The sequence below is a fragment of the Nocardiopsis chromatogenes YIM 90109 genome (assembly GCF_000341185.1).
GTDB lineage: Bacteria > Actinomycetota > Actinomycetes > Streptosporangiales > Streptosporangiaceae > Nocardiopsis_A > Nocardiopsis_A chromatogenes.
Window position 1 is genome coordinate 1 of record NZ_ANBH01000144.1, and the last position, 46889, is coordinate 46889.

44 protein-coding genes are annotated in these 46889 nt (G+C 72.8%); 25 read left to right on the forward strand and 19 right to left on the reverse strand.

Features of this window, described 5'->3' with window-relative positions:
* Positions 1-421: 421 nt before the first annotated feature.
* Entirely contained in the window at positions 422-1450 is a 1029-nt protein-coding gene (locus tag D476_RS0115055) for an NADP-dependent oxidoreductase (protein WP_017624768.1), read from the forward strand.
* Positions 1451-2027: 577 nt separating this feature from the next.
* The gene (locus D476_RS0115065) at positions 2028-2618 is read left to right on the forward strand and encodes a hypothetical protein (protein ID WP_017624770.1); all 591 of its coding nucleotides are present in this window, start codon (positions 2028-2030) and stop codon (positions 2616-2618) included.
* 87 nt (positions 2619-2705) lie between these two features.
* Here D476_RS0115065 and D476_RS0115070 read toward each other — a convergent pair whose 3' ends face one another.
* Positions 2706-3434 carry a TetR/AcrR family transcriptional regulator gene (locus D476_RS0115070; protein ID WP_017624771.1) on the reverse strand — a complete coding sequence of 243 codons (729 nt, stop codon included), beginning with the start codon at positions 3432-3434 and terminating at the stop codon, positions 2706-2708.
* A gap of 114 nt (positions 3435-3548) precedes the next feature.
* Between D476_RS0115070 and D476_RS0115075 the strand changes: the two genes are divergently transcribed.
* On the forward strand, positions 3549-4742 hold the full coding sequence (locus D476_RS0115075) for a DUF418 domain-containing protein (RefSeq protein WP_017624772.1): 1194 nt from the start codon (positions 3549-3551) through the stop codon (positions 4740-4742).
* Between the two features lie 42 nt (positions 4743-4784).
* On the opposite strand, the gene D476_RS0115080 is transcribed toward D476_RS0115075, so the two are convergent.
* Complete coding sequence (locus D476_RS0115080) at positions 4785-5255, reverse strand: MarR family winged helix-turn-helix transcriptional regulator (protein WP_017624773.1); 471 nt, start codon at positions 5253-5255, stop codon at positions 4785-4787.
* A 101-nt stretch (positions 5256-5356) separates the two neighbouring features.
* Here D476_RS0115080 and D476_RS0115085 point away from each other — a divergent pair, with 101 nt between their 5' ends.
* Positions 5357-6268 carry an arylamine N-acetyltransferase family protein gene (locus D476_RS0115085; protein WP_017624774.1) on the forward strand — a complete coding sequence of 304 codons (912 nt, stop codon included), beginning with the start codon at positions 5357-5359 and terminating at the stop codon, positions 6266-6268.
* Between the two features lie 69 nt (positions 6269-6337).
* Here D476_RS0115085 and dhaL read toward each other — a convergent pair whose 3' ends face one another.
* Both dhaL and dhaK read right to left on the reverse strand, forming a co-directional pair.
* The gene (dhaL, locus tag D476_RS0115090; protein ID WP_026123523.1) at positions 6338-6961 is read right to left on the reverse strand and encodes a dihydroxyacetone kinase subunit DhaL; all 624 of its coding nucleotides are present in this window, start codon (positions 6959-6961) and stop codon (positions 6338-6340) included.
* Between the two features lie 35 nt (positions 6962-6996).
* On the reverse strand, positions 6997-7995 hold the full coding sequence (dhaK, locus tag D476_RS0115095) for a dihydroxyacetone kinase subunit DhaK (protein ID WP_017624776.1): 999 nt from the start codon (positions 7993-7995) through the stop codon (positions 6997-6999).
* Positions 7996-8076: 81 nt separating this feature from the next.
* Here dhaK and dhaM point away from each other — a divergent pair, with 81 nt between their 5' ends.
* Positions 8077-8475 (forward strand): dihydroxyacetone kinase phosphoryl donor subunit DhaM, encoded by a 399-nt coding sequence (gene dhaM / locus D476_RS0115100; protein WP_017624777.1) that lies wholly within the window; start codon positions 8077-8079, stop codon positions 8473-8475.
* 59 nt (positions 8476-8534) lie between these two features.
* On the opposite strand, the gene D476_RS0115105 is transcribed toward dhaM, so the two are convergent.
* Positions 8535-10148, reverse strand: coding sequence for a BCCT family transporter (locus tag D476_RS0115105; RefSeq protein ID WP_017624778.1), 1614 nt, complete (start codon positions 10146-10148; stop codon positions 8535-8537).
* 585 nt (positions 10149-10733) lie between these two features.
* On the opposite strand from D476_RS0115105, the gene hrpA reads away from it, so the two are divergent.
* Positions 10734-14759: an ATP-dependent RNA helicase HrpA gene (gene hrpA / locus D476_RS0115110; protein ID WP_017624779.1), complete on the forward strand. Its 4026-nt coding sequence runs from the start codon at positions 10734-10736 to the stop codon at positions 14757-14759.
* A gap of 57 nt (positions 14760-14816) precedes the next feature.
* Here hrpA and D476_RS0115115 read toward each other — a convergent pair whose 3' ends face one another.
* The 3 genes from D476_RS0115115 to D476_RS0115125 are packed head-to-tail and all read right to left on the reverse strand — an operon-like array spanning position 14817 to position 16055.
* Positions 14817-15017, reverse strand: coding sequence for a DUF397 domain-containing protein (locus D476_RS0115115; RefSeq protein WP_026123524.1), 201 nt, complete (start codon positions 15015-15017; stop codon positions 14817-14819).
* On the reverse strand, positions 15004-15207 hold the full coding sequence (locus D476_RS0115120) for a DUF397 domain-containing protein (protein ID WP_017624781.1): 204 nt from the start codon (positions 15205-15207) through the stop codon (positions 15004-15006). Before D476_RS0115120 ends, D476_RS0115115 begins: the two co-directional genes overlap by 14 nt.
* Before the next feature lie 2 nt (positions 15208-15209).
* Positions 15210-16055, reverse strand: coding sequence for a helix-turn-helix domain-containing protein (locus tag D476_RS0115125; RefSeq protein WP_017624782.1), 846 nt, complete (start codon positions 16053-16055; stop codon positions 15210-15212).
* A 222-nt stretch (positions 16056-16277) separates the two neighbouring features.
* Here D476_RS0115125 and D476_RS33420 point away from each other — a divergent pair, with 222 nt between their 5' ends.
* From D476_RS33420 to D476_RS0115140, 3 genes are all read left to right on the forward strand, one after another.
* Positions 16278-16772, forward strand: coding sequence for a hypothetical protein (locus tag D476_RS33420; protein ID WP_017624783.1), 495 nt, complete (start codon positions 16278-16280; stop codon positions 16770-16772).
* Complete coding sequence (locus tag D476_RS0115135) at positions 16769-16993, forward strand: hypothetical protein (protein ID WP_017624784.1); 225 nt, start codon at positions 16769-16771, stop codon at positions 16991-16993. Before D476_RS33420 ends, D476_RS0115135 begins: the two co-directional genes overlap by 4 nt.
* 308 nt (positions 16994-17301) lie before the next feature.
* Positions 17302-18093 (forward strand): YwqG family protein, encoded by a 792-nt coding sequence (locus D476_RS0115140; protein WP_017624785.1) that lies wholly within the window; start codon positions 17302-17304, stop codon positions 18091-18093.
* A 224-nt stretch (positions 18094-18317) separates the two neighbouring features.
* Here the strand turns inward: D476_RS0115140 and D476_RS0115145 are convergent, their stop codons facing one another.
* Positions 18318-18752, reverse strand: a complete 435-nt coding sequence (locus D476_RS0115145) for a VOC family protein (RefSeq protein ID WP_017624786.1) — start codon at positions 18750-18752, stop codon at positions 18318-18320.
* A 112-nt stretch (positions 18753-18864) separates the two neighbouring features.
* On the opposite strand from D476_RS0115145, the gene D476_RS0115150 reads away from it, so the two are divergent.
* Complete coding sequence (locus tag D476_RS0115150) at positions 18865-19458, forward strand: TetR/AcrR family transcriptional regulator (RefSeq protein WP_017624787.1); 594 nt, start codon at positions 18865-18867, stop codon at positions 19456-19458.
* Between the two features lie 55 nt (positions 19459-19513).
* Here the strand turns inward: D476_RS0115150 and D476_RS0115155 are convergent, their stop codons facing one another.
* Positions 19514-20407 carry an NAD(P)-dependent oxidoreductase gene (locus tag D476_RS0115155; RefSeq protein ID WP_017624788.1) on the reverse strand — a complete coding sequence of 298 codons (894 nt, stop codon included), beginning with the start codon at positions 20405-20407 and terminating at the stop codon, positions 19514-19516.
* A 238-nt stretch (positions 20408-20645) separates the two neighbouring features.
* On the reverse strand, positions 20646-21224 hold the full coding sequence (locus tag D476_RS0115160) for a dihydrofolate reductase family protein (protein ID WP_017624789.1): 579 nt from the start codon (positions 21222-21224) through the stop codon (positions 20646-20648).
* 233 nt (positions 21225-21457) lie between these two features.
* Between D476_RS0115160 and D476_RS0115165 the strand changes: the two genes are divergently transcribed.
* The 4 genes from D476_RS0115165 to D476_RS0115180 all read left to right on the forward strand — a co-directional run bounded on the left by D476_RS0115165 (position 21458) and on the right by D476_RS0115180 (position 25563).
* Positions 21458-21727: a metal-sensitive transcriptional regulator gene (locus D476_RS0115165; RefSeq protein WP_017624790.1), complete on the forward strand. Its 270-nt coding sequence runs from the start codon at positions 21458-21460 to the stop codon at positions 21725-21727.
* 187 nt (positions 21728-21914) lie between these two features.
* Positions 21915-23309, forward strand: a complete 1395-nt coding sequence (locus tag D476_RS0115170) for an MBL fold metallo-hydrolase (protein ID WP_017624791.1) — start codon at positions 21915-21917, stop codon at positions 23307-23309.
* Positions 23310-23861: 552 nt separating this feature from the next.
* Positions 23862-24488 (forward strand): rhodanese-like domain-containing protein, encoded by a 627-nt coding sequence (locus D476_RS0115175; protein WP_017624792.1) that lies wholly within the window; start codon positions 23862-23864, stop codon positions 24486-24488.
* A gap of 283 nt (positions 24489-24771) precedes the next feature.
* Positions 24772-25563 (forward strand): sulfite exporter TauE/SafE family protein, encoded by a 792-nt coding sequence (locus D476_RS0115180; RefSeq protein ID WP_017624793.1) that lies wholly within the window; start codon positions 24772-24774, stop codon positions 25561-25563.
* Between the two features lie 123 nt (positions 25564-25686).
* Here D476_RS0115180 and D476_RS0115185 read toward each other — a convergent pair whose 3' ends face one another.
* Positions 25687-26760 carry a LacI family DNA-binding transcriptional regulator gene (locus D476_RS0115185; protein ID WP_017624794.1) on the reverse strand — a complete coding sequence of 358 codons (1074 nt, stop codon included), beginning with the start codon at positions 26758-26760 and terminating at the stop codon, positions 25687-25689.
* Between the two features lie 108 nt (positions 26761-26868).
* Entirely contained in the window at positions 26869-28974 is a 2106-nt protein-coding gene (locus D476_RS0115190; protein ID WP_017624795.1) for a glycoside hydrolase family 32 protein, read from the reverse strand.
* 337 nt (positions 28975-29311) lie between these two features.
* On the opposite strand from D476_RS0115190, the gene D476_RS0115195 reads away from it, so the two are divergent.
* Genes D476_RS0115195 through D476_RS0115205 form a run of 3 tightly spaced genes read left to right on the forward strand, consistent with a single transcriptional unit; the run spans position 29312 to position 32309 of the window.
* Positions 29312-30364 carry a substrate-binding domain-containing protein gene (locus tag D476_RS0115195; protein WP_017624796.1) on the forward strand — a complete coding sequence of 351 codons (1053 nt, stop codon included), beginning with the start codon at positions 29312-29314 and terminating at the stop codon, positions 30362-30364.
* A 44-nt stretch (positions 30365-30408) separates the two neighbouring features.
* Positions 30409-31464, forward strand: a complete 1056-nt coding sequence (locus D476_RS0115200; protein WP_017624797.1) for an ABC transporter permease — start codon at positions 30409-30411, stop codon at positions 31462-31464.
* Positions 31461-32309: an ATP-binding cassette domain-containing protein gene (locus D476_RS0115205; protein ID WP_017624798.1), complete on the forward strand. Its 849-nt coding sequence runs from the start codon at positions 31461-31463 to the stop codon at positions 32307-32309. Before D476_RS0115200 ends, D476_RS0115205 begins: the two co-directional genes overlap by 4 nt.
* 162 nt (positions 32310-32471) lie before the next feature.
* Here D476_RS0115205 and D476_RS0115210 read toward each other — a convergent pair whose 3' ends face one another.
* The gene (locus tag D476_RS0115210) at positions 32472-33107 is read right to left on the reverse strand and encodes a maleylpyruvate isomerase family mycothiol-dependent enzyme (RefSeq protein WP_017624799.1); all 636 of its coding nucleotides are present in this window, start codon (positions 33105-33107) and stop codon (positions 32472-32474) included.
* 212 nt (positions 33108-33319) lie between these two features.
* Between D476_RS0115210 and D476_RS0115215 the strand changes: the two genes are divergently transcribed.
* The 3 genes from D476_RS0115215 (at position 33320) to D476_RS0115225 (ending at position 36344) form a co-directional block, all read left to right on the forward strand.
* Positions 33320-34372: an alpha/beta hydrolase gene (locus tag D476_RS0115215; RefSeq protein ID WP_017624800.1), complete on the forward strand. Its 1053-nt coding sequence runs from the start codon at positions 33320-33322 to the stop codon at positions 34370-34372.
* Positions 34373-34432: 60 nt separating this feature from the next.
* The gene (locus D476_RS0115220; protein WP_017624801.1) at positions 34433-35434 is read left to right on the forward strand and encodes an alpha/beta hydrolase; all 1002 of its coding nucleotides are present in this window, start codon (positions 34433-34435) and stop codon (positions 35432-35434) included.
* A gap of 169 nt (positions 35435-35603) precedes the next feature.
* Complete coding sequence (locus D476_RS0115225; protein ID WP_026123526.1) at positions 35604-36344, forward strand: siderophore-interacting protein; 741 nt, start codon at positions 35604-35606, stop codon at positions 36342-36344.
* Positions 36345-36439: 95 nt separating this feature from the next.
* Here the strand turns inward: D476_RS0115225 and D476_RS0115230 are convergent, their stop codons facing one another.
* Entirely contained in the window at positions 36440-37168 is a 729-nt protein-coding gene (locus D476_RS0115230) for a glucose 1-dehydrogenase (protein ID WP_017624803.1), read from the reverse strand.
* A 158-nt stretch (positions 37169-37326) separates the two neighbouring features.
* Between D476_RS0115230 and D476_RS0115235 the strand changes: the two genes are divergently transcribed.
* The 3 genes from D476_RS0115235 to D476_RS0115245 all read left to right on the forward strand — a co-directional run bounded on the left by D476_RS0115235 (position 37327) and on the right by D476_RS0115245 (position 39803).
* Positions 37327-37896 carry a TetR/AcrR family transcriptional regulator gene (locus tag D476_RS0115235; RefSeq protein WP_017624804.1) on the forward strand — a complete coding sequence of 190 codons (570 nt, stop codon included), beginning with the start codon at positions 37327-37329 and terminating at the stop codon, positions 37894-37896.
* A gap of 171 nt (positions 37897-38067) precedes the next feature.
* Positions 38068-39342, forward strand: coding sequence for an MFS transporter (locus tag D476_RS0115240; RefSeq protein WP_017624805.1), 1275 nt, complete (start codon positions 38068-38070; stop codon positions 39340-39342).
* A 44-nt stretch (positions 39343-39386) separates the two neighbouring features.
* On the forward strand, positions 39387-39803 hold the full coding sequence (locus D476_RS0115245; RefSeq protein WP_017624806.1) for a Dabb family protein: 417 nt from the start codon (positions 39387-39389) through the stop codon (positions 39801-39803).
* Between the two features lie 856 nt (positions 39804-40659).
* Here the strand turns inward: D476_RS0115245 and D476_RS0115250 are convergent.
* Both D476_RS0115250 and D476_RS0115255 read right to left on the reverse strand, forming a co-directional pair.
* Positions 40660-41871: a M20 family metallopeptidase gene (locus D476_RS0115250; protein ID WP_017624807.1), complete on the reverse strand. Its 1212-nt coding sequence runs from the start codon at positions 41869-41871 to the stop codon at positions 40660-40662.
* Between the two features lie 68 nt (positions 41872-41939).
* On the reverse strand, positions 41940-43484 hold the full coding sequence (locus D476_RS0115255; RefSeq protein ID WP_017624808.1) for an AbgT family transporter: 1545 nt from the start codon (positions 43482-43484) through the stop codon (positions 41940-41942).
* 187 nt (positions 43485-43671) lie between these two features.
* Here D476_RS0115255 and D476_RS0115260 point away from each other — a divergent pair, with 187 nt between their 5' ends.
* Positions 43672-44700: an Lrp/AsnC ligand binding domain-containing protein gene (locus tag D476_RS0115260; protein ID WP_017624809.1), complete on the forward strand. Its 1029-nt coding sequence runs from the start codon at positions 43672-43674 to the stop codon at positions 44698-44700.
* Here D476_RS0115260 and D476_RS0115265 read toward each other — a convergent pair.
* Entirely contained in the window at positions 44672-45460 is a 789-nt protein-coding gene (locus D476_RS0115265) for a hypothetical protein (RefSeq protein ID WP_017624810.1), read from the reverse strand. The two genes, D476_RS0115260 and D476_RS0115265, sit on opposite strands and share 29 nt — an antisense overlap.
* Before the next feature lie 157 nt (positions 45461-45617).
* Between D476_RS0115265 and D476_RS0115270 the strand changes: the two genes are divergently transcribed.
* A complete protein-coding gene (locus D476_RS0115270; protein WP_040726413.1) occupies positions 45618-46148 on the forward strand; it encodes a hypothetical protein in 531 nt (176 codons plus the stop codon).
* A gap of 65 nt (positions 46149-46213) precedes the next feature.
* On the opposite strand, the gene D476_RS33425 is transcribed toward D476_RS0115270, so the two are convergent.
* Complete coding sequence (locus D476_RS33425) at positions 46214-46816, reverse strand: TetR family transcriptional regulator (protein WP_017624812.1); 603 nt, start codon at positions 46814-46816, stop codon at positions 46214-46216.
* Positions 46817-46889 lie beyond the last annotated feature (73 nt).

Sequence of the window (46889 nt, forward strand, 5' to 3'; positions counted from 1 at the left end):
GCTCGGCCGGGGCACCGATCGGCCGGTTGCGCCGGATCGGGGCGCAGAGCGCGCGGACCCCCCGGCACCCCCCGGCCCCAACCGGCCCTTCAGTGTCCGGACCACCCGCCCCACCACCCCGGTCCTCTGGCGCGCCCGGCCCGCACACACCGACCACGGGCGCCCCTCGCCGTGTCCGCAGCAGGTTCAGAGGTCTCCCACCGATGGTCGAGGGCCTGACTCGGGGAACACGTCCCGGCGGGGCCCGGCCGAGCGCCGTGTGGCCTGCGGATCAGGGGTCCGACTCGTCCGTCACACCGGCCCGCATGCGGGAAGAGGACGGCCTCCGCGTCGGTTTCCCCTGCTCAGGGCGGTGTGCCGACGCCTGCACACCGTCCCTTCCGTCTGACGTCCACCATCTGTGCGACCACCGAGGAGAACCATGTCCGCCACCGAAGGGCCGACCGCCACCACCCGCGAATGGCAGCTCGCCGCCCGCCCGCAGGGCTGGCCCACGACCGACGACTTCCGGTACGTCGAGCGGGACCTGCCGCCGCTGGGCCCCGGCGAGGTGCGGGTGCGCAACGCCTACCTCTCGGTCGACCCGTACATGCGGGGCCGCATGGACGACACGCCCTCCTACGTGCCGCCGTACGAGCTGGACAAGGCGATGGAGGGCGGCGCCGTCGGCCGGGTGGCGGCCTCGCGCTCCGACGACCTGGCCGAAGGCGATCTGGTCCTGCACACCCTGGGCTGGCGCGACACCGCGCAGGGCCCGGCGGCCGCCTTCCGCCGCATCGACCCGGTGCCGGGCGTGCCCGAGTCGGCCTACCTGCACGTGCTGGGCATGACCGGGCTGACCGCCTATGTGGGGCTGCTGGACGTGGCGCGGATGGAGCCGGGCGACACCGTGTTCATCTCCGGCGCGGCCGGAGCCGTGGGGAGCGTCGCCGGGCAGATCGCCCGCCTGAAGGGGGCGTCCCGGGTGGTCGGCTCGGCCGGGAGCGACGCCAAGGTCGACCTGCTGACCTCCAAGTACGGCTACGACGCGGCGTTCAACTACAAGAGCGGCGACGTGGGCGCGCTGCTGCGGGACGCCGCGCCGGACGGGATCGACGTCTACTTCGACAACGTCGGCGGCGACCACCTGGAGGCGGCGCTGGCCGCGTTCAACCGGGGCGGCCGCGCGGCGGTGTGCGGGATGATCTCGGCCTACAACACCGAGGAGCCCCCGGCGGCGCCGCGCAACCTGTCCGAGTTGCTCAAGAAGGGCCTGACGCTCAAGGGCTTCACGGTCGGGTTCTACGCCGACCGGATGAAGGACTTCATCGCCGAGGCGGGCCAGTGGCTGGCCGAGGGGAGCCTGGTCTACGACGAGACGGTCGTCGACGGCGTGGACAACACGCTTCAGGCGTTCCTGGACATGATGAGGGGCGCCAACACCGGGAAGATGCTGGTGCGGGTCTCCTGACCCCTCAGCCCGGCCCGGCCCCGTTCGGGGCCGGGCCGTTCTCCGGATCTGTGATTGCCGGGAGCGGCCGAGGCGACCCAACTTCTCGGCCCGTGGTGGCCGACGGCGCTCCTCGCCCTCCTCCTCGGGGACGTCCCTCCGCCCGCCGGCGTTCATCCGGGACCGCCTCGCGGGGTGGGATTCCCGCGTGAACGGTGGTGGACGCCCATCGCCGCCACGCCCCTGGCGGCGGCCGGCCTCGTCACCGGCGTCTGGAGCCCCGGAATCGCGGCGGCCGCCCATGCGGCGGGTGTCATCGCCTACTTCCCCGGTGCCGCCGCCGCGCACATTCGGGCGCGTTTCACCGGCCAGGCGTTCTGGGTGAATTGTTTGGGAACGCCGGCGCTCTCAGCCGCCTTACCTGCGCTTTTCCTTCACCTTGTGAGGTCGCTCGTGCGCCAGTAGTGATATTTCAGATTTATACAACTGAATCTGGATTCGCCGCATCAGAGGTACCGACCGCCCCCCGCACACCGCCGCTCACATGACCCCCGCAGCGGTGCGACCGTTCCACCCCCATCACCGGAAGGTGCAGAAGATGACGCGTTTCCCCACCCTTCACCCCCCGGCCGGGACCGCCCTCGCGCGGGCGGCCACGGTGATCGCCTCCGTGTCCCTCGCCGTGGGGCTGACCGGCTGCAGCTTCTCCATCGGCGACCCGCAGCCGGTCGGCGAGGAGCAGGAGGGCTCCGCCGCCGAAGAGGGGTACGACATCGACGAGGGCGACGGCGACGCGAGCGCTGACGACGCGGACGCGCAGGACGCGGCCGCGGACGACGCCGATGAGGCCGTCGACGGGGAGAACCCCCTCGACGGGCTTCCCGTGGACGCCTCCCAGGCGAAGACCTGGGCGAGCGACAGCTACTGGCTCCAGGGCACCGGCGAGGGCCTCTACCGGCTGGAGTGGACGCCGACGGACGACACGACCGTCGAGCTCACCCACTCCGGCAGCAAGAACTTCATCATCGAGTCCTATGGCGAGGACGGGGAGCGCTACGCGAGCCTCGTCAACGAGATCGGCGTCTATGAAGGCAGCTCCCGTTTCGGTGATCTGCCCATGGTCGACGGCTCCGAAGCGGTCGCCTACCTCTACGTCCGGGCCGACGGCGCCTGGACCATCGGTCGCTGACCCGCCTCCCGGCGGGCCGTGACCCCAACGGAGGCCGGGGGCCTTTTCCCGCCCTCGGCCTCCCTCCTTATCCCTCGGGCCGTGCCGTCAGGACGCCCGCGTCCCGCCGGGACCTCCGTCGGCTCCATCGGCGGCGGTGCGCGTGCGCGGATCGATCCCCACGGCGGGCAGGATCGCCTGGTCCACGATCATGCCCAGGTACGCATCGTCCGGCGGCTCCATCGTGTCGAGCATGTGCTTGAAGACCATCGCCTCGCCGATGTCGGCCACCACGTCCGTCACGCGCTCGCGGTCCAGCACGCCCTTGTCGGCATAGTGCAGGAGCGCGTTCTTGGTGAACCGCTCGCCGCGCGGGTCGAACACCTCCCGGTACAGGCGCTCGTGGAGGTCGGGGCGGGCCCACGACGCCACCAGCACGGCCATCAGCGCCTGCGCGTACTTCGGGCGGGAGCCGAAGGAGTCCCGCATCAGCCGGAGCGCCCGGATCAGGTCGCCGCGCAGGTCGTCGGCCTCCGGTGCGGGCTCCTCCATCGGGTAGGCCGCGTGCAGCGCCTCCAGCACGATGTCCTCCGGGGAGTCCCACCGCCGGTACAGCGAGGTCTTCGCGGTGCCCGCGCGCCGGGCGATGCCCTCCATGGTCGCCCCTTCGAGCCCGCGCTCGGCCGCCTCCTCGCAGGCCGCGGCGTGGATCGCCCGGATGAGCGCCGCGCCGCGCCTGCGCGTGCCCTTCGGACGGGCCTCCGGCGCCTGCTCCGGCGCTCCCTCCGGACCCCCGGGCGCCCCGGGCGCCTCTTCGGCCCGCCGCTTCTCGTCCATCCCGTGCTCCACCCGGTTCGACCGCTTCCCGTCCGCATAGAAAACGCTTGCGTATTTTAACGGGGTCATGTTGGATACGGTTCCGTAGCTAAAACCGTCAACGGGGGACCCCTCATGTCCATGCCATCCTCCCCTGCGCCGGGCGCCGTCCCGGCCGCACGCCGCTCGCTGGCGCCCGACCTCGCGCGCGGCCTCATGCTGCTGGTCATCGCCACCGTGCACGCCCACATGTTCCGCATCGCCGTCGGGGGCAGCGCCGGGTACTCCCTCGACGGCCCACTCGACACAGCGGCCACCGCGGCCATGGCGCTCTTCGCCGAGAACCGCGGCTACCCCATGTTCGCGGCCCTCTTCGGGTACGGGCTGGCGCGGATCGCCCTGCGCCGCACGGCCGAGGGGCGCCCGTGGCCGTGGGTGCGCCGCCTGCTGCGCCGTCGCGGCCGCTGGATGGTGGCCATCGGCCTGGCCCACGGCATCCTGATCTTCTTCGGCGACATCATCGCCGTCTACGGCCTGATCGCCCTGCTCTTCGCGGGGGTCATGCGCTGGAGCGACCGCCGCCTGCTCGCCACGGCCTTCGTGTGGGGGTCGGTGGGCACGCTGGTCTACTCCGCGGTCAACGGCCTGGCGATGGACGCGGCGGCCGAGGGCGGCACCGTCGCCTCGCCGGTCGAGGACCTGCTCATGCGGGTGGTGATGCTGCCGTTCTTCCTGCCCCTGCTGATCATCATCTCCGTGTTCCCGTTCCTGGCGGGCGTCTGGGCGGCCCGGCGCCGCCTGCTGGAGGAGCCCGGGCGGCACCGCGCGTTCCTCACCCGCCTGGCCGCGATCGGCATCCCGGCGGCCGTCGTCGGCGGGGTCCCGTACATGCTCATCAACATCGAGGTCTGGCAGCCCGCCGCCCCCGTCGTGGCCGGGGTGTTCTGGCTGCACATGCTGGTCGGGTACGCGGGCGGCCTCGGGTACGCCGCGCTGATCGCGCTGATCGCCCTGAGGGCGGGGGACCGGCGCGGCCCGGTCGTGACCGCCCTGGCGGCCACCGGGCAGCGCTCGATGACCTGCTACCTGCTCCAGTCGGTGGCCTGGCTGGTGCTGATGCCCGCCTACACCCTGGGCCTGGCCGCCGAACTTGGCGACGCGGCCGCCGTCGGCATCGGCGCCGCGGTGTGGCTGGCCACCGTGGCCCTGGCCGACCTGATGCGCCGGGCGGGCTTCAAGCAGGGCCCGGCCGAATGGTTCCTGCGCCGCATGACCTACGGAAACCCCGCAAAGGAGAAGACGAAGGGCGAGGTGCCGGCCACGGCCTGAGAGGGCGGGACGCACAACGGGTGGCCTGCCCGGCGCGGCGGGTCACCCCCCGCCGTCGGCGGTGCCCTCTCGGTCCGGGGTGCGCAGGTTGGCGGCCATGCCGTCCAGCATCCGCCGGAAGGACTCCCGCTCCTCCTCGGCGAAGCCGCGCAACGCCCGGTCCGACAGGTCGTTCATCTCGCGGTCCAAAGCCTCGCGCAGGGACCGGCCCTTCACGGTGAGGCGGACGCTCACCAGGCGTGCGTCGGTCGGGTGCGGGTGGCGCTCCACCAGTCCCGCCGCCTCCAGGCGTCCGGCCGTGCGGGTGACCGTCGGGGTGGACAGGCCCAGGCGGCGGGCGATCTCGCCGGGGGAGAGGCCGTCCTCGCGCCACAGGCACATCAGGACGAACTGCTGCCCCTCCCGCACGCCGTGGCGCTCGAAGGCCGTCCCCGCCGCCTGGAGCATCGCGTTCTTGGCCCTCCAGAAGGACGGGACGAAGTCGTCCTCCCAGGCCCGCAGCCACTCCTGCATCGACACCGCCCCTCCCCGAACCCCCGCCGCACCTTGCCGGAATCTCATTAGCTGGCTAATGTTCTGGTCGAACGTTGCCCACCTAATGATAGGAGCCGACCGTGGCGCCGCGCACCCGCCCCGACCCCTTCGCCGACGACCCCGCCCGCGGCTGGGACCCCGGTGCCCTGGACCTCGACGCCTATCTGGACGCCCTCGGCGTCACCGGGCCGCTGGGCCCCGACCGGGAATCGGTGGCCGCCCTCCACCGGGCCCACGCCGCGACCCTGGCCTTCGCCAACGTCGACGTGTTCCTCGGCCGCCAGGTCTCCCTCGACGTCGCCGACATCCAGGACAAGCTCGTCGCCCGCCGCCGCGGCGGCTACTGCTACGAGCACAACCTCCTGCTCGCGGCCGCCCTGGAGCGCATCGGGGTCCGGGCCGTGGGCCACGCCGCCCGAATCCGCGCGGACGACCGCTTCCGCCCGGCCACCCACATGCTCCTGACCATGGACGTCCAGGGGCAGCGGCTCATCGCCGACGTCGGATTCGGCGGGGGAGGCCTGCGCGAACCGATGCCCTACACCCTAGGCACCGAGACCGCCCAGGGGGACCGGGGGGAGTGGGCCTTCCGCATCGACCGCGAAGAGGCGCCCGGCGACGACGGGGAGCCCCGGACCCGCGTCCTCACCGCCCGCACCGGGGACCGGTGGGCCGACCTCTACTCCTTCACCGACGAGCCGTCCTACCGGACCGACTACGCGATCTACAGCCACTACCTGTGCACGCACCCGCGCTCGCCGTTCCGGGCGCGGCTCATCGCCCAGCGCCTCGGCGACGGGGTGAACCACCGGCTGATGAACACGGTGCTGTCCGCCGAACGCCCCGACGGCACCTCCGACAGCCGCGAACTCGGCCGCGACGAGGTCCCCGAGGCGCTGCGGGACGTGTTCGGCCTGCGGCTGGACGCCGACGACGCCCGTGCCGCCGCCGACGCGGCGGTGCGCGTGGCCGAGGCGCGAAACCCGCGTTGACCTCGGGGAAGCCGGGGCGGCACCCGCTGGGCCGGCTTCCCCGGGGTCAACGGCGGGGGCGGGCCGGACTCAGGCCCGGCACACCCCCGCCAGGGCCCGCATGAGAAGGGCGGACGACGCCGCCCCCGGGTCCTCGTGGCCGATGCTCCGCTCGCCCAGGTAGGACGCCCGCCCCTTGCGGGCCTGCAGCGGCACGGTCGCCTGCGCCCCCTGCTCGGCCGCGGCGGCCGCCGCCTCCGCCGCCTCGGAGAGCGGCGTGCCCTGCCCGGCGGCCTTCTCCAGCGCCTCGACCGCCGGGGACAGCGCGTCCACCAGCGTCTTGTCGCCCGGCTTGGCGGCGCCCATCTTCTGCACCGCGTCCAGGCCCGCCCGCAGCGCGGCGGCCAGGTCGGCCACCCCGGCCTCGGGCCCCTCCAAGCGCTTGCCCGCCGTGCGCAGCAGCGTCCCGTAGAGCGGCCCCGACGCCCCGCCGACCCGCGAGATCATCGTCATCCCGGTCTTGACCAGCACCGGACCCGGCCCGTCGGCCTCCAGGCCGTCCACGGCGGTCCGCGCCGCCGTCAGCCCCCGGTCCATGTTGGTCCCGTGGTCGCCGTCGCCGATGGCGGCGTCGAGCCTGCTCAGCCCCTCGGCCTCGCCCGAGACGGCGTCGGCGGCCGCCGCCACCCAGGCCTTGGCCAGTGCGGTGTCCATGGCGTGCACGTTCCCCACTCCTTCCCGTCCCCGGCTCACGCGCCCCAGCGCAGGGCCGGGGTGTTCACCGGCGCGTCCCACAGCGGCAGGAAGCCCTCCTCGACCCGGCACAGCGTGATCGAGCAGCCCTCCATGTCCAGGCTGGTCACATAGTCGCCCACCAGGTTGCGGGCGATGGTGATGCCCTTGTCCCCGCACACCCGCGCGACCTCGCCGAACACCAGGTACAGCTCGCTGAGCGGGGTGCCGCCCATGCCGTTGACCATCACCACGGCCTCGTCGCCCGACTCCAGCGGCGAGTCCTGGAGGATCGCCTCCATCATCTCCCCGACGATGTCGCGCGCGCTGCGCAGCTTCTCCCGGCGCCGCCCCGGCTCGCCGTGGATGCCGACGCCGACCTCGATCTCCTCCTCCGGGAGGTCGAACCCGGGCCGCCCGGCCGTGGGCACCGTGCAGGCGGTCAGCGCCACCGCGAAGGAACGCGACGCCGCGTTCACCCGGCGGCCCAGCTCGGCGACGGCCTCCACGTCGTCCCCGCGCACGGCGGCCGCCCCGCAGATCTTCTCCACGAACACGGTGGCGCCGGTGCCGCGCCGCCCGGCGGTGAACGTGGAGTCCTCGACCGCGACGTCGTCGTTGACCAGGACCTGCTCGACCCGAAGCCCCTCGTCGTCGGCCAGCTCGGCGGCCATCTGGGCGTTCATCACGTCGCCGGTGTAGTTCTTGACGATCAGGACCGTGCCGCGCCCGGCGTCGGCGGCCTTGACCCCCGCCAGGAACCCGTCGGGCACCGGGGAGGTGAACACCTCGCCGGGGCAGGCCGCGTCCAGCATCCCGTCGCCGACGAAACCGCTGTGCAGGGGCTCGTGCCCGGAGCCGCCGCCGGAGACCAGTCCGACCTTGCCCTCCACGGGCCCCGAGGACCGTGCGACCACGCCGTTCTCGGTGTCCACCCGCAGTTCGGGATGGGCCGCCGCGAGGCCGGCGAGCGCGTCGGACAGATAGCTTTCCGGAGTGTTCAGGAACTTCTTCACGGTGCGGCTCCCTAGTGTTCGCCGAGGGGTGGCGGTGTCGATCCTGAAGCGCGGACGCTCGGTCAAGTAGCCTATTCCCCCATGGGCGCAACAGTCGGCATCGTCCTCGTGTCGCACAGCGGGAGACTGGCCGAAGGAGTAAAGGAACTGCTGGAGCAGCTCGGTGCGCGGCCGGAGACGGTCGCCGCCGCGGGAGGCGGCCCCGACGGGGGCATCGGCACCTCCTATGAGCGCATCGCCGAGGCGGTGGCCGAGGTCGACCAGGGGGCGGGCGTCGTGGTCCTGCCCGACATCGGCAGCGCGGTGATGACGGCCCGGCTGGTCTTCGAGGACGAGCCCCGCGACGACGCCCTCGTCGTCGACGCCCCGTTCGTGGAGGGCGCCGTGGCCGCCGGGGTGCTGGCGTCGACGGGCGCGGGCCTGGACGCCGTGGCGGCGGCCGCGCGCGACGCCTACACGGCCCGCAAGATCCAGGAGTAGCCCCGCGGAAGGGGGTGGGCCCGGCCGGATCCGGCCGGGCCGCACGTGTTCGGGCCCCCTCAGGTCTGCTGTTTGCGCCGCTTGCGCCTCATCCGGCGCCCGCGCGCCGCGATGTCGGCCGAGCGCTGGGCCACCTGCCCCGCACCCGCCGACATGTCGGAGTGCATGGCGCGCACCAGGGCGACCATCATCAAGAAGCCGATCAGGAAGAACGGCAGCCCGATGACGGTGATCACCTGTTGCAGGGCGTCCAGCCCGCCCTTGCCCGTGGCGGCCAGCAGCGTGGCGGCCACCACGCCCTCGGTGACGCCCCAGAACACCCGCTGCCGGGTGGGGGAGCCGTCCGCGTGCCCGGTGCACAGCATGTCCACCACCAGGGACGCCGAGTCCGAGGAGGTGGTGAAGAAGATGACCACGATCAGGATCGCCAGCCCCGAGACCAGCTCCGTGGCCGGGAAGTGCTCCAGGAACACGAACAGCGCGCCGGGGATGTCCCCCTGGTCGACGACCTCGTTCACCAGGCCGCCGCCGCGGTTCATCTCGATGTCGATGGCCGAGAGGCCGAACACCGCGAACCAGACGATGCTGAACGCGGTGGGCAGCCCCAGCACGCCGATGATGAATTCGCGGACACTGCGGCCCTTGGAGATCCGGGCGATGAAGATCCCGACGAACGGCGACCAGGTGATGGTCCAGGCCCAGTAGAAGGTCGTCCAGTTCTTCTGCCACCCGCTGTTGTTGAAGGTGTCGTTCCAGAACGACAGGGGGACCAGCCAGCTCAGGTAGGTCCCGGTGGTCTCGATGATGCCGCGGGAGAGGAAGACCGGCGCGCCGAAGACGAAGATGAACAGCAGCAGCCCGATGGCCATGGCGATGTTGAGCGTGGACAGCCGCTTGACGCCCTTGTCCAGGCCCAGCGCCACCGAGGTGACGGCGATGGCGGTCACCACGGCGATGAGCACGACCTGCGTCAGGCGCCCCTCCGCGACCCCGAACAGGGTGTTCAGGCCGCTGTTGATCTGCATCGTGCCCAGGCCGATGGAGACCGCGACGCCGAACAGGGTGCCCAGCACCGCGACGATGTCGATGGTGCGGCCGACGGGGCCGTAGATGCGGTCGCCGAGGAACGGCTGGAAGATCGAGCTGACCCGGAACGGCAGGCCGCGCCGGTAGACGAAGTAGGCGAAGGCCAGCGCAGGGAGCGTGAAGATCGTCCAGGTGTGCAGGCCGAAGTGGTACAGGGTGAAGCCCATGGCCTCGTTGGCGGCCGCCACCGACTCGGGCGGGACGTCCTCGCGCGGGGGGTTCGCGAAGTGGCTGATCGGCTCGGCCACGCCCCAGAACATCAGGATGGTGCCGATCCCCGCCGCGAACAGCATCGCGAACCAGGTCCAGTTGCTGTAATCGGGCTCGGAGTCCGGGCCGCCCAGTTTGAGCCGCCCGTACCGGCTGACCGCGATCACGATGAGGAAGACGAGGAACGCGGTGACGCCGAAGATGTAGAGCCAGCCGAGGTGGGTGAGCACCCAGTCGGAGGCGGCGCCGAACAGGGCGTCGACCGCGTCGGTGAAGGTGATCGTGCCGACCACGAAGAGCGCGACCAGCGCCGTGGACACCCAGAAGATGACCGGGTCGGTCCGCAGCCCCAACCGGTCGCTCACTTTGTCCAGCATCGAACCCCCACAATTGCGTGCACCCGGATTCCGCCGCGGCGCCGCGCGGTTCCGTTCCTCCGCGGCGATGCCCTATGGGCGGTTCGGGGACTGTACACGGTGATGGCGTGTTTCGTGAATTCCGACATGCCCCCATGGGGTTTTCCGACCCCGAATTCCGGGCGCCGTGCATTCGGAATCGGCGTCAAGCGTCCGATGATCCGTGGATGAACGCCCGACCTTTGTCGGGATGCGGGGTCCGGGAGGGGGCGGGGGAAGCACCGAACGGCCCGCGAAGAATGCAGATGAATGCGGAGAAAATTGACAAGCCGGACGTCTCGGGTGCTCCCGTGGGTCCTTCCCGCCGTGCCCGGACCGTGGTCGCACGCACCGGTCGGCGCCGTCGGCCGCCATAGGGCCGGCTTCCCCGGGACCTACGCGGCAGGGGCCGCCGGGCGGTGCGCACGGTGGCGGGGAATGCGCCGTCCCGCGCCCGCGTTGTCCCCTGGGGCCGCCCGCCGGGGCGCCCCGGACCGGCCGCACCGGCCCGTGGCCCCACCCACCCGCGAAAACCCGTTGCCGCAGCCTTCTATCCTTGAGTCCGATATGTTGACCTCGCCCTCGGACACGCAGACGTCCGCGGACCCGGAGCGAACCTCCCTCCGCGACCGCCTCTCCGGCCTCACCTTCGCCGACCGCAACCGGTTGCGCCGCCGCATCGACGGCCTGCAGAAGATCCGTGACCGCCGCAAGCGCGAGAACGTCGCCGGGAAGATCGCCGACGACATCGACCTGGCCGAGCTGCGCGTCGAGCAGCGCCGCTCCGCCCTGCCCGAGCCGAGCTACCCCGACGAGCTGCCGGTCAGCCGCAAGAAGGACGACATCGCCGCGGCCATCCGCGACCACCAGGTCGTGATCGTCGCCGGTGAGACCGGGTCCGGCAAGACCACCCAGCTCCCCAAGATCTGCATGGAGCTGGGCCGCGGCGTGCACGGCACCATCGGCCACACCCAGCCGCGCCGGATCGCCGCGCGCACCGTGGCCGAGCGCATCGCCCAGGAGGTCGGCACCGACCTGGGCGCCACGGTGGGCTACAAGGTCCGCTTCACCGACAAGTCCTCGGACGACACCCTGGTCAAGGTGATGACCGACGGCATCCTGCTGGCCGAGATCCAGCAGGACCGGATGCTGCGCGCCTACGACACGATCATCATCGACGAGGCCCACGAGCGCAGCCTCAACATCGACTTCCTCCTCGGCTACCTCAAACGCCTGCTGCCCAAGCGCCCCGAGCTGAAGGTGGTCATCACCTCGGCCACCATCGACCCCGAGCGGTTCTCGCGGCACTTCGACGACGCCCCCATCGTCGAGGTCTCCGGGCGCACCTACCCCGTGGAGGTGCGCTACCGGCCCATCGACGACGAGGACGGCGGCGGTCCGGGCGGCGCGGGCGGCGGCGCGAACACCGGGGGCGGCGGCGGGAACGGCGGCCGGGGCGGCTCCGACGAGCGCGACCAGGTGCAGGCCATCTGCGACGCCGTCGACGAGCTGCGCCGCGAAGGCCCCGGCGACATCCTCGTCTTCCTCTCCGGCGAGCGCGAGATCCGCGACACCGCCGACGCCCTGGAGAAGCAGCGGCTCCCCGAGACCGAGGTCCTCCCGCTGTACGCGCGGCTGTCGTCGGCCGAGCAGCACCGGGTGTTCCAGGCCCACCGCGGCCGCCGCATCGTGCTGGCGACCAACGTCGCCGAGACGTCCTTGACCGTCCCCGGCATCCGCTACGTCATCGACCCGGGAACCGCCCGGATCTCCCGCTACAGCCACCGCACGAAGGTGCAGCGCCTCCCCATCGAGCCGGTCTCCCAGGCCTCGGCCAATCAGCGCAAGGGCCGCTGCGGCCGCGTCGCCGAGGGCATCTGCATCCGGCTCTACTCCGAAGAGGACTTCCTGTCCCGCCCGGAGTTCACCGACCCGGAGATCCTGCGCACCAACCTGGCCTCGGTCATCCTCCAGATGGAGTCGCTGGGGCTGGGCGACATCGCCGCCTTCCCCTTCGTCGAAGGCCCCGACCACCGCCAGGTCAAGGACGGCGTGCACCTGCTCCAGGAGCTGGGGGCGCTGGACCCGCAGGCCGAGGACCAGCGCAAGCGCCTGACCGACATGGGCCGCAGCCTCGCCCAGCTCCCGGTCGACCCGCGCCTGGGCCGCATGGTGCTGGAGGCCGAGAAGCGCGGATGCGTACGCGAGGTGATGATCATCGCCGCCGCGCTGTCCATCCAGGACCCGCGCGAGCGCCCCGCCGAGCACCAGCAGGCCGCCCAGGAGCAGCACGCGCGCTTCGCCGACAAGGACTCGGACTTCCTGGCGTTCCTGAACCTGTGGAAGTACCTGAAGGAGCAGCAGCGCGCGCTGTCGGGCAACCAGTTCCGCAAGCTGTGCCGCACCGAGTTCCTGAACTACCTGCGCGTGCGCGAGTGGCAGGACATCTACAGCCAGCTCAAGCAGGTCGTGAAGGGCATGGGGGTCACGCTCAACTCCTCCGACCCCGACCCGCGGCAGGTGCACACCGCGCTGCTGTCCGGCCTGCTGTCGCACGTGGGCCTCAGGGACCCGGAGAAGAAGGAGTACCTGGGCGGGCGCGGGGCGCGCTTCGGCGTCTTCCCCGGGTCGTCGCTGTTCAAGAAGCAGCCCCGGTACGTCATGGCCGCCGAGCTGGTGGAGACCTCGCGGCTGTGGGGGCGCATGTGCGCGCGCATCGAGCCCGAGTGGGCCGAGGAGCTGGCCGGGCACGTCGTCAAGCGCACCTACAGCGAACCGCACTGGGAGAAGAAGCGCGGCGCCGTCATGGCCTATGAGCGGGTGACCCTGTACGGGGTGCCGCTGGTGGCCGAGCGCAAGACGGGCTACGCCAAGGTCGACCCGGTGGTGTCGCGGGAGCTGTTCATCCGGCACGCGCTGGTCGAGGGCGACTGGGACACCAGCCACACGTTCTTCCACACCAACCGCAAGCTCCTCGAAGAGGTCGAGGACCTGGAGCACCGCGCCCGGCGCCGGAACATCCTCGTCGACGACGAGGCGCTGTTCGCCTTCTACGACGAGCGGGTGGGCGCCGAGGCGGTGTCGGCGGCGCACTTCGACTCCTGGTGGAAGAAGGCGCGGCGCAGGGACCCCAACCTGCTCGACTTCGAGAAGTCGATGCTGATCAACGACGGCGCGGAGAAGGTCAGCGAGGAGGACTACCCGGACACCTGGACGCACGGGCAGTTCGCGTTCCCGCTGACCTACCAGTTCGAGCCGGGCAGCGACGCCGACGGCGTCACCGTGCACATCCCGCTGGAGGTGCTCAACCAGGTCGGCGACGAGGGGTTCGACCGGCAGATCCCCGGGCTGCGGCGGGACCTGGTGACGGCGCTCATCCGGTCGCTGCCCAAGCCGCTGCGGCGCAACTTCGTGCCGGTGCCCGACCACGCCGAGCAGGTGATGGGGCGGCTGCCGAAGGACGACGAGACGCCGCTGGTGGAGCTGCTCGCCCACGAGCTGGGGCGGATGTGCGGGGAGCGGATCACCCCGGACGACTTCGACCTGGAGAAGGTGCCCGACCACCTGCGGATCACCTACCGGGCGGTGGACAAGTCCGGCGGGAAGCTGGCCGAGGGCAAGGACCTGTCGGCGCTGCGGGGGAAGCTGAAGCCGAAGCTGCAGAAGGCGATCTCGGCGGAGGCCAAGGGCATCGAGCGCTCGGGGCTGACCGAGTGGGACTTCGGGCCGCTGCGGCAGGTGTTCGAGCGCAAGTCGGCGGGGCCGGTGGTGAAGGGGTACCCGGCGCTGGTCGACGAGGGCGAGACGGCCGGGGTGAAGATCTTCGACACCCGGGCCGAGCAGCGGGCGGCCCATTGGAAGGGGCTGCGGCGGCTCCTTCTCCTCAACGTCCCCTCACCGGCGGCGGTGATCCGGCGGGGACTGGACAACCAGCAGAAGCTGGCGCTGGGGCACAACCCGCACGGGGGTGTCGACAAGCTGCTGGACGACTGCATGTCGGCGTCGGTGGACGCGCTGATGGCCCAGTGGGGGGCGAAGCACACGTCGGCGGAGGAGCGCTGGATCGGCGTGTGGGACCCGGACGCGTTCACGGAGCTGCGGGAGTTCGTCCGGGCCGAGCTGGGCGATGTGCTGGACGAGGTCGTGCGGGGGGCGGCGCAGGTGTTGGCGGCGTCGCACCGGTTGCAGAAGAAGTTGAAGGGGTCGACCAGCATGGCCGTGCTGCCGTCGTTGAACGACGCGCAGGGGCAGCTGGCGGGGCTGATCAGGCCGGGGTTCGTGACCGAGGCGGGGCGCGCGCGGCTGCCGAGGCTGGTGACGTACCTGAAGGGGATCGAGTACCGGTTGGAGAAGCTGCCGGAGCACCCGCGCCGGGACCAGGTGAACATGGCGAAGGCGGAGCAGATGCGCCAGGCCGTGGAGAAGGGCGTCGCGGTGCTGCCGGAGGGCCGGGAGGACGATCCGGACGTGCGCGAGCTGCGGTGGATGCTGGAGGAGTTCCGGGTGAGCCTGTTCGCGCAGCAGCTCGGTACCGCCTACCCCGTGTCGGAGAAGCGCATCCAGAAGGCCGTGGAGGCGGCCAAGGAGGCGTGAGGCGCGAGCGAGCGTGAGTGAGGCGGCCCCCGGCGAGAGCCGGGGGCCGTCGTCACGTTAGAGCCGGTCGCGCTTGACTTCGTAAAGGAAGGCACGCCACTCGGTGGAGCCGAAGAGCAGGTGGCCTCGCTCGGGGTACTGCGAGTCGCGCACGGCGGCCGCTCTGGGGAGATCGGCGACCTCTACGCAGTTCTCCGTCTTCGCACCCGAGTACGAAGACTTACGGAACGCAAGGGGTGGTGTATCAGAGCCGCTCATGCTTCACCTCTTCGAGGAAGGCGCGCCACTCGGCGGCGCTGAAGAGCAGGTGTCCCTGCTCGGGGTGCTGGCTATCGCGGACGGCGGCTGTTACGTGCATCTCCGCGACCTCCACACAGTTCTGACCGTGTGAGCTGCTGTAACTGCTCTTCTTGAAGACGAGGTCGGTGGACGCGGGGGTCGGGGTCATGGTTAAGAACTTTCTTGCTTCAAGGCTTCTAGACGGCGTGTGATCAGGTCTCGACTTGCGTCGATGGAGAGTGCTGACGCCTGGATGTGCCGCCAGAGGACCTCATAGCGTTCGAGGTGGACGGGCTTCTCTAGGTACAGCTCATCAGAACCAGTGTCGATATAGACAACACTCGGGTCCGGTTCAGGGAAGTCCATCATCACGAAGCTGCCGGTCAGGGCGGCATGCGGGCCTGCGGAGTCAGGAAGGACCTGCACCCCGAGGTTCGGCCGCTGCACGTCGAGCAGATGGTGAAGCTGTCCTGCGAGCGGCGGGGTGATCTTGTGGAGTGCTGCCTCATCGATGATGGCCCAGTACAGCGGCGCGTCGGCACTCGCGAGCACCTGCTTGCGCAGCATGCGGGCTTGGACTCGGCGGCTGATGTCGTCTTCGTCGCTGATGCCACCGCCCCGGATCACGGCTCGGGCGTACTCCTCCGTTTGAAGAAGGCCCGGGATCACCAGTGCTTCGTATGTGCGGATGCTGCGCGCCTCCGCTTCGAGTCCGACGAATGTTCCTGCGCCGAGCGCATCGCCGAAGCTGGCCCACCAACCCCGTTGGCGTGCCTGCTTGGCGAGCGTGATGAGAGCCTCCCGCTTCTCCTCGTCAGAGACGTCGTACACATCGAGCAGGTCTTGGATGTCGCGGATGTTCGGGCGCTTCCACTGGTTGCGCTCGATATGGGTGAGCTTCCCCCGGGACCACCCCAGGTCGTCGGTGACCTGTTCCGCGGTCTTGCCCTGCGCCTCGCGGAGCGAGCGCAGCTCATACGACAAGCGGCGCCTGCGCACGGTGGGGCTTCCGGCCACGTCGGGACTCCTCCCCCTGTTGCGTGTGTGGCCTGATCCTACGGCGATCTTCTCACTAGCGGACATAATGCCGTCCTCCAACCTCTGTATCGACCTTCATATATAGAACATCTACGTCGATAGTGAAGTTGGTATTGAAACTTTGGCGGCTAAAGAACACCATGGATCCACGAGATCCAGTCGCCGGACATGCTCGGTCCGGCCTGATCAGAGGACACCCTCATGCCCACACGTCTCACCGCGTCACTCTCCGCGCTGGTCACGACCGTCTTCGTGGCCCCGATCCGGGCTCTCCGCCCGTCCCGGCCCTCCCAAGAGGCCCGCCTGAAGGCGGCCATCGCCCGCTCCCAGAAGGCCGCGGCGGCCCGGCCCGCACTCCCGCCGCCCGACGCCTTCGTCCACCGCCCCCGGCACGCGCGCCCGCGCCCCTACACGGCGTCCGTCTCCATCCCCGACTACGCGCGCTTCTGCCAGGCCGACGTCCGCCACCGCGCCCTGTGGCGCCTCACCTACGAACCCGACGACCGCGCCCCCTACCAGGCCCACCACCGCACCCGGAAGAACATCACCATCGCCGCCAGCGACGTCGACGCCCTCGACTTCGCCCTGACCGAGTTCACCCCGCCCGGCTATGCGCGCCACTACCTGCGCGACCGCGAACTCCGCGCGGTTCCCGGGCGCCCGGCACGTCCTGCACTCGACGGAGGCACCCGATGACCGGCCCAGACCCCGAGCCCCACCGCACGCTCTCCAAGCTCACGCCCGACCAGATCCGCATCGAGGAGCAGGGCGACAAGATCACCCTCACCCTCGCCCCGGACACCGCCATCGTGCTCGACCGCGCCGCGCCCGACCGGGACCTCCAGCACGACTACGTGCACCACCTGGCCTGTGCGGCCCGCATCGCCCGCACCCTCATGCGCCGCGCCGGTCCATGACACGACCGAGAACCCGCCCCCACCCGTCACCACCGGCGGGGCCCTCCCGCCCACGGGAGAGCCCCGCCGCATTCGGTCGATCGCCTCTCTCCCGGCCGCCCGAGTCCCCACCCTCGCCGGACAGGCGACCGACGGGGCGACTCCTGCACGACCGGCGACCCCGGCGCCTGAATCCGCCACCCGCCTCCGTCCCCGCTTTCGGTGCTGCCGGTCACCGGTGTCGGTGAGGCGGCGCAGCTCGAAAGAACGGGTGTCGCGGGTGCCCTCTACACTGTGGGCGCTCGACGATTCGCCGACTCGAAAGCACCATGACCAGCACTTCCTCTCTGACCGTCGATGCGGTTCTCGCTGAGATCCCCGAACTCGTGCCCTACACGCGCGACGCCGCCATCCTCCATCCCGAGCGCGCGGAGCCGGGCTTTTGCGACAGTTCGATCGGTGGACCGCTGCTATGGCCGCGTGACGAACCGTGGCCCGAATGCTCCCTGCCGGACGAGACCGACCCTGAGGGCGCTCCCGCGACGGCGATGGTGCCCGTCGCGCAGATCTACCGCCACGATGCCCCGGGACCCTGGTGGCCCGCCGGAATGGACGTCTTGCAGGTCCTGTGGTGTCCCAACGAGCATTGGGATCCCCCGGCCCACCAGGCCGACGCCGCCCCTGCGATCGAGGTGCGGTGGCGTCGAGCCGCTGACGTGACCGACCGGCTGACGACCCCGCCGCCGCCCTCGCGGTGCGACGAGGACGGCTACCTTCCGCAGGCGTGCGCCATTACCGGCGAGGCCGCCACCGACCTGCCCTTCCGTGAGGAACTCCCGGCAGAACTCCGTGCACGGTTCGAGGACCTGGTCCGGGTCCGGGCCGGAGACGGCGGAGACGGCGTCACCCGCCTCGCCGGCTGGAAACTCGGCGGTTGGCCGACATGGCACCTGACGCACCCCAGGGCCTTCGCCTGCCGTGACTGCGGCACCGGGATGACACTGCTGTTCACCGTGGCCAGCGACGACGAGACGGAGGTCGTGGTCGGCCGGTGGGGGGACCTGCGCATTTTCGCCTGCCCGGCCGACCATGCCCATGCCTTCCAGGCTGACCTGCACTGATCCGCACTGATCTGCATCGACCTGCTCTGACCTGCTCCGATCTGTCCCGAATTGCGGCCCATCGCCCGCGACCCCGCCCGCCGTCCGTGATTCCCGTCGGTCTCGTGCACGGCCGCTGCGTGAAGACGTCCGGCACGTCGGCAGTCGCCCCATGTCGGCGGGGGGCGGCGCCGAGCTTTTCGGGCAGGCCGTGGCGCCCGCTGAAGCGCCGCGGCTGTGCGGGTTCAGGGGGCGTGGCCGGGGGCGTACTGCTCGGCGAACTCCTCGTTCGCCGGGACGACGGTGATGACGTCGACCATGACGCGGTCCGGTGCGGCCACGATGAAGTGGCGCTGGCCGAACTCCTCCGTGCGCAGCGGCAGCACCTCGCTCAGCCCTTCCTGTCCCACCAGCCTGCGGTGCTCCGCGTCGACGTCGTCGACCTCGAAATTGAGCAGCAGCCCGCCCTGGACCGGCGCCCGGTACCCCTCCGGCAGGGTCGGGTGCGCCGCGTCGAGCAGGGCCAGTTCGTACTGCGGGGCGTCCGGGCGGTGGAGGCTCACGTACCAGTCGGCCTCGAAGGTGACCTCGAAGCCGAAGTGCCCGGTGTAGAAGCGCCGCGCCTCGGCGACGTCGCGGCTGGCGATCACGGGGTAGAAGCCTGCGAGCTTGGCCTGCATGTCCTGTTCTCCCTGTCTCCCTCATCCCCGAGGGTCCATTTCACATACCTTGGGTATGCGAAGATGGACGCTAGCATACCCGGGGTATGTGAACGAGGGGAGTGAGCCGGGCATGGCCGGGACGCGGGCCGATCAGCGGGCGGCGACACGGGCGGCGCTGCTGGCCGAAGGGCGGCGCAGGTTCGCCGCCGACGGCTACCACGCCGTGGTGCTGGCGGACGTGGCGGCGGCGGTGGGCGTCACCAAGGGGGCGGCCTACCACCACTTCGCGAGCAAGCCGGGGCTCTTCCGGGCCGTGGTCGCCGACGTCCAACACGAGCTCGGCGAGCGGGTCGCCGACGCCGCCGACCGGCACGGCGACCCCTGGGAGCGCCTGCGGGCCGGATGCCGGGCCTTTCTCGCGGCAGGGCAGGACCCGACGGTGCGCAGGATCGTCCTAATCGACGCTCCGGCCGTGCTCGGGTGGGACGAGTGGCGCGCCATGGACGAGGACTCCTCGGCCCGCCACCTGGCCGAAGCGCTCGGGGACCTCGTCGAGGCGGGCGTCATCGACTCCCAACCCGTGGAGCCGCTGGCCCGGCTGCTCTCCGGGGCGATGAACGAGGCGGCCCTGTGGCTGGCCCGGTCGGCGGACCCGGACGCCCTCGGCCGGACGGAGGAGGCCCTGGACCGCCTCCTCGCCGGGCTGCGGCGCCGGGCGGAGTAGCCGAGCCGACTCCGTCCGGCCGCCCCCTGGTGCGGAGCCGGGTTCAGGGCCCGGCTCACGAATCGGCGCCGAGCAGGGGGAACAGGCCGGAGAAGCCCTCGCCCCCGTGGCCGTCGGCGATCCGGCGGTCCATCAGCCGCTTCACCTCCACCATGCGCGTGGTGTCGACACCGGTCGAGCGGCGGTGGTCGATCAGATCGTCCATCAGGGCCGCCTGGACCGACAGCGGGCCCATGTCCGGTGGGAACTCACCGTCGCGCACGGCCTTGCCGATGCCCCGCAGCAGCGGCGGGTAGCTCGCGGCGATGGAGTCCGCGACCCGGTCGGCGAACTCGGCGGGGTCGGCGCCCTCCGCCTTCACCAGGCGGAGCGTGTGCAGGAAGCCGATGAGCAGCTCGTAGGCGGTTGCGACCTGCGCCATGAACTCCACGGAGGCCAGTCCCGCGTCCTCGCCGTAGTACGTGCCGTTGCCCAGCTCCATGAGGGTCGGCTCGTGGGCCTCGAAGGCCGCGCGGGACCCGCTGAAGGAGAAGTGCGCGTTCGGCGTCCCCAGGTCCGGCGGGTCGGCCATGATCCCGCCGTCGATGTACTCGGCGCCGTGCTCGGCGGCCCAGCGCTCCGTCTTCCGCGCCTGGGCGGGGGAGCCGCTGGTGAGGTTCACCAGGGCCTTGCCCTCGACGGCGTTGCCGACGTCGGCCAGGACGGCGTCGACCGCGTCGTCGTCCAGGAGGCAGACCACGACGAGCGGGCTCGCCGCGGCGGCCCCGGCTGCACCGGCGGCCACCGAGGCCCCGGCCTCGGCCAGCGGCGCGGCCTTCCCGGCGGTGCGGTTCCAGACCGTCACCGGGTGGCCCCGGTCCAGGAAGGTCCGGGCGATGGCCGACCCCATCGCGCCGAGTCCCAGCACGGTGACGGGGGTGGGGGAGTGGGTGGTGGCCGTGGTGGTCATGGCGATCCGATCCTCTCTGGTGCCGTCGCGGGTGCGACGGCGGAATCCGCGGCCCGGTGCACGACGGCGCACTGCGGATCGCATCCGGGCGGCATCCGTGCGCGGGGCCCACCGACTTCACGCGAGAGAACCTAGAACTTCGAGTTAAGTCGAAGTCAAACCCCGGCCGCGGCCGCCGGGGGCGAATCGGCGGCCCCCGGCCCCCAGCCCTCGGCGATCGGCCTGCCCTGGCCGGAGGTCAGCCGTGCAGGGTGGGCCGGTAGACGAGTTCCTGCGTGCGGCCGTCGAGCGTCCGCTGCTCGATCAGGTCCAGGTCGAAGTCGGCCGCGCCCGCGAAGATCGGGGACCTCCCCGTCTGCCCGGTGATCGCGGGGAAGAGCGTGACCTGGACGCGGTCGACCAGGCCCGCGGCCATCAGTGCCCGGTTCATCGACAGGCTGCCGTGCGAGCGCAGGGGGACGTCGGACTCCTTCTTGAGCCGCGCGACGACGTCGACGGCGTCCCCGCGTGCGACGGTCGCGCCCGGCCAGGCGAGCGGCTCCTCCAGGGTGTTCGACACGACCGTCATCGGCAGGCTCCGCATCCGGACCACCCAGGGGTCCAGTGCCTCGGGCAGCCCGGCGTCCGGGTCCAGTAGCTCGGTGAACTCCCGGTAGGTGGCGGCCCCGAAGACCATCCGCTGGTCCTCGCTGTACAGGGCGAGCCGGTGGTCGAGCAGCTCGGGTCCCTGCTTGCCCCAGTAGCCGGGCCAGTCCCCGCTGGTGGAGCCGAACCCGTCGATGGTGGTGAAGACGTCGAAGGTATACGTGGCGGCCATGGTGCCCTCCGTGTTCGCGTCCGGTTGCCGTTCGTGGAGTTGGACCGCGATCAGCGCTGGAAGTCATCGCAGGAACTCACCGCCGTCCGTCCTCCGGCGTACCGACGGCTCGTTCCGCGCGCCGATCCTTGCCGCCCCTCGGCCTGTGCCCCCTGTGGGCGCCCTCTCTCCCAGCGCCTTGTCGTACGGGTAGGGGTATGGGGTACCGTGGTCGCGACGAAGGGCGGTGGACGATGGAGATGACCCCTGAACTGGTGGGCGATGCCCTGACGCGGCTGCGCCGCGCCCAGGGCCAGCTCGCCGGGGTGATCGCGATGATGGAGGAGGGGGCCGACTGCAAGGCCACGCTCACCCAGCTCGCCGCGGTCTCCCGGGCGCTCGACCGGGCCGGGTTCAAGATCGTCGCGAGCGGCATGCGGCACTGCCGCCAGGCCCGCGAGGACGGCGAGGAACCGCCCATGACCGAAGAGGAGCTGGAGAAACTCTTCCTGGCCCTGGCCTGACCGAGGATCCGGCGCGCTCGCGCGCCGTCCTTTTTTGCCCGCTTGATACCCCCCAGGGTGTGCGACTTTCAGTAGTCATCGCGCACGGAGTGTAGATGGAGTTCCGGCGCTCGTGCCCGCCCACCCTTCCCCGAACCCGCACCGAATCCCCCGCCGACCATGCCCGCGCCCGACACGGGAGGCACCCATGACCACCACGGCCATCGACGTCCACGTCATCAGCACCTCATCCCTGGGGGACCGCAGCTACCTCGCCACCGACGGAACCTCGGCGCTCGTCGTCGACCCGCAGCGCGACGTCGACCGGGTCCTGGCCCTCGCCGGGCGCCTGGACGTGCGCATCACCCACGTCCTGGAGACCCACATCCACAACGACTACGTCTCCGGCGGCCTTGAGCTGTCCCGGCTGACCGGGGCCGCCTACGGCGTCGCCGCCGCCGACGAGGTCCCCTTCGAGCGCGTCCCGCTCTCCGACGGCGACGTCCTCGACATCTCGCCCGGCATACGCGTGAAGGTCCTGGCCACCCCGGGCCACACCTTCCACCACCTCTCCTACGCGCTCGAAGGCCCCGACGGGGTCGAAGGCGTGTTCACCGGCGGGTCCCTGCTCTTCGGTACCACCGGCCGCACCGACCTCCTCGGCCACCACCACGCCGAGGACCTGGCGCGCCACCAGCACGCCTCCGCCCGGCGCCTCGCCGAGCTGCTTCCCGAGGGCGCCCGCGTGTGGCCGACCCACGGCTTCGGGAGCTTCTGCTCGGCCACCCAGGCCTCCGGCGACGACTCCACCCTGGGGCGGGAGAAGGAGCACAACCCGGCGCTGCGCCTGGCCTCCGACGACTTCGTCCGGGAGACCCTGGACGGGCTCGACGCCTACCCCGCGTACTACGCGCACATGGGCGTGGCCAACCTCGCCGGGCCCGACCCGGTGGACCTGCGCGCCCCGGCCCAGGCCGACCCGCAGGAGCTGCGCGACCGCCTGGGGCGCGGCGAGTGGGTGGTGGACCTGCGCAACCGCAAGGCCTATGTCGGCTCCCACCTGGCGGGGACGGTGAGCCTGGGGCTGGACGGGCCGATGGCGACCTGGCTGGGCTGGATGATCGAGTGGGGCGCGCCGCTGACCCTGCTCGGCGAGACGCCCGACCAGGTGGCACAGGCCCGCCGGGAGCTGGTGCGCATCGGCATCGACCGGGTCGACGCCGCCGCCACCGGTGAGCCGGAGGAGCTGGCGGCCTCGCCCGATCAGCTCGTGTCCCTGCCCACGGCGACCTTCGGCGGCCTCGCCGACGCGCTGGACGGGTCGGTCCCCGACGGGCTGCCCGCCCCGGACGTCGTTCTCGACGTGCGGCTGAAGAACGAGTGGGACGCCTCGCACGTGCGCGGTGCGGTGCACATCCCGCTCCCGGAACTGGCGGGGCGCATCGCCGATGTCCCGGCCGGGGCGGTGTGGGTGCACTGCGGCAGCGGCTACCGCGCGACGGCGGCGGCGTCGCTGCTGGCCCGTGCGGGTCGGCGGGTGGTCCTCGTGGACGACGCCTTCGCCCACGCGGAACCCGAGGGCGTGCCGATGGTCGCGGCGTGAGCCGACGTGCGTGGCGGAATCGCCGCCCTTGGAGCGATCAGGCGGTGATTCCACCACCCGGGATCACCGAACCCCCTCCCCATGCGCCCGTTATGCCTGAAATGCGAGACCGTCGCGGGGATGGCGCACTGGCCCGGCGGCCGCCACGAACGTGGGTGACCACCCGCCCGCCCGGCCGCGCACCGCTCTCCTGAACCGCGAGCGGCCTCCGGACGGCAGGCGAGACCGGGAAGCGCCCCGCTGTCGCCGTCGCCGCCCCCGTGCACTCGGACGGCCTCCCGCCCAGCCGGGTCCGCGAGCGGGGTCCCAGCTCTGCCGTTGCCGCCCTCCGCCGTGGCGCACACACTCCGTGCAATCGTCAGCGCTGCCGCAGAGTGCGCCGTCCCCCTCCACCTCCGCCCGTCAACCGTCCCCCGCCTTTCCCGCCCGCCACCGGTACCGGGGCCGACCGGTGGCCGCCATGAGCGCACGAGCGCGGCCGACGGCCTCACCTTCCCGGCCCGGCACCGGCCTGCGCCCCTCACACGCCCCATCCACCGAGATCGAGGAACCATGACCGAACCCACTCCCTCCGCATCCTCCGCGACGCCCGCCGCCCTCACGGTCGACGAGGCACGCGAGCTGAGAGGGAACAACCCCCGCACCCGCCTGATCGACGTGCGCACCCCGGGCGAGTTCGCCTCGCTCCACATCCCCGGCTCCTTCAACGTCCCCCTGAACCTGCTCCGCGAGCACCGGGCCGACCTGGCCGCCGACCACTCCGACCCGGTCGTGCTGGTCTGCGGCTCGGGCATGCGCGCCGAAGAGGCCCGCACGCTGGTCGATGCCGCCGGGCTGACCGGGATCGGCGTCCTCCAGGGCGGCGTCACCGCCTGGCAGGCCTCCGGTGCCCCGGTCGAGAAGGGGAGCGGGACCTGGTCCATGGAGCGGCAGGTCCGCTTCACCGCCGGGGCCGTCGTCCTGGTGTCGGTCCTGGCAGGGCTCGCCTACCCGCCGCTGACCTGGATCGCCGCGTTCATCGGCGCGGGCCTGGTGTTCGCGGCGGTCACCGACACCTGCGCCATGGCCCGCGTCCTGGGCCTCCTCCCGTGGAACCGCACCGTCTCCTGCGACTCGGGAACGATGCTCGCCGCCCTGACCGGCCCGGCGTCCGTTTCCGGCGGGGAGGAGACCCGATGAGCACGGACGGCTGTTCCGCGCCCCGCGGTGCGGGGCGCGGCGCCCCGGCGGCCGAACGGGAGAGGGCGGTGGAGGGCGCCATGGCGGTGGTCGGCCCTCGCGTGGCCGTCGGCCCCCTTCGGGGACGTTCGGAAAGGGGCCGGGGAACGGCTGATCGGAGGGCGGCTGCGACCGGCCCTGCGACCGGATCTGCGCCTGGCCCTGCCTCCGGACCTGCGAGCGGCGCGGCGGTGGACCCCGCGGGCCGCCGGGTGCGCAGCAGGGCATCCGCCCGGAGACGGGCATGCTAGCGGCGGCCGTCTCCGGCGTGGCCGTCGGCGCGCTCATGGGGCTGCTCGGCGCGGGCGGATCGGTCCTCGCCGTGCCCGCCCTGGTGTTCGGCGTCGGCATGTCCGTCCACGCCGCCATTCCGGCCTCGCTCGCCGTCGTCGGGGCCTCCGCCGTCGCCGGGATCGTGCCCCGCCTGCGGCAGCGCCGGATCCGCTGGGGCGTCGCGCTCGCGTTCGCCGTGCCGGGGCTCCCGGCGGCCTACGCGGGCACGGCGATCGGGCGGCAGCTCCCCGAGCGCTGGCTCATGCTCGGCTTCGCGGCCGTCATGGCCGTTGTGGCCGTCCGCATGCTCGCCTCCTCCTCCGGCGGGGGCGGGGCGTGCCGCACGGGAACAGGCGGGGTGGACGTCCGCAGGTGCCTGCCGAAGGCGGTCCTGGCGGGTGCGGCGGTCGGCCTGCTCACGGGCCTGTTCGGGGTGGGCGGCGGGTTCGCGGTCGTGCCCGCGCTGGCCCTCCTGCTGGGGCTCGACGCGGCCGAGGCCGTGGCGACCTCGCTCGTCGTCGTGGCGCTCAACTCCGCGTCCGGGCTCAGCGCGCACCTGGGGGCGGCGCCCGTCGACGGGGCGGACGCGGGCGTCATCGCGGGGTTCGCGGCCGCCGCCGTGGCGACCTCCCTGGCGATGGGGCGGCTGTCCCGCCGGATCGCCGCCGACCGCCTGCAGATGGCCTTCGGCGTCGCCGTCCTCGTGGTGGCGGCGGGCACTGCGGCGGCCGCACTGTGGGCGCCCGGCCTCCTGGCGGGGTGAGCGCCCGCCGCCGGTGACGTCCGGCCGCCGACGCGGCGCCGAAGCCTTCATCCGCTCGGAAGAGCGCATGCAGAGCGCACCACGACCCCGTGGGCGGGCGCGGAACGCAGTCGGCACCGGCCCTCAGTGCCCCGGCGGCGGGATCTCCCCGGAGCCGCGGGGGATGAGCGTGGTCGGCACACGCTCCTCCCGGCGCGGGCCGTCGTCGCCCGCGATGCGCTCGAACAGGCGCTGGACGGCCAGCGTCCCGATGCGCATCACGTCCTGGGCGACCACGGTCACCCGCGGCACCAGCAGGTCGGCCATGGGGAAGTCGTCGAAGCCGACCACGGCCACGTCGTGGTGCAGCCCCCGCTCCTGGAGGGTCTGGATGGCGCCGATGGTCACGAGGTTCTGGGCGGTGAACAGGGCCTCGGGCGGGTGTTCGGAGTCGAGCATGGCGGCCAGCGCGCGGGCCGCGGTCTCGGGGTCGGGCAGGTCCACGGCCACCCGCCCGGGGCGCTCGGGCAGGCCGCGTTCGGCCAGGGCGCTGCGGTAGCCCGCCAGCCGCTCGCCGACCGTGGCGATGGAGGTCTCATCCCCCAGGAAGGCGATCTCGGTGTGCCCGTGGTCGGCCAGGTGCAGGACCGCCTCGCGGGCCCCCTCGGTGTTGGTGGCCAGCACGGAGTCCGCGGCCAGGCCCTGCGGCGGCCGGTCCACGAACACCACCGGCGTGCCGGTGCGGATCTCGCGGTGCAGGTACCCGTGGTCCGGGGCGGCCGGGACGATGATGATCCCGTCGACCCGGTGCAGGGTGGCGGCGCGCACCAGCTCCAGCTCGCGCTGGGGCTCCTCGTCCAGGCTGCCCGTGAACACCAGGGTGTCGTGCTCGCGGGCCACGTTCTCCACCGCGCGGCTCAGGGTGGCGGAGAAGGGGTTGGCCACGTCCTCCAGCAGCAGGGCGATCTGCCGGGTGGCGCCGTCCGTGCGCCGCAGGCTGGAGGCGGCGAGGTTGGGCTGGAAGTCGAGCTGGGCGATGGCGCGGGTGACCCTGTCGCGCAGGTCGTCGGAGACGGTGGAGACACCGTTGATGACCCGCGAGACCGTCTTGATGCTCACCCCGGCCAACGCCGCGACGTCGCGCATGGTCGCCCGGCGCACCGGTTCTCCGGCCGCGGCCCGCCGGTCCCTCTCACTCTGGTTCACCGACACCTGCATCTACTCTCCGGACACCATGGCAGCGCCCCGGGCGTATGAGCCCCGGGGCGGCACGTTCGCGGTGCCGCCCCGGGGCTCATTACCGCTCGGGTTCGCGGGGGGATGGACTCATTCTGCCGCACCGCTCGGATCGGGGCCGAGCGGACGGACGGTGACGTCCTCGACCGAGCCGCCGCCACCGTCGGCGTAGACGGAGATCCCGGTGGCGTCGGGGTCGGGGAAGACGAGGTCGGTCAGCGTGGCCCGGCCGCCGGCGGCGAACACCTCGACCGAGGAGGTGTCCACGACCGCGCGCAGGCGGACTCCCCCGCCCTCCAGGGGCAGCGGGACCGCGCTGCGGCTGGTGAAGGCGTGGTGGAAGCCGGTGTCGCCGGAGGCGGAGCGGTCCAGGAACAGCTCCCGGGCGGCGGTGTCGTAGCCGATCACCGTGGCCTGGTCGGCGCCTTCGTGCACGCGCAGGCCGATCTCCTGGGCCTGTCCGGGCCGCAGGGTCAGTTCGACCTGGTAGGCCTGTCCGGGTTCGGCGGGCGGCAGGTCGAGCCCGCTCCCGGGCACCGGGGCGCTGTCGCGCTCGTAGACGGGCGCGCCGTAGATCGACTCCAGCTGGTCCACGGGGTTCTGGACCAGGCGGGGCCGCCCGCCGACGGTCTCCAGCTCCAGCCGCCGGGGCAGGGCCATGGCACCGCGCCAGGGGGAGGTGGGGGTGTCCTCGGCGTACTGCCAGTTGTTCATCCACGCCATGGTGACGCGGGCGTCGTCGGGCGTGTCGTTGTAGGAGACGGCGGCGTAGTAGTCGCGGCCCCAGTCGAGCCAGTCGTAGTCGGTCAGGCCCGCCGCCGGGCCGTCGGAGAAGACCACGTGGTCGAGCAGGACGTGCCCCCACCCGCCGGTGGCGTCGTCCTCCACGCGCAGCCGCGCGGTCCGGCCGACGAGGCCGGAGACGTCCCAGGACACCCAGTCCAGGTGCTCGGTGTCGTCGCCGGTGGCGCTGCGCACGACCTCTCCGTCCACGACCAGGTCGACCGAGGCGTGGCCGCCCTCGCCGCTCCTGGGGTGGTGGCCGCCGCCCACGAGCATGTTCACGTAGTCGCGGTCGATGGTGAACGCGGGCGAGGTGGCGTGCCCGCGCGGGGCGTCGCCGCCGACGTAGCTGTTGAGCAGGCGGTCGCCCTCGTAGCCGACGACCTCCTGCTGGTCGGGCAGGGTCCCGGCGGCGGGTGCGGTGCCGAAGGGGCCGTCGCCGCCGTCGCCGTCCAGGTCGTTGACGACCTCCCAGCCGCCGTAGCCGTCCTCGAAGTCGGCGAAGACCTCGCCGTCGGGCGGGCCGGGATCCAGCAGGCGCTCGGGGGTGAACGCGGTGCCGTCGAAGTCGCCGACGAAGTACTGGGCGCCCGATCCGCCGGCGACGGAGCCGGGGTTGAGGTTGACGATGAGGACCCAGCGGGTGTCGTCGGGGTCGCCGTCGACGGGCAGCTCGAACAGGTCGGGGACCTCCCAGACGCCGTTGACGGCGTGGGCGGGGCCGAAGCCGCTGAGGAACTCCCAGTCGACGAGGTCGTCCGAGCGGTGGAAGAGCACCCTGCGCTCGGTGGCCACCACGGTGGACATCACCCAGTAGCCGCCCTCCTCGTACCAGAACACCTTGGGGTCGCGGAACTCGCCCGAGCCGATGTCCAGGACGGGGTTGCCCTCGTAGCGCTCCCAGGTGTAGCCGCCGTCGAGGCTGTAGGCCAGGGACTGGGCCTGGATGCCGGGCCGCTCGGAGGAGTCGGTGTAGGCGCTGGTGTACAGCGCGACCAGGGGCGGGTTCTCCGCGGTGCCCAGGCCGCTGGTGTTGTGCTCGTCGAAGACGATGCCGCCGGAGAAGACGTGCTCCTCGTCGGAGTAGGGCAGCGCGAGCGGCTGCTCCTCCCAGGTCATCAGGTCGGTGCTGGTGGCGTGCCCCCAGGACATGTTGCCCCAGCGGTCGCCCTCGGGGTTGTACTGGAAGTACAGGTGGTAGACGCCGTCGTGGTGGATGAGCCCGTTGGGGTCGTTCATCCAGTTCTGTGCCGGGGTGAAGTGGATCCGGGGCCGGTGGGGGTGGTCGGCCCCGGCCGCCGGGGCGGCCGCGCCGGTGAGGGCCAGGGCGGCGCCGGTGGCCAGGGCGATCGCGGTGGTCCAGGCGGTGGGCCGGGACGTGGGCCGGAGGTCGGGGCGTGGCCGTCGGTACATGAGGGATCTCCGATCTCGCTCCCCGTGTCAGTGCGGCGTGCCCACCGCGAACCGCGCCCCGGAGGTGTCGGCGCTGACGCGTCCGAGGGGCGCCTTCGAGGGGTGCCGGTGGGCGGTCGGGGGCCGGTGACGCGGATCACTCTGCCTTCGGGAGTCAACGTTGTCAACGGGTGCGCATCGGCGCATTCGGTTCGGTGAACGCCCTAGGTCTGCGGGGGTTGACAGACCTACGAGGTTGCGATGAAGCTTTCGGGTCATCGTTGTCTTGGTGACTGGCGTCACGAGGCACACTGCCCCCGCGTCCCGCCGTCGGCGGGACGCCGACGAAGGAGTCCCCATGTCGCACGCACCGTGGACCCGCCGGGCGCTGGCCGCCACCGCCGGAGCCGGGCTCGCACTCTCCCTCGTGGCCTGTTCCTCCGAAAGCGGGGCCGACGACGGTGAGGTCCTGGTCGGCCTGATCACCAAGACCGAGACCAACCCGTTCTTCGTCAAGATGAAGGAGGGCGCCGAGGAGGCCGCCGAGGAGCACGGCGTGCGCGTGCAGAGCTTCTCCGGCGAGTACGACGGCGACAACGAGGGCCAGGTCCAGGCGGTGGAGAACCTCATCGCCGCCGGGGCCGACGGCATCCTCATCACCCCCAACGACTCCGAGGCGATCGTGCCCGCCCTGGACCGGGCCCGCGCCGCCGGGATCATGGTGATCGCCCTGGACACACCGACCGAGCCCGCCGACGCGGTCGACGCCACCTTCGCCACCGACAACTTCCTCGCCGGTGAGTACATCGGCCGGTGGGCCGCCGCGCGCTTCGAGGCCGAGGACGTGGAGCCGCGCGTGGCCATGCTCGACCTCAACCCCAACCAGATCGCCGTGGATGTGGCCCGCGACCAGGGCTTCCTCCAGGGGTTGGGCGTGGACATCGCCGACGCCGGCCAGATCGGCGACGAGGACGACGCGCGCATCGTCGGCCACGACGTCACCGAGGGCGCCGAGGAGGGCGGCCGCACCGCGATGGAGAACCTGTTGCAGCGCGACCCCGACCTCAACCTCGTCTACACGATCAACGAGCCCGCCGCCGCCGGGGCCTACGAGGCGCTTGAGGCCGCGGGCGTGGAGGACGACGTGGTGATCGTGTCGGTCGACGGCGGCTGCCCGGGTGTGGAGAACGTCGAGAGCGGCGTCCTGGGCGCCACCTCCATGCAGTTCCCCCTGGAGATGGCCGCGCAGGGTGTGGGGGCGGTCGCGGAGTACGCCGACTCCGGCGAGACGCCCGACCCCTCCGAGGGGCTGGACTTCGTCAACACCGGGGTCGAGCTGATCACCGACGAGGCCGTGGACGGTGTGGAGAGCCGGGACAGCGCCTGGGGCCTGGAGAACTGCTGGGGATGAGCGGCCGCCCGTACGCCACGACACGAAGGAAGCGCTGAACCACCGTGACCACATCGAACACCCCGCGGGTGCCGGCCTCCGGCCCCGAACCACCGCCGGCCGCCCCGGCCGACGACGAGCGGCCGCCCACGCTGGTGGACCGGGCCCAGAAGCTCCTGCACGCCCAGGCCACCCTGGGCCCGGCGGCCGTCCTGCTGATCACCGTCGTGGCGTTCGCGGTGGTCGCGCCGAACTTCCTGAGCCCGCCCAACATCTCGCTCATCCTGCAGCAGACCGCGGTGATCGGCACCCTGGCCCTGGGCCAGACCCTGATCATCCTCACCATGGGCATCGACCTGTCGGTCGGCTCGATCATGGTCCTGTGCTCCATCGTCATGGGACGCCTGTCCGCCGACGCGGGGGTGCCCGGGCCGGTCGCGCTGCTCGTGGGGCTGGCCTGCGGCATGGCGTGCGGGCTGGTCAACGGCCTGCTGGTGACCCGGGTGAAGCTGCCGCCCTTCATCGTCACCCTGGGCTCGCTCAACATCTTCTTCGCGCTGAACCTGTGGATCTCGCGGAGCGAGACCATCCGCGGCGCGGACATGTCCGAGGTGCTGCTGTGGACCGGCCAGGTCGTCACCGTCGGCGGCACGCGCCTGACCTACGGCTCCCTCCTGATGCTGCTCATCTGCGCGGTGCTCGCCTACGCCCTGCACCGCACGCGGTGGGGCCGCCACGTCTACGCCACCGGTGACGACAAGGAGGCCGCCCGCCTGGCCGGTGTGCGCGTCGACCGGGTCCTGCTGAGCGTGTACGTGGTCGCGGGCCTGGTCTACGCGGTGGGCGCGTGGATCCTCATCGGCCGGATCGCCTCGGCCAGCCCGCAGGCGGGCGTCATGGACAACCTCGACAGCATCACCGCCGTGGTGCTCGGCGGCACCAGCCTCTTCGGCGGCCGCGGCCTGATCATCGGCACCGTCATGGGCGCGCTCATCGTGGGCGTGTGCCGCAACGGGCTCTCCCTGGCGGGGGTGGACGTGCTGTGGCAGAACTTCGCCGTCGGCGTCCTGGTGATCCTCGCCGTCTCCCTCGACCAGTGGATCAGGAAGGCCCGACGATGAACCAGACCTCCACCGGCGCGGTGGGCCGCCCCGCCGGTCCGATCGGGTCGGCCGAGCCGGTCCTCCAGGCGGTCGGCCTGGTCAAGCGCTACGGCAACGTGACCGCCCTGGGCGGAGCCGACCTGGAGCTGTACCCCGGCGAGATCCTCGCCGTCATCGGCGACAACGGAGCGGGCAAGTCCAGCCTCATCAAGGCCCTGTCCGGGGCGATCGTCCCCGACGCGGGGGAGATCCTGGTGGAGGGCCGCCCGGTGCGGCTGCCCACCCCGATCGCCGCCCGCGAGGCGGGCATCGAGACCGTGCACCAGAGCCTGGCGGTCTCGCCGTCCCTGGACATCGCCACCAACCTGTTCCTCGGGCGGGAACTGCGCCGACCGGGCGTGCTCGGCTCGGTGTTCCGGATGCTGGACCGGTCCAGGATGCGGTCGGAGGCCGCCCGCCACCTCAGCGAACTCGGCATCAAGACCATCCAGAACCCCAACCAGGCGGTGGAGACCCTGTCGGGCGGCCAGCGCCAGGCGGTCGCGGTGGCGCGCGCGGCGGCGTTCGGCAACAGGGTCGTCATCATGGACGAGCCCACCGCCGCGCTGGGCGTGCGCGAGTCCCGCGCCGTGCTGGACCTGATCCTCAGGGTCCGCGACAGCGGGCTGCCGGTCATCCTCATCAGCCACAACATGCCGCACGTGTTCGAGGTCGCCGACCGGGTGCACGTCCAGCGCCTGGGACGGCGGGTCGCCACGCTCGACCCGTCGGGCTGCAGCATGTCCGACGCCGTCGCGGTGATGACGGGCGCCCTCGACCCGGCCGAGCTGCCCGCGGGGGCCCTGGCCCCGGCGTACTCATGACCGCGGTGTACGGCGGGGCGCCCCTGGACCCGGCGCCCCGGGCCGGAACAGGATGGCCCCTCCTGGCGGGGTGAGCGCCCGCCGCCGGTGCCGCCCTCCTCCGGGGGGATCGGCGCGGTCGCGGGCGGCGGGTCACGCGTCCCCGGGGCAGGCCTCCACGGGTCAGCCCTCCATGCGTTCCCGCAGGGTCGGTACACCGTCGCCGGTGAGCTCGTCCAGGTGGGCGGAGCGGCCGGTCATCGCCATGATCAGGGCCAGGGTGCTCCCGGAGACCTCTGGTCCGGTGCCGGTGTCGAACGGGCCGTCGGTGGCGCGGAGCCGCAGCCCCCGGACCCGGCTCTTGGCGACGACGACCTGGTCAGAGCCCTTGTAGTAGTCGGCAACCCGCGTCAGCGCGGCGATCGGGCGATCGCTCGCGATCCCCAGGGGGCGCCGGATGTCCTCGCCGTGCACGATCACCTCGCCGAGGATGGCGGGCTTGGGCAGGGGCGGCGACGTCGTGCTGTCCGTGACCGCCCGGAACCGGGCGAGGGTCTCGGCGGCGGAGTCCCCCATCTGCTCGGCGAGGCGCATCACGACCTGGGCGTCGAAGTCGAACCGGCAGCGGAGCACGCCCGCGAACCACCTCGGCCCGTTCAGCGCGGCCGCCGCCGTGAGGTGGGCCAGGACCTGGCGCACGGTCAGCCCCTCGCACAACGACGGCGTCTCCCACCGCTCCTCGGTCAGCTCCGACAGGTCGTCGGCCAGCGCCGCCCGCTCCTGGTGGATCAGCGGCCACAGGTCCGCGCGGCCGCTCATCGGCGGGCTCCGCGCGACAGGCTCGCCATGGGTGAGGGCATCGGGCGCTCCTTCGATCCAGTGATCCGGTGGTCGTCCCGCCACCGCGACGGCGGTGGCCTCCGCCATCCTGCCGACCGGCACCGACAGAACGCAGGCGGGACACGGCGCCTTCCCAGGGCGCGCCGGCCCGGAGGACAATCGGAGCACGACCGATCGAGCGGAGAGGTCTGATGATGACTCGCTCAACGCCGTCCACCCCCTCCGACTCCACCGCCGCGGCCGCGCCGACCGTCCCCGGCCCCGCACCCGCCCCGGACGACGCCGTCCGCGCCTCCTCCCCGCCCGACCCCCTCGGCCCCGAAGACGCCCTCGCGCTCGCGCTCCCACCGCCCGCCCGCCCCGCTCCGGGCGTGGAGCTGCTTCGAGGGGCGCACTTCGCCTTCCGCCCCAGGCTCCGGCCCCTGGCCATGGACCTCTGGCTTCCCGAGGAGCGGCGGGAGCCCGTCCCCCTGGCGGTCTTCGTGCACGGGGGCGGGTGGCGTGCGGGTCGGCGCGACGACCTCGGCGAGCGGTTCCGGCCGTGGAATCCGGGGCCGTTCGCGCGCCTCGCGCGGGAGGGGGTGGCGGTGGCCTGCCCGGAGTACCGGCTCAGCGGAGAGGCGGTCGCACCCGCCCAGGTCGAGGACGTGACCGAGGCGCTGGTGTGGCTGCGCGCCCGCGCCGGTGAGATCGGCGTGGACCCCGGCCGCACGGTGCTGTGGGGCGAGTCGGCCGGGGGCCACCTCGCCGCGATGGCCGCCCTGGCACCGGCCTACCACCGTTCCCTGTCGCCGACCGGGCCGGAGGCGGCGACGGGGGTGACCGTCACGGGCTGCGTGACCTGGTACGCGCCCACGGACCTCCGGCACTTCGGCACCGACCATCCCCTGAGCCGCTTCGACCCGCGGGACCCGGGGAGCTCCGAGGCGCGGATGCTCGGTGTCGCCCCCGCCGACGACACCAAGCGCGCGCGGGCCAACAGCCCCGCCGCGCTGGCGTCGGCGGATGCGCCGCCGTTCCTCGTCCTCCACGGGCGCGAGGACACGTCGGTGGCACCGAAGCAGGCGGAGCGGCTGGCCGACGCCCTCCATGAGGCCGGGGCGCAGGCCGACCTGCGCCTGGTCGACGGCGGCGGCCACCGGTGGGAGGGCCTGTCGGAAGAGGCGCTGCGGGGGTGCTGGGACGCGACGGTCGACTTCATCCGCGCCCGCACCGGCGCCGGTGGGGGAGGGGCGGTGAAATAGGGGTAGGGGGTATATGGTCGGGGTGGAACGACCCCCTCGACCACCCCCAAGGAGGCCACCGTGTCCGACCCCTCCGACCCCTCTCGCGAATCCCCGGTTCCGCCTCCGGTCCCCTTCGATCCCGAGATCGCGGGCCCGCTCCGGGAGGCCCGTGCGGCGCCGCCGCCGCTCGAAACCCTCGGCGACGTCCCCGCGTTCCGCGCCGCGCAGGCGGCGTTCGCCGCGGTGTCCGACGAGGAGCTGCGGCGCGGCGGCGCCTTCGACGTCGAGGAGCGGGCGGCCCCGGGGCCCGAGTCGGCGCCCGATGTCCGCCTCATGATCTGTCGGCCGGCCGCCGCCTCCGGCCCCGTCCCCGCGCTCTACTACACGCACGGCGGCGGAATGGTGGTCGGCGACAACCGCCTCGGCATGCCGGAGGTGCTCTCCTGGGCCGAGGAGGTGGGGTTCGCAGTCGTGTCCGTGGACTACCGGCTCGCGCCGGAGAACCCGCACCCCGCGCCCATCGAGGACTGCTACGCGGGGCTGGTCTGGACCGCTGAGAACGCGGCGTCGCTCGGTATCGCCCCGGAGCGGATCGCCGTCGGCGGCGGCAGCGCCGGGGGCGGGCTCGCCGCGGCCCTGGCCCTGCTCGCCCGCGACCGCGAGGGGCCCGGCCTGTACGGGCAGATGCTGCTGTGCCCCATGCTGGACGACCGCAACGACAGCCTCTCCATGCGCCAGATGGACGGTCTGGGCATGTGGGACCGACCGGCCAACGACGTGGGGTGGGCGGCCCTGGTCGGCGAGGCGCGCGGCGGGCCGGAGGTCTCCCCGTACGCGGCGCCGACACGGGCGGGGGACCTGTCCGGCCTGCCGCCCGCCTTCCTCGACGTGGGCTCCGCCGAAGGGTTCCGCGACGAGGCGGCGGAGTACGCCTCCCGCCTGTGGGCGGCAGGGGGGCGCGCCGAACTCCACGTGTGGGAGGGCGGGTTCCACGGCTACGACTGGACGGTCCCGGACGCCGAGATCTCCCGGGCGGCCCGGGCGGCCCGAGTGAGCTGGCTGCGCCGCCTCTTCAGGTGAGCCGGGCCGTACCCGTGCGCGCCCCGGTGCTCCGCCGGGGCGCGTTCGTCGTTGCGCCCGCCGCCGCCCGCATCGTTCTTCGGGGGCTTGACGCGGCAAAGGCAAATGAGCTTAGGCTAACCTAAACTTATTGCGCGCCGCCCGCTGCGGAGCCTGGAGAGGGGACGGAATGAGCCGGTTTGAACGCGCCGTACTGCGGGTGCTGAGGGCCCCCGACCACTGGATCACGGTGCAGGGTGCCGCCGACGTGACGCCCCGCTACCGCAGGATCCGCTTCCACGGCCCCGAACTGCTCGCCGAACACGCCACTCCGCCCGCGTTCTGGCTGCGGCTCTGGTTCCCCTCCGGGGGCGAGGAGTACCAGCGCGGATACACCGTCACCGATGTGGACCGGGAGAACGGGGAGTTCTCCGTCGAGTTCGTCCTGCACGACGGGGGGAGCCTGGCCTCCGACTGGGCGCGCGCGGCGGAGAAGGGGGACCGCCTCCGGGTGACCGTCTACCCGGGCAAGTCCTTCACGCTCCCGGACCCGGCCCCCGCCGGGTACCTGCTCGTCGGGGATCCCGCGTCGCTCCCCGCGATCAACGACATCCTGCGCGCGCTGCCCCCGCAGACCCCGGCTCGGATCCTGCTCCAGCGCCAGCACGCCGAGGACATGGACCTGCCCACCGCGGTGCGCGAAGGCGACGAACTCACCTGGGTCGTGGAAGAGGACGGGCTGCCGAAGGCGGTCGAGGCGCTGAAGGGCGAAGTCGACGGATGGAGTGCGTGGGTGGCCACGGAGACCGGTACCACCAAGCGCGTGCGCACGCTGCTCCGCGACGCCTGCGGACTCCCGAAGGGCGCCGTCACCGCCCGGGGGTATTGGATCAAGGGCCGTTCCATGGGAGGCGCCCCCAAGGGGGAGTGATCCCTCCGCGATATCCGTCGGCGGTGCCGGGGGAACGAAGGCGGCCGGGGCGCCTTCAGGGGTGTCCCGGCCGCAGGTGCTCCGTAGCGTGGCCGTCACATGGACGTGTACCCGCCGTCGGCGATGAACTCCGAGCCGGTCGAGTAGCTCGACTCGTCGGAGGCCAGGAACAGCACCAGGTTCGCCAGTTCCTCCGGCTCGCCGGTGCGGCGCAGGGGCTGGATCCTGGCCAGGTCGCCGACGCCCGAGCCCTCGGTCATCGGGGTGGCCACGAAGCCCGGGTGGACCGAGTTCACCCGGATGCCCTCCGGGCCGAGCTCCTGGGCCGCGCCCTTCGTCATGCCGCGTACCGCCCACTTGGTGGCGGTGTAGCCCATGATCCCCGAGAAGGCGATGATGCCGCCGATCGAGGAGATGTTGACGATCGAGCCGCCCCCGGCCTTGCGCATCGAGCCGATGACCGCCTTCATGCCGAGGAACACCCCGACCTGGTTGACGTCGATGTCCTTGCGGAAGTCCGCCTCGGACATCTCCTCAAGGGGCTGGTTGTGCACGATTCCGGCGTTGTTGACCAGCACGCTCACCGGGCCGAAGAGCCGTTCGGCCGCCGTGATCGCGTCCTGCCAGCCGTCGGCGTCGGTGACGTCGAGGCGGACGAACCCGGCGGCCTCGCCCAGCTCGGCGGAGAGCGCCACGCCCTCCTCGTCCAGCACGTCGGCGATGACGACCCGGGCGCCTTCGCGCACCAGCGCCCGCGCCTGCGCGGCACCCAGCCCCCGGGCGCCGCCGGTGACGATCGCGACCTTGCCTTCGACCCGTCCCATGGTGGACCTCCACGTCTCTCACGCGGGCGGCGGCCCCGTCGTCGTCGCCCGATCATGAGGGGAACGGGGCGCGGCCGCAGGATATTCCTAATAGGAATTCGAGAGGCGGGGAAGGGGGGCGGCTTGACGGGGGCGAGTGTGAGTGGTTTATTACTCACATGACGACACCGGCATCCCGCCGACAGCTCTCGACGGCCGACGAACGCAGGCGGACGGTCCTGCGCACCGCGGTCAGCGCGTTCGCCGAGCGGGGCTACTTCGGCACCACGACCACGGACGTGGCCCAGCGGGCGGGCATCTCGCAGGCCTATGTCTACCGCCTGTTCCCGGGCAAGGAGGCGCTGTTCTCGGCGGTGGTGGAGCACTGCTTCGCCTTGATCCGCGAAAGCCTGGGCGACGGCGCCGCCGAGGCCGAGGGGAGCTCGCCGGAGGCGGTCCTGAACGCGATGGGCGACGCCTACGCGCGGCTCATCGCCGACCGGGACCTGCTGCTGCTCCAGTTGCACGCGCAGTGCGCGGCGGCCTCGGAGCCCGTGATCGGCGAGGTGGTGCGGGCCGGATACGCCCGGCTGACCGAATACGTCCGGGGGGTCTCCGGGGCGGCGGACGCCGATGTCCAGCGGTTCTTCGCCACGGGCATGCTGTGCCACCTCGTGGTCGCCCTCGACGCCAACCGCATCGACGCCCCGTGGGCGCGGACGCTCTCCGACGGGCTCCGCCACTTCTGACCCGCGCCCCGTGTCGATCTCGGGGGAAGCGCCCCCGCCGGCGCGGTCCCCGGATCGTCTCCCCCGAGACCGACACGGGGTGGGCGGCCGTCTTTTCGGCCCAAAAAGTGAGTGGTCAACCACTCATGCTTTTCCGGTCTCCCGGCCGGACCTTCGAGAGAGGAACGACCCATGCCGCTCGCGCCGAACCGGCCCACCCGGCCGCGTCAGCAGCCCGCGCATCAGGAACCGGCGCGCCGGGAGCCGTCGCTCCCGGCCCGCGCCGCCGTCCTGGCCGCTGCGACGATGACGATCATGGCGGCGGCGATCATCGCGCCCAGCCTGCCCGCGATGCGCGAGGAGTTCTCGGGCACGCCCGGCGCCGACCTCCTCGTCCGCTTCGCCCTGACCATCACCTCGCTCGCCATCGCCGTCAGCGCTCCCGCCTCCGGGCTGGTCGCCGACCGCGTCGGGCGCCGCCCGCTGCTCGTGGGCGGCCTGGTGCTCTCCGCCGTCAGCGGCACCGCCGGATTCCTGGTCACCGACCTGTACGTGCTGCTGGCCACCAGGGCGCTCCTCGGAGTCGCGGTGGGCGGGATCATGACGGCGGTCGGCGCCATGATCACCGACTGGTTCGACGGGCCGCGGCGCGCCACCTTCCTCGGGGCGCAGCAGGCGTTCGCCAGTCTGGGCGGCGTCGTGTTCCTGCCCCTGGCCGGTGTGCTGGCCGCGGTCGACTGGCGCGCACCGTTCTGGATCTACGCCGTCTCGGCCGCCGTCGCCGTGTTCGCCATCGCCGCTCTGCGCACGGAGCCGCCCGCCGGGCGCCCGGCGGCGGCACCGCGCCGCTCACCCGGCCCGCACCGCCGGACGATGACCGGCCGCGTCCTCGGCGTCTACGCGCTGGCGCTGGTCGCGACGCTGGTGTTCTTCATGGCGCCCACCCAACTGCCCTTCCTGCTCAGCGGCCACGGCAGCGGGCCCGCCCTGACCGGCGCGGTGATCGCCGGAAGCACCCTCACCAGTGCGCTCGGCGCGCTGGCGTTCCCGGCCCTGCGCCGCCGCCTGGCGCCCGCCGCGATCACCGCGCTCGGCGTCGCCCTCCTCGGGGCGGGCTGGCTGCTGGTCGGCACGGCCGGGGCGGTCGGGGCGGTGGGCCCCGTCGCGCTGATCGCGGCCGGGCTGCTCGTCAGCGGCGCGGGCGTCGGGATCACCGTCCCCGACCTCAACCTGCGGCTCAGCGAGCTGGCCCACCCCGAGCGGCGCGGCCGGGTCCTCAGCGGCCTGGTCACGGCGGTCTTCCTCGGGCAGTTCCTCTCGCCGCTCATCGTCCAACCCCTCATCCGGACCACCGGCCTCGCCGCCGCGTTCACCTGGACCGGTGGCGCGCTCGCGGCAGGCGCCGCCGTCGCCCTCATCGGGACGCGGGCGGCGCGCCGAGGCCGGGACCACGGGGCCTCCCGCTGAGGCCCGTCGGCACCACCGAATCACCGCACCGAAAGGAAAGAACGATGATCCAGCACGGCATCCGCTTCACCCTCAAGCCCGGCACCACCCCGGAACAGCGCGATGAGGCCCTGGAGAGCCTGCGCAACCAGGGGCGGGTCATCCCGTCCGTGACCTCCTTCGTCGTCGGCCCGGACTACGGCGGCGAGTACGAGTGGGGGGCCACCTTCGCCATCGAGGACCTGGACGGCTACTGGGAGTACCTCATCCACCCCGCCCACCTGCACACCGACCGGATCGGGCTGCCGCTGATCGACAGGTTCGCCTCGTTCGACATCACCGACGACCTGTCCCCGGACTTCGGTGAGCGGATCGCGGCCCTGCACCAGCGCCGGTACGACAGCATCCCCGACATCTCCGACCTGGTCTCCGACCTGGGTGAGTACATCGGCAGCGCGGCCCCGGGGCCGCACGGCGACTGACCGCCGCACCCCGCCCCCGCACGGGGCGGGGACGGGGACGAAAGGGAGGCCCGGGACCGCCGCTCCGCGCAAGGGCGGTCCCGGGCCGTGCGGCGCCTCCGACCCCAGAGGAGGAAGGCCGGGCCGCCGCCGAGGGCGTGGGCCTTCCCGGGAAGGCCGTGGGCACCCCGGGCGCGGCGCGCGTCGAGGGGGTGCGCGGCCCGGCCGCGGGGCCGCCGCGCCGCCCTCGGGCGCGGCGAGGCCCAAAGCCTAGGTGCATAGCGGTCGAATAGTGGATCAATCCGCTCGGACTGGACCGGTTTCGGCCATGTCTTCACGGGATTCCCGGTGAGGCGGTAGTGGGCCGGGGAGACAGGGGAGACCGGCCCGCCGCCCCGGCGCGCGCCAGGGTCCGGGGGGAGGCGCCCCGAGACGGGACCCGGTGGATCGGGCGGGGCGCCTCCCCGGTCTTCGGCCCCGTTGTTCCGTTTCGGGATCTATCGGAGGCTCGGAAGCAACGCCCGGCCCTCGGCTGGGGCCTCTTGTCGCCGGTAGAGGCTGCTTCGGACTCGGCCGACGGGACCCGGTCGCGCGACGTCTCGGGGTCGGTGCCCGGCTGCTCGCCGACCCGCGTGGGCGCTCCGGGGCGTGCGGCCGGGGCCCGGCGGGTCCCCACCGCCGTCCCCGCGGCGCGTTCACGCAGCCCATCGGGGCACTTCCCCGGTGGCCGGCATGTCCCTCACCCATTCCCGGGCCTGAGAGCCTCCATCACACCCGGAACGGAACACGTGTCTTGGGCCCGTGGGCTCTGCCGCCGTTCCTCGACCGGCCGGCCGAGGAACGGCGGCCGGAACCGTCGGGCGCCGGCCGCCGGGCGTCAGGCGCCGAGCGGGCGCCCGTCCCCGGCCAGGCGGGTCAGCAGCCCCGCCAGAAGCGCCACCTGGTGCGGCGTGCGGCCGATACTCACGTGCTCCTCGCGCGAGTGCGGTCCCGCCCCGGCCGCCCCCAGGCCGTCGAGCACCGGGCGCCCCAGCGCCGCGACCAGGTTGCCGTCGCTCGCCCCGCCGACCGAGATCTGGCCCAGGTCCTCCCCGAGCCCGCGCGCCACCTCCCGCGCCGCCGCGAACGCGCGGTCGGTCGACGGGCCGGGGTTCATCGGCGGCCGGTTCCACCCGCCGGAGACCTCCACCTTCACCCGGGCGTCCGACGGCGCCAGCGCCGCCAGCCCCGCGTCGATGCGCTCCGTCTCCGCCGGGTCCTGGATGCGCACGTCCACCTGGCACGACGCCGAGCCCGCCACGACGTTGCGCGCGGTGCCGCCGCCGAACACGCCCACGTTCACCGTGGTCCCTCGCTCCGGCGCGGCCAGCGCCGCCATCCGGGGCACCAGCTCGGCCAGGGCGTGCACGGCGCTCGCCCCCGCCTCCGGGTCGAGCCCGGCGTGCGACTCGATCCCGGTGGCCGTGACGTCGAACAGGCCCATGCCCTTGCGTCCGGTCTTGACCCGGCCCTCACGGCTGGGCTCCAGTACCAGCGTCACGTCCGCCGCCTGCCCCGCCCGCTCGATGTGCGGGCGCGACGCCGGGCTGCCGACCTCCTCGTCCCCGTTGAGGAGGAAGCGGACCGACGGAACGGGCAGACCCAGCGCGCGCAGGTGCTTGACGGCCCAGACGCCCTGGACGATTCCGGCCTTCATGTCGAAGCAGCCCGGTCCGCTGAACCGGTCGCCGTCGATGCTCACCGGCCACTCGGCGAGGGTCCCCTCGGGCCACACCGTGTCGTAGTGGCACAGGAGCAGCACCTCGCCGCCGCCGTCGCCCGGGTAGAGCAGCTCCAGCACGTCGCCGTTGGCGCCGCCGTCGCGGCGGACGCGCTCGGCCGGGTCGCCCAGGCGGTCGGTCAGCCACGCCTCCAGGTCGTCCAGTCCGGCGTCCAGGAGGCCCTTGTCGTTGCTCGGGGTCTCCTTCTCCACGAGGCGCCGCAGGTCGTCGAGGATGGTCGCCAGGTCGCGCCGGGCCGCCTCGGCCAGCTCTGCCAGCTCGGCCAGCTCGGCCGGTCCGGGCGGGCCGGGCAGGGACGCATCGGTCACGTCGTCACCTTCTCTTCGCTCGGGTGTGGGGAGGGGGAGCGGGTCCCATGGGGGGCGGTGGGCCGCCGTCAGCGCACCGGGGCGCCGGGGCCGAGCGGGATGCCCAGCCCCCACCAGGCCAGCAGGATGAGCGTCCATCCGACCAGCATGGCCACCGAGATCGGCAGCGTCATCGACAGCAGCGTGCCGATGCCCGCGTCGCGCCGGTACCGCTGCAGGAAGCCCAGCGCCATGGCGAAGTAGGGGCTCATCGGGCTGATCACGTTGGTGGGGGAGTCCGCCACCCGGAACACCGCCTGGGTGGTCTCCGGCGGGATGCTCAGCAACATGAACATCGGCACGAACACCGGCGCCACCAGCGCCCACTGCGCCGACCCGCTGGTGATCATGATGTTCATGACGGTGCACACCAGCACCATCCCGACCAGCATCACCGGCGTGGGCACGCCCGCCGAGTCGAGCAGCCCGGCGCCGCGCACCGCCAGCACCTCGCCCAGCCCGGTCCACTTGAAGTAGGCGAGGAACTGGGCGGCGGCGAAGAACAGCACCAGCACCGGCGCCAGGTCGCGCACGCCCTGGGCCATCGCCTCGGGGATCTCGCGCGCCCGGGACAGGGCGCCGGTCGTGCGGCCGAACACCGCACCGGCCACCAGGAACAGCAGCCCCATGATGAAGGCGATTCCGGTGATCAGCGGTGAGCCGAGCACGCCGCCGTCCTCGCCGCGGAACGGCGAGGAGGACGGGACGAGCGCGGCCGTGATCAGCGCCGCGGCGGCCACCACCACAAGCAGCGCGTTGCGCAGCCCGCGCCGCTCGTCCGCGGTCAGCCGCATGTCGCCCAGCTCGGCGTCGGCGCCGTCGCCGTCGACCTCCATCCGGGCGGTGGCCGGGGCCAGCACGAACTCGGCGACCGCGGTGATGATCAGCGCCAGCAGCACCGCACTGACCGCGGTGAAGAAGTAGTTGGCCACCGGCGTGACCGTGTACCGGGGGTCGATGATCTGCGCCGCGCCGGTGGTGAGCCCGGCGAACAGGGCGTCGCCGGGGGTGAGCGCGATCGAGGCGTTGTACCCGGCCGAGATCGACCCGAAGGCCGTCACCAGGCCCAGGATCGGGCTGCGCCCCGCCGCCTTGAAGATCATGGCGCCCAGCGGGACGAGGACGACGTAGGCGGCGTCGGAGGCCACGCTGGCGGACACGCCCACCACGGCCAGCGCGAAGGTGAGCAGCTTGTCCGGCACCCGGGTGACGCTGCCGCGCAGCACCGCGTTGAGCAGGCCCGCGCGCTCGGCGACGGCGACGCCGAGCATGACGACCACGATCAGCGCCATGGGCGGGAAGGCGGCGAAGTTGTCGACCGCGTCGCCGAAGACGACCTGCACGCCTTCGGCGCTGATCAGGCTCTTGACGGCGATGCGCTCCCCGTCGGCGGGGGAGACGGCGTAGACGCCCAGGGCCTCCAGGACCGCGCTGAGCAGCACGACCAGGACGCCCATCAGGATGAACAGCCAGAACGGGTGCGGGAGCTTGTTGCCCGCGCGCTCGATGAGCTGGAGGAACCGCATGAGCACCGCCATGGCGCGGCCGGTGCTGCGGACGTCGGCAGTGGCCACCGTCGACTCCTCGGGTCGGAGGGCTGGGGGCGGGACGCGCGCCGCATGACCTGCGTCACGTCGTCCCATGACGTGACAGAGTCCACCGCAGTGGTGAGTCTTGTCAATATCAAGCCGGAAAATGGTGGATTAAGTCAGCAGAGAGTGGCCTGATAGTGGCTATGATCCAGGTGTGGGTGCACAGGAGATGGACGAACTCGACCTCGACCTGGTGGCCGCCCTGCAGTACGCCCCCCGCGCGCCCAGCAGCGCGCTCGCCGAGGTGCTGGACAGCTCCCCGAGCACCGTGGGGCGGCGCCTGCAGAGGCTCCAGACGTCCGGGCAGCTGAGGGTCGTCGGGCAGCTCGACTGGTCGCTCGTCTCCGACGCCCACCCGCGGCACATGTGGCTGCACGCCGAATCCGGCCGCGCGGTGGAGGTGGCGCGCCGGCTCGCGCGCATGCCCGAAGTGCAGCTCGTCGCCCTGAGCAGCGGACGTGCCGACATCTACTGCGTGGTCCACCCCTCCGAGCGCACCCGCGCCACGGAGCTGCTGACGACCGAGATCCCGTCGGTGGAGGGCGTGCGGGCCGGACAGTCGGACCTGGTGCTGAGGCCGATCACCCGCGCCGACGCGTGGACGCTCGACCGGCTGCCGCCCGAGCGCCTGGAGGCCCTGCGGCCGTACCGGACGCACGTGCCGGAGCAGGACGACGGCGCCGCCGCGGCCTCGGGGCCCCTGACGGGGGATGAGATCGAGGTGGCGGGCATTCTGCACGCCGATGCGCGCACCGGCTCAGGGGATGTGGCGCGGGAGCTCGGCGTCAGCCAGTCCACGGCCTACCGGCTGGTGCAGTCGCTCCTGGAGCGCGGTGTCGTGCGCCCCCGAGTGGAGGTCGAACCGGAGCGCCTGGGCATGCACCTGGAGGTCATCCTGTCGCTCACGGTGCGCCCCGGGGCCATCGCGCACGTGGCCGAGAAGCTGGCGTCCCATCCGTCGGCGCGCTATGTGTCGGTGGTCGCGGGGGAGGTGTCGCTGATCCACCACGGCGCGTTCCGGGACGAGAGGGAACTGGGCCGCTTCATCACCGAGGACCTGGCGGCGCTGCCCGGGGTGGCCGACGTGCGCTCGTCGGTGCTGCTGGAGGTCCTGCGCCGCTACTGGATCGACCGCGCCGACGGCCTGCTGGGCGAGGCGAGCCTGCCGTTCACGCGGAAGGACCGCCCCCGGCGCTGAGCGTCCGGGCGCGCTGGATGGTCCCGATGATCCTCATCTGCGCGGGGTCGTAGGGGTGGGCGAGGTGGCCCGCCCGGATGGCCGACCTCTCGGCGTCCACGGCGGTCCCGGCCGAGCCCTCCTCGGCGGCGAGGTGGGCCTTCAGGATGGCGTGGGTGTGCTGGTACTGCGACAGGCGCGGGTCGTCGGGGTGGGCGGCGGCGAGGGCGCGCTCGGCGGTCTCCACCGCCTCGGCGAGCCGGCCGGGCCCGTCGGCGCCCTGGCCGATGAACTCGGCCACCTGCGCCAGCCGGACCGAGAAGTTGGGGTCGTCCTCGGGGGTCAGCTCCACGGACTCGCGTGCCAGGCGCAGGGCCTCGCCCAGCCCGGCGGGGTCGGTGCCCCCGGGGTCGCGCGTGAAGGCGTTCGCCCACATGGCGGCCAGGGTCGCCGCGAGCTGCTGGAGGATCAGCGCGGCGTCGGGGTCCGTGCGCCCGCCCAGGCGGACCGCCTCGCGCAGAGCCTCCACGGCGCGCTCGCCGTCGGCGTGGGTGCCGCCGTCGAGATAGCGCAGGCCCTGCGCCAGCCCCAGGATGAAGTGCGCCCACGGGTCCTTGCCCTGGGCGCCCACCAGGGCCTGGGCACGCCGGATCGCGTCGTCGGTGGCCTCCTTGGAGGTCGTGACGAGCGCGCCGCCGGGGCCGGTGGCGCGGTCCCGGGGGAAGAGGATGTCCGAGAGGAGTTCGGCACGGGTGCGGGCGGGGTCGGACTGGTCGGACATTCGGGGTCCTCTGGGTCCTCGGGGGCGTCTCGGACTGGCTGGGCCGATCGTAGCGCCTGAGGTACCGATGGGGCGGAGGTGCCGGTGTCCGCCGGTGTATAGGGTGATCCGTGCTCCGACCGGCCTTCTGCCGCACCCCCCCTGGAACGGAGACGGCGTGTCCGCATCTGAACAGCAACGGCCCCTCGTGCAGCAGGCCGTGGAGTCGTGGGCCCGGATGGAGGCCCTCATCGGCACGCCCCTCGGCGAGCGCGCCTGGCGCGAGCACTGGGGGCTGGTGGCGCGCCTGCGCCGGTCGTACGTGCTCTTCTGCCTGGGCCTGGGACTGTTCTCCGGAGGGGCCGCCGCGGTCGCGGTGACCCTGCTCGGGCTGGTCTGGCAGGCGGGGGACGGCTTCCCCTTCAGCGTGCTGCCGTTCGTGCTGACACCGGTGGTCCTCGGGCCGATGTGGAAGCGCAGGACCGCCGTGACCGTGGCGCCGTTCCTGGGGCAGCGGCGCCATGTGTGGCCCCGGTGGCTGTTCTCGCTGGTCTTCCCGGTCGTCCTCATCCTCGGCGTGTTCGTGCCGTGGAGCCCGGTGTGGACGGCCGTGTCGGGCCTGCTGTGCGCGGCCCCGTGGTGGCTCAGCGCCGTCCTTGAGGCCCGCCGCCCGGTGCCCGCCTACCCCGAGGCCTGGCGTACCGCCTGACCGCCTGATGGGCTGACCGCCTGACGGCGTGACCGCCTGACCGGCGGCCGTCCGGGGCGCGCACGCTAGCCGGTGTCGCCCCAGTCCGCCGTCGCCCTGCGGACCACGTCGACGATGGTCTCCCTCGTCGCCGCGTCCACCTCCTCATCCGTGGCCTCCTCCTCGGCGACGTCCGAGATCAGGCGGTTGAGCTGCGGCAGCATCGAGGGCCAGGCCGCCAGCCCGATCACCGCCATCAGCAGCGACGCCGTACGCCGGTCGGTGCCGGTGCCGAGCACCTTCGCCAGCGCGTCCACCTTCGTCGTGTAGTGCGCCCGGCGGTCCTCGCGCCCCGGGAGCTCGGACTCCTCGCCGTAGTGCAGCGACTCCCACATGAGCAGGCGCAGCAGCTGGGGGTTCTGCCGGTGGTACTCGTAGAGCCGCCCGGCGTACTCGGCGATGTCCCCGGACGGCAGCCCGATGCCTTCGGTGTGCTCGCTGAGGGCGTCGACCATGACCGCCTCGAACAGGGCGTCCTTGTTGCCGAAGTGCCCGTAGATGCGCTCCTTGTTGACCCCGGCGCGCTTGGCGATGCGTTCGACGCGCGCACCCCCGATGCCGTGCTCGGCGAACTCGTCGCGGGCGGCGGCCAGAAGGCGGGCACGGGTGGCGGCGGCGTCACGAGGCATGGCGCCCAGGGTAGCGGCCACCGACCGGTCTGTTGGAGCGCGTCAGGGCCGCCTGGCGGGGGGGCCCCCCCCC

Excerpts from the sequence above, each read along its gene's own strand:
- D476_RS0115055 (WP_017624768.1), top strand. The coding sequence starts at position 422 with ATGTCCGCCACCGAAGGGCCGACCGCCACCACCCGCGAATGGCAGCTC.
- D476_RS0115065 (WP_017624770.1), top strand. The coding sequence starts at position 2,028 with ATGACGCGTTTCCCCACCCTTCACCCCCCGGCCGGGACCGCCCTCGCG.
- D476_RS0115070 (WP_017624771.1), bottom strand. The coding sequence starts at position 3,434 with ATGGACGAGAAGCGGCGGGCCGAAGAGGCGCCCGGGGCGCCCGGGGGT.
- D476_RS0115075 (WP_017624772.1), top strand. The coding sequence starts at position 3,549 with ATGTCCATGCCATCCTCCCCTGCGCCGGGCGCCGTCCCGGCCGCACGC.
- D476_RS0115080 (WP_017624773.1), bottom strand. The coding sequence starts at position 5,255 with ATGCAGGAGTGGCTGCGGGCCTGGGAGGACGACTTCGTCCCGTCCTTC.
- dhaL (WP_026123523.1), bottom strand. The coding sequence starts at position 6,961 with ATGGACACCGCACTGGCCAAGGCCTGGGTGGCGGCGGCCGCCGACGCC.
- dhaM (WP_017624777.1), top strand. The coding sequence starts at position 8,077 with ATGGGCGCAACAGTCGGCATCGTCCTCGTGTCGCACAGCGGGAGACTG.
- D476_RS0115105 (WP_017624778.1), bottom strand. The coding sequence starts at position 10,148 with ATGCTGGACAAAGTGAGCGACCGGTTGGGGCTGCGGACCGACCCGGTC.
- hrpA (WP_017624779.1), top strand. The coding sequence starts at position 10,734 with ATGTTGACCTCGCCCTCGGACACGCAGACGTCCGCGGACCCGGAGCGA.
- D476_RS0115115 (WP_026123524.1), bottom strand. The coding sequence starts at position 15,017 with ATGAGCGGCTCTGATACACCACCCCTTGCGTTCCGTAAGTCTTCGTAC.
- D476_RS0115120 (WP_017624781.1), bottom strand. The coding sequence starts at position 15,207 with ATGACCCCGACCCCCGCGTCCACCGACCTCGTCTTCAAGAAGAGCAGT.
- D476_RS33420 (WP_017624783.1), top strand. The coding sequence starts at position 16,278 with ATGCCCACACGTCTCACCGCGTCACTCTCCGCGCTGGTCACGACCGTC.
- D476_RS0115135 (WP_017624784.1), top strand. The coding sequence starts at position 16,769 with ATGACCGGCCCAGACCCCGAGCCCCACCGCACGCTCTCCAAGCTCACG.
- D476_RS0115140 (WP_017624785.1), top strand. The coding sequence starts at position 17,302 with ATGACCAGCACTTCCTCTCTGACCGTCGATGCGGTTCTCGCTGAGATC.
- D476_RS0115145 (WP_017624786.1), bottom strand. The coding sequence starts at position 18,752 with ATGCAGGCCAAGCTCGCAGGCTTCTACCCCGTGATCGCCAGCCGCGAC.
- D476_RS0115150 (WP_017624787.1), top strand. The coding sequence starts at position 18,865 with ATGGCCGGGACGCGGGCCGATCAGCGGGCGGCGACACGGGCGGCGCTG.
- D476_RS0115155 (WP_017624788.1), bottom strand. The coding sequence starts at position 20,407 with ATGACCACCACGGCCACCACCCACTCCCCCACCCCCGTCACCGTGCTG.
- D476_RS0115160 (WP_017624789.1), bottom strand. The coding sequence starts at position 21,224 with ATGGCCGCCACGTATACCTTCGACGTCTTCACCACCATCGACGGGTTC.
- D476_RS0115165 (WP_017624790.1), top strand. The coding sequence starts at position 21,458 with ATGGAGATGACCCCTGAACTGGTGGGCGATGCCCTGACGCGGCTGCGC.
- D476_RS0115170 (WP_017624791.1), top strand. The coding sequence starts at position 21,915 with ATGACCACCACGGCCATCGACGTCCACGTCATCAGCACCTCATCCCTG.
- D476_RS0115175 (WP_017624792.1), top strand. The coding sequence starts at position 23,862 with ATGACCGAACCCACTCCCTCCGCATCCTCCGCGACGCCCGCCGCCCTC.
- D476_RS0115180 (WP_017624793.1), top strand. The coding sequence starts at position 24,772 with ATGCTAGCGGCGGCCGTCTCCGGCGTGGCCGTCGGCGCGCTCATGGGG.
- D476_RS0115185 (WP_017624794.1), bottom strand. The coding sequence starts at position 26,760 with ATGCAGGTGTCGGTGAACCAGAGTGAGAGGGACCGGCGGGCCGCGGCC.
- D476_RS0115190 (WP_017624795.1), bottom strand. The coding sequence starts at position 28,974 with ATGTACCGACGGCCACGCCCCGACCTCCGGCCCACGTCCCGGCCCACC.
- D476_RS0115195 (WP_017624796.1), top strand. The coding sequence starts at position 29,312 with ATGTCGCACGCACCGTGGACCCGCCGGGCGCTGGCCGCCACCGCCGGA.
- D476_RS0115205 (WP_017624798.1), top strand. The coding sequence starts at position 31,461 with ATGAACCAGACCTCCACCGGCGCGGTGGGCCGCCCCGCCGGTCCGATC.
- D476_RS0115210 (WP_017624799.1), bottom strand. The coding sequence starts at position 33,107 with ATGAGCGGCCGCGCGGACCTGTGGCCGCTGATCCACCAGGAGCGGGCG.
- D476_RS0115215 (WP_017624800.1), top strand. The coding sequence starts at position 33,320 with ATGATGACTCGCTCAACGCCGTCCACCCCCTCCGACTCCACCGCCGCG.
- D476_RS0115225 (WP_026123526.1), top strand. The coding sequence starts at position 35,604 with ATGAGCCGGTTTGAACGCGCCGTACTGCGGGTGCTGAGGGCCCCCGAC.
- D476_RS0115230 (WP_017624803.1), bottom strand. The coding sequence starts at position 37,168 with ATGGGACGGGTCGAAGGCAAGGTCGCGATCGTCACCGGCGGCGCCCGG.
- D476_RS0115235 (WP_017624804.1), top strand. The coding sequence starts at position 37,327 with ATGACGACACCGGCATCCCGCCGACAGCTCTCGACGGCCGACGAACGC.
- D476_RS0115240 (WP_017624805.1), top strand. The coding sequence starts at position 38,068 with ATGCCGCTCGCGCCGAACCGGCCCACCCGGCCGCGTCAGCAGCCCGCG.
- D476_RS0115245 (WP_017624806.1), top strand. The coding sequence starts at position 39,387 with ATGATCCAGCACGGCATCCGCTTCACCCTCAAGCCCGGCACCACCCCG.
- D476_RS0115260 (WP_017624809.1), top strand. The coding sequence starts at position 43,672 with ATGGACGAACTCGACCTCGACCTGGTGGCCGCCCTGCAGTACGCCCCC.
- D476_RS0115265 (WP_017624810.1), bottom strand. The coding sequence starts at position 45,460 with ATGTCCGACCAGTCCGACCCCGCCCGCACCCGTGCCGAACTCCTCTCG.
- D476_RS33425 (WP_017624812.1), bottom strand. The coding sequence starts at position 46,816 with ATGCCTCGTGACGCCGCCGCCACCCGTGCCCGCCTTCTGGCCGCCGCC.